48 protein-coding genes and 1 riboswitch are annotated in these 57,671 nt (G+C 61.4%); of the genes, 19 read left to right on the top strand and 29 right to left on the bottom strand.

Features of this window, described 5'->3' with window-relative positions; genetic code table 11:
* Positions 1–85: 85 nt before the first annotated feature.
* Positions 86–1,300 carry a 5-aminolevulinate synthase gene (gene hemA / locus ACM5SV_RS08435; protein ID WP_012759222.1) on the bottom strand — a complete coding sequence of 405 codons (1,215 nt, stop codon included), beginning with the start codon at positions 1,298–1,300 and terminating at the stop codon, positions 86–88.
* 324 nt (positions 1,301–1,624) lie between these two features.
* Here hemA and ACM5SV_RS08430 point away from each other — a divergent pair, with 324 nt between their 5' ends.
* From ACM5SV_RS08430 to ACM5SV_RS08420, 3 genes are all read left to right on the top strand, one after another.
* Entirely contained in the window at positions 1,625–1,882 is a 258-nt protein-coding gene (locus tag ACM5SV_RS08430) for a YMGG-like glycine zipper-containing protein (RefSeq protein ID WP_012759223.1), read from the top strand.
* A 169-nt stretch (positions 1,883–2,051) separates the two neighbouring features.
* The gene (locus tag ACM5SV_RS08425) at positions 2,052–3,980 is read left to right on the top strand and encodes an autotransporter assembly complex protein TamA (protein WP_221991892.1); all 1,929 of its coding nucleotides are present in this window, start codon (positions 2,052–2,054) and stop codon (positions 3,978–3,980) included.
* A gap of 67 nt (positions 3,981–4,047) precedes the next feature.
* Positions 4,048–10,149, top strand: coding sequence for a translocation/assembly module TamB domain-containing protein (locus tag ACM5SV_RS08420; protein ID WP_222014522.1), 6,102 nt, complete (start codon positions 4,048–4,050; stop codon positions 10,147–10,149).
* Between the two features lie 64 nt (positions 10,150–10,213).
* Here the strand turns inward: ACM5SV_RS08420 and ACM5SV_RS08415 are convergent, their stop codons facing one another.
* Positions 10,214–10,651, bottom strand: coding sequence for an Lrp/AsnC family transcriptional regulator (locus ACM5SV_RS08415; RefSeq protein WP_221969465.1), 438 nt, complete (start codon positions 10,649–10,651; stop codon positions 10,214–10,216).
* A gap of 124 nt (positions 10,652–10,775) precedes the next feature.
* Between ACM5SV_RS08415 and rocF the strand changes: the two genes are divergently transcribed.
* From rocF to ACM5SV_RS08395, 4 genes are all read left to right on the top strand, one after another.
* Entirely contained in the window at positions 10,776–11,711 is a 936-nt protein-coding gene (rocF, locus tag ACM5SV_RS08410; protein WP_012759227.1) for an arginase, read from the top strand.
* A gap of 76 nt (positions 11,712–11,787) precedes the next feature.
* Positions 11,788–12,987 (top strand): ornithine--oxo-acid transaminase, encoded by a 1,200-nt coding sequence (rocD, locus tag ACM5SV_RS08405; RefSeq protein ID WP_012759228.1) that lies wholly within the window; start codon positions 11,788–11,790, stop codon positions 12,985–12,987.
* A 298-nt stretch (positions 12,988–13,285) separates the two neighbouring features.
* On the top strand, positions 13,286–13,762 hold the full coding sequence (locus tag ACM5SV_RS08400) for a chemotaxis protein CheW (RefSeq protein WP_003543427.1): 477 nt from the start codon (positions 13,286–13,288) through the stop codon (positions 13,760–13,762).
* A 290-nt stretch (positions 13,763–14,052) separates the two neighbouring features.
* On the top strand, positions 14,053–15,813 hold the full coding sequence (locus tag ACM5SV_RS08395) for a methyl-accepting chemotaxis protein (protein ID WP_222014523.1): 1,761 nt from the start codon (positions 14,053–14,055) through the stop codon (positions 15,811–15,813).
* A 94-nt stretch (positions 15,814–15,907) separates the two neighbouring features.
* Here ACM5SV_RS08395 and ACM5SV_RS08390 read toward each other — a convergent pair whose 3' ends face one another.
* The 10 genes from ACM5SV_RS08390 to soxR form a co-directional block, all read right to left on the bottom strand.
* Positions 15,908–17,566, bottom strand: a complete 1,659-nt coding sequence (locus ACM5SV_RS08390) for an OFA family MFS transporter (protein WP_222014524.1) — start codon at positions 17,564–17,566, stop codon at positions 15,908–15,910.
* A gap of 107 nt (positions 17,567–17,673) precedes the next feature.
* Entirely contained in the window at positions 17,674–17,919 is a 246-nt protein-coding gene (locus tag ACM5SV_RS08385; RefSeq protein ID WP_012759231.1) for a formate dehydrogenase subunit delta, read from the bottom strand.
* Positions 17,909–18,733 (bottom strand): formate dehydrogenase accessory sulfurtransferase FdhD, encoded by an 825-nt coding sequence (fdhD, locus tag ACM5SV_RS08380; RefSeq protein ID WP_017995345.1) that lies wholly within the window; start codon positions 18,731–18,733, stop codon positions 17,909–17,911. The genes ACM5SV_RS08385 and fdhD overlap by 11 nt, the downstream gene beginning before the upstream one ends.
* A 37-nt stretch (positions 18,734–18,770) precedes the next feature.
* Positions 18,771–21,650 (bottom strand): formate dehydrogenase subunit alpha, encoded by a 2,880-nt coding sequence (gene fdhF, locus ACM5SV_RS08375; protein WP_113547553.1) that lies wholly within the window; start codon positions 21,648–21,650, stop codon positions 18,771–18,773.
* A 57-nt stretch (positions 21,651–21,707) separates the two neighbouring features.
* On the bottom strand, positions 21,708–23,264 hold the full coding sequence (locus tag ACM5SV_RS08370) for a formate dehydrogenase beta subunit (RefSeq protein WP_012759234.1): 1,557 nt from the start codon (positions 23,262–23,264) through the stop codon (positions 21,708–21,710).
* Positions 23,261–23,740, bottom strand: a complete 480-nt coding sequence (locus tag ACM5SV_RS08365) for a formate dehydrogenase subunit gamma (protein ID WP_017995348.1) — start codon at positions 23,738–23,740, stop codon at positions 23,261–23,263. Before ACM5SV_RS08365 ends, ACM5SV_RS08370 begins: the two co-directional genes overlap by 4 nt.
* Positions 23,741–23,875: 135 nt before the next feature.
* On the bottom strand, positions 23,876–24,769 hold the full coding sequence (locus tag ACM5SV_RS08360) for a LysR family transcriptional regulator (RefSeq protein ID WP_003543441.1): 894 nt from the start codon (positions 24,767–24,769) through the stop codon (positions 23,876–23,878).
* A 191-nt stretch (positions 24,770–24,960) separates the two neighbouring features.
* Positions 24,961–25,302, bottom strand: a complete 342-nt coding sequence (locus ACM5SV_RS08355) for an ArsR/SmtB family transcription factor (protein WP_113547555.1) — start codon at positions 25,300–25,302, stop codon at positions 24,961–24,963.
* A 103-nt stretch (positions 25,303–25,405) separates the two neighbouring features.
* Positions 25,406–26,176, bottom strand: a complete 771-nt coding sequence (locus ACM5SV_RS08350; RefSeq protein WP_028743625.1) for an SDR family NAD(P)-dependent oxidoreductase — start codon at positions 26,174–26,176, stop codon at positions 25,406–25,408.
* 122 nt (positions 26,177–26,298) lie between these two features.
* Positions 26,299–26,763: a redox-sensitive transcriptional activator SoxR gene (gene soxR / locus ACM5SV_RS08345; protein ID WP_113547556.1), complete on the bottom strand. Its 465-nt coding sequence runs from the start codon at positions 26,761–26,763 to the stop codon at positions 26,299–26,301.
* 82 nt (positions 26,764–26,845) lie between these two features.
* Here soxR and ACM5SV_RS08340 point away from each other — a divergent pair, with 82 nt between their 5' ends.
* From ACM5SV_RS08340 to ACM5SV_RS08310, 7 genes are all read left to right on the top strand, one after another.
* The gene (locus ACM5SV_RS08340) at positions 26,846–27,442 is read left to right on the top strand and encodes an NADPH-dependent FMN reductase (RefSeq protein WP_113547557.1); all 597 of its coding nucleotides are present in this window, start codon (positions 26,846–26,848) and stop codon (positions 27,440–27,442) included.
* A gap of 244 nt (positions 27,443–27,686) precedes the next feature.
* A riboswitch (TPP riboswitch) is annotated at positions 27,687–27,800 on the top strand.
* Positions 27,791–28,399 carry a YkoF family thiamine/hydroxymethylpyrimidine-binding protein gene (locus ACM5SV_RS08335; RefSeq protein WP_113547558.1) on the top strand — a complete coding sequence of 203 codons (609 nt, stop codon included), beginning with the start codon at positions 27,791–27,793 and terminating at the stop codon, positions 28,397–28,399. (Overlaps the previous riboswitch by 10 nt.)
* A gap of 12 nt (positions 28,400–28,411) precedes the next feature.
* Positions 28,412–29,218: an ABC transporter permease gene (locus tag ACM5SV_RS08330; protein ID WP_222014525.1), complete on the top strand. Its 807-nt coding sequence runs from the start codon at positions 28,412–28,414 to the stop codon at positions 29,216–29,218.
* Complete coding sequence (locus ACM5SV_RS08325) at positions 29,215–30,027, top strand: ABC transporter ATP-binding protein (protein WP_113547560.1); 813 nt, start codon at positions 29,215–29,217, stop codon at positions 30,025–30,027. Before ACM5SV_RS08330 ends, ACM5SV_RS08325 begins: the two co-directional genes overlap by 4 nt.
* Before the next feature lie 67 nt (positions 30,028–30,094).
* Positions 30,095–31,105 carry an ABC transporter substrate-binding protein gene (locus ACM5SV_RS08320; protein ID WP_012759243.1) on the top strand — a complete coding sequence of 337 codons (1,011 nt, stop codon included), beginning with the start codon at positions 30,095–30,097 and terminating at the stop codon, positions 31,103–31,105.
* Between the two features lie 122 nt (positions 31,106–31,227).
* The gene (locus tag ACM5SV_RS08315; RefSeq protein WP_012759244.1) at positions 31,228–32,448 is read left to right on the top strand and encodes an acyltransferase family protein; all 1,221 of its coding nucleotides are present in this window, start codon (positions 31,228–31,230) and stop codon (positions 32,446–32,448) included.
* A 167-nt stretch (positions 32,449–32,615) separates the two neighbouring features.
* Positions 32,616–33,353 (top strand): sugar transferase, encoded by a 738-nt coding sequence (locus ACM5SV_RS08310; RefSeq protein WP_012759245.1) that lies wholly within the window; start codon positions 32,616–32,618, stop codon positions 33,351–33,353.
* A 211-nt stretch (positions 33,354–33,564) separates the two neighbouring features.
* Here the strand turns inward: ACM5SV_RS08310 and ACM5SV_RS08305 are convergent, their stop codons facing one another.
* The 13 genes from ACM5SV_RS08305 to ACM5SV_RS08245 form a co-directional block, all read right to left on the bottom strand.
* Positions 33,565–33,972: a F0F1 ATP synthase subunit epsilon gene (locus tag ACM5SV_RS08305; protein WP_012759246.1), complete on the bottom strand. Its 408-nt coding sequence runs from the start codon at positions 33,970–33,972 to the stop codon at positions 33,565–33,567.
* Positions 33,972–34,211, bottom strand: a complete 240-nt coding sequence (locus ACM5SV_RS08300) for a hypothetical protein (RefSeq protein ID WP_012759247.1) — start codon at positions 34,209–34,211, stop codon at positions 33,972–33,974. Before ACM5SV_RS08300 ends, ACM5SV_RS08305 begins: the two co-directional genes overlap by 1 nt.
* Positions 34,211–35,647, bottom strand: coding sequence for a F0F1 ATP synthase subunit beta (gene atpD, locus ACM5SV_RS08295; protein ID WP_012759248.1), 1,437 nt, complete (start codon positions 35,645–35,647; stop codon positions 34,211–34,213). Before atpD ends, ACM5SV_RS08300 begins: the two co-directional genes overlap by 1 nt.
* A gap of 23 nt (positions 35,648–35,670) precedes the next feature.
* Positions 35,671–36,555, bottom strand: coding sequence for a F0F1 ATP synthase subunit gamma (locus ACM5SV_RS08290; RefSeq protein ID WP_017995356.1), 885 nt, complete (start codon positions 36,553–36,555; stop codon positions 35,671–35,673).
* Between the two features lie 28 nt (positions 36,556–36,583).
* Positions 36,584–38,113 (bottom strand): F0F1 ATP synthase subunit alpha, encoded by a 1,530-nt coding sequence (gene atpA, locus ACM5SV_RS08285; RefSeq protein WP_012759250.1) that lies wholly within the window; start codon positions 38,111–38,113, stop codon positions 36,584–36,586.
* The gene (locus ACM5SV_RS08280) at positions 38,113–38,679 is read right to left on the bottom strand and encodes a F0F1 ATP synthase subunit delta (RefSeq protein WP_012759251.1); all 567 of its coding nucleotides are present in this window, start codon (positions 38,677–38,679) and stop codon (positions 38,113–38,115) included. The genes atpA and ACM5SV_RS08280 overlap by 1 nt, the downstream gene beginning before the upstream one ends.
* Positions 38,680–38,934: 255 nt before the next feature.
* Positions 38,935–39,324 carry a hypothetical protein gene (locus ACM5SV_RS08275; protein ID WP_012759252.1) on the bottom strand — a complete coding sequence of 130 codons (390 nt, stop codon included), beginning with the start codon at positions 39,322–39,324 and terminating at the stop codon, positions 38,935–38,937.
* Positions 39,325–39,404: 80 nt separating this feature from the next.
* Positions 39,405–41,621 (bottom strand): primosomal protein N', encoded by a 2,217-nt coding sequence (locus tag ACM5SV_RS08270; protein ID WP_012759253.1) that lies wholly within the window; start codon positions 41,619–41,621, stop codon positions 39,405–39,407.
* Between the two features lie 105 nt (positions 41,622–41,726).
* Positions 41,727–42,614: an ABC transporter ATP-binding protein gene (locus ACM5SV_RS08265; protein ID WP_012759254.1), complete on the bottom strand. Its 888-nt coding sequence runs from the start codon at positions 42,612–42,614 to the stop codon at positions 41,727–41,729.
* Complete coding sequence (locus tag ACM5SV_RS08260) at positions 42,611–43,645, bottom strand: ABC transporter ATP-binding protein (protein ID WP_012759255.1); 1,035 nt, start codon at positions 43,643–43,645, stop codon at positions 42,611–42,613. Before ACM5SV_RS08260 ends, ACM5SV_RS08265 begins: the two co-directional genes overlap by 4 nt.
* A 4-nt stretch (positions 43,646–43,649) precedes the next feature.
* On the bottom strand, positions 43,650–44,507 hold the full coding sequence (locus ACM5SV_RS08255) for an ABC transporter permease (RefSeq protein WP_012759256.1): 858 nt from the start codon (positions 44,505–44,507) through the stop codon (positions 43,650–43,652).
* A 6-nt stretch (positions 44,508–44,513) separates the two neighbouring features.
* Positions 44,514–45,518 carry an ABC transporter permease gene (locus ACM5SV_RS08250; RefSeq protein WP_003543481.1) on the bottom strand — a complete coding sequence of 335 codons (1,005 nt, stop codon included), beginning with the start codon at positions 45,516–45,518 and terminating at the stop codon, positions 44,514–44,516.
* A gap of 67 nt (positions 45,519–45,585) precedes the next feature.
* Positions 45,586–47,487 carry an ABC transporter substrate-binding protein gene (locus tag ACM5SV_RS08245; RefSeq protein WP_419425174.1) on the bottom strand — a complete coding sequence of 634 codons (1,902 nt, stop codon included), beginning with the start codon at positions 47,485–47,487 and terminating at the stop codon, positions 45,586–45,588.
* A gap of 350 nt (positions 47,488–47,837) precedes the next feature.
* Here ACM5SV_RS08245 and ACM5SV_RS08240 point away from each other — a divergent pair, with 350 nt between their 5' ends.
* Positions 47,838–49,466, top strand: coding sequence for a GH39 family glycosyl hydrolase (locus tag ACM5SV_RS08240; RefSeq protein WP_012759258.1), 1,629 nt, complete (start codon positions 47,838–47,840; stop codon positions 49,464–49,466).
* A 55-nt stretch (positions 49,467–49,521) separates the two neighbouring features.
* Here the strand turns inward: ACM5SV_RS08240 and ACM5SV_RS08235 are convergent, their stop codons facing one another.
* The gene (locus ACM5SV_RS08235) at positions 49,522–50,193 is read right to left on the bottom strand and encodes a GntR family transcriptional regulator (protein WP_012759259.1); all 672 of its coding nucleotides are present in this window, start codon (positions 50,191–50,193) and stop codon (positions 49,522–49,524) included.
* A gap of 132 nt (positions 50,194–50,325) precedes the next feature.
* Entirely contained in the window at positions 50,326–51,351 is a 1,026-nt protein-coding gene (locus ACM5SV_RS08230) for a Gfo/Idh/MocA family protein (protein WP_419425173.1), read from the bottom strand.
* Between the two features lie 240 nt (positions 51,352–51,591).
* Here ACM5SV_RS08230 and ACM5SV_RS08225 point away from each other — a divergent pair, with 240 nt between their 5' ends.
* Genes ACM5SV_RS08225 through ACM5SV_RS08215 form a run of 3 tightly spaced genes read left to right on the top strand, consistent with a single transcriptional unit; the run spans position 51,592 to position 55,120 of the window.
* Positions 51,592–53,304 (top strand): IlvD/Edd family dehydratase, encoded by a 1,713-nt coding sequence (locus ACM5SV_RS08225; protein WP_128438293.1) that lies wholly within the window; start codon positions 51,592–51,594, stop codon positions 53,302–53,304.
* Positions 53,301–54,173 carry an amidohydrolase family protein gene (locus ACM5SV_RS08220; RefSeq protein WP_012759262.1) on the top strand — a complete coding sequence of 291 codons (873 nt, stop codon included), beginning with the start codon at positions 53,301–53,303 and terminating at the stop codon, positions 54,171–54,173. Before ACM5SV_RS08225 ends, ACM5SV_RS08220 begins: the two co-directional genes overlap by 4 nt.
* Before the next feature lie 14 nt (positions 54,174–54,187).
* The gene (locus tag ACM5SV_RS08215) at positions 54,188–55,120 is read left to right on the top strand and encodes a dihydrodipicolinate synthase family protein (RefSeq protein ID WP_128438294.1); all 933 of its coding nucleotides are present in this window, start codon (positions 54,188–54,190) and stop codon (positions 55,118–55,120) included.
* Here the strand turns inward: ACM5SV_RS08215 and ACM5SV_RS08210 are convergent.
* Entirely contained in the window at positions 55,101–55,598 is a 498-nt protein-coding gene (locus tag ACM5SV_RS08210; RefSeq protein ID WP_128438295.1) for a GNAT family N-acetyltransferase, read from the bottom strand. The two genes, ACM5SV_RS08215 and ACM5SV_RS08210, sit on opposite strands and share 20 nt — an antisense overlap.
* Positions 55,599–55,612: 14 nt before the next feature.
* Positions 55,613–56,563, bottom strand: a complete 951-nt coding sequence (locus ACM5SV_RS08205; protein ID WP_221962395.1) for a GNAT family N-acetyltransferase — start codon at positions 56,561–56,563, stop codon at positions 55,613–55,615.
* A gap of 139 nt (positions 56,564–56,702) precedes the next feature.
* Between ACM5SV_RS08205 and ACM5SV_RS08200 the strand changes: the two genes are divergently transcribed.
* Positions 56,703–57,638: a tyrosine recombinase XerC gene (locus ACM5SV_RS08200; RefSeq protein WP_062941246.1), complete on the top strand. Its 936-nt coding sequence runs from the start codon at positions 56,703–56,705 to the stop codon at positions 57,636–57,638.
* Positions 57,639–57,671 lie beyond the last annotated feature (33 nt).

Raw genomic sequence — 57,671 nt, 5'->3', positions numbered from 1 at the left:
CGTCTTGCGGGAGCAAGACCGATCGCTGTCAGAACCTCCAGTGGAGGCCCTGAACTACGGTTCGAACCGAGCGATCATCGAAAAATCAGGCGACGTGCCTTGCGAGCGCGCACCGCGACCAGAGCGAATGCAGCGCCTCGACCAGATGGGCAATATCGGCGTCGGAATGCAGCGGCGTCGGCGTGATGCGCAGGCGCTCGGTCTTCTTCGGCACTGTCGGATAGTTGATCGGCTGGACGTAGACGCCGCAATTGTCGAGCAGCAGATCGGAGATCCACTTGCACTTGGCCGCATCGCCGACCAGCACCGGCACGATATGGCTCGGATTGGGCATATGCGGAATGCCACGCTGGTCGAGCAGTGCTCTCAGCTTGCGGACACGATCCTGATGGCGGGCGCGCTCGAACTGGCTGACCTTCAGGTGCTGGATCGAGGCGGCGGCGCCGGCGGCAAGTGCCGGCGGCAGCGCCGTGGTGAAGATGAAGCCGGAGGCAAACGAGCGGATGAAGTCGCAAAGTGCCGTCGAAGCGGCGATATAGCCGCCCATCACCCCGAATGCCTTGCCGAGCGTGCCTTCGATCACGGTCAACCGGTCCATCAGCCCTTCGCGCTCGGCGATGCCGCCGCCGCGCGGGCCGTACATGCCGACGCCATGCACTTCGTCGAGATAGGTCATCGCCCCATATTTGTCGGCGAGGTCGCAGATCTCCTTGATCGGGGCGATATCGCCGTCCATCGAATAGACGCTCTCGAAGGCGATCAGCTTCGGCGCCTTCGGATCGGCGGCCTTTAGCTTGGCTTCGAGATCGGCCACGTCATTGTGCTTCCAGATCACCTTTTCGCACTTTGCATAGCGGATGCCCTCGATCATCGAGGCATGGTTCATCGCATCGGAGAAGATGATCAGGCCGGGGATCTTGGCGCCGAGCGTGCCAAGCGCTGCCCAGTTGGAAACATAGCCAGACGTAAAGATCAGCGCTGCTTCCTTGCCGTGCAGGTCGGCAAGCTCACGCTCGAGCATGACATGATGGTGGTTGGTGCCAGAAATATTCCGGGTGCCTCCCGCACCCGCGCCACAGTGGTCGATGGCGTTCTTCATCGCCTCGATCACCTTCGGATGCTGGCCCATGCCGAGATAGTCGTTGGAGCACCAGACCGTGACTTCCTTCTCGCCATCCGCGGTGTAACGCGTCGCGCGGGGAAAATTGCCGCGGTGACGTTCGAGATCGGCAAAAACGCGGTAACGGCCCTCGGTATGAAGCCCGTCCAGCTCGTTTTTGAAAAACGCTTCGAAATCCATCATATGCTCCAGTATCGCGCGGATGTTCTTGATGACTGGACGTCCGCGCGTCAATCCTTACCCTTTGCTTTAACATCAACTGCGGCAAAAGGCCCAGATTTTTGAATGATTCCAGATAAAAAATATGCAAGCCGCGATCAACGAAATTGATGCCGCAGAAGGCAGCCGAGTTTGCGGACCGAGCAAAAGGCGACCCAGCCCGATCGCAAAAAAATCAGCACACCGGATGGACAACCCTTTCTTCCGACATAGTTTTCGGTCTAGCCTGACAAAAAATAAAAGGGACGGCCTTTGCCCACTGGGCAACAACCTCGGAGAAAAAAGATGAAGAAAGTTGTCATACTCGCATTGATCGGCCTGTCGATCGCAAGCTGCACGCCGACGCAGCAGGGCGCCGGCATCGGCGCTGCATCAGGTGCCGTCATCGGCGGCGTAGTCACCGGCAACGTCCGTGGCGCGGCAGTCGGCGCCGCTATCGGCGGCGTGTCCGGCGCCCTCATCGGCAGCGTCGCCGAACAACCCGGCCAGTGCTACTATCGCGACCGCTACGGCCGCCGCTACATCGATAGTTGCCCGCGCTGAGAGCACTTGGAAATCGGTAAATTCAGGAAATCCCGGACACAGGTCCGGGATTTTTTGTGCTAAATTAGCGCGTTGGCAATTTAAAATGGTACACCCCGCGCGATTTTGTCGCTAAGCTGTTCACGGCTGGGCAACGAAGCTTCAATGTAGACATAACCAAAAGCGGCGGATGCGGATCAGAGGGACAGGCCCGAAAACAAGTACTGCGTATCGGCGAACAGGCACCATGATGGTGGTCGCAGCGGCAGCTGCGTTCTCACCGGTCCTGATCGGCGACGCTTACGCCTTCAAGCTTTTCGGCATCACCATTTTCGGTAAGGAAGAAGACGAAGGCGAACAGGTGCCCGATCCGGTGCGCTACCAGGTCGAACTCAAAGCCGATACCGCCGATCCCGACCTGAAAGAAGCGCTGGAAAACAGTTCCCGTCTCGTCAGCGACCAGAAGCAGCCGGTGTCCGGCGATCTCGGCGTGGTCGTCAAGGCGCGCGACGACCGTGAGCGGCTGATCGCCACTCTGTATGAAAAGGCCCGTTATGGCGGCTTGGTGACGATCACCATCGACGGCAAGAATATCGACGACCTGCCGCCCAATCCGACATTCGACCGGTCCGGGCCGATCCCCGTTACCGTCGACATTGCTCCCGGCCCCGTTTTCAAGGTCAGGGAGGTCCAGTTCGGCGGCGATGCCGCAAACCATAATCCCGCCGATTACGATCTCGCCCCCGGTGCGCAGGCCGGCTCGCTCGCCATCATCAGGGCCGGTGACAAGATCGTCCAACAATTGAAGAGCGAAGGCCGGCCGTTTGCCAAGTTGACCGAACGCAAGGTCGTCGCCGATCACAACAGCGATACCGTCGATATCGTCCTTGCTGCCGAAGGCGGTCCCATCGCCCCGATCGGCGATGTCGGAGTCACCGGCGAGAAGACCGTCAGGCCAGCTTTCATCCAGCGTTATTCCCGGCTGAACAAGGGCGAAGCCTATTCCCCGGAAGCGCTGAAAAAGGCTGGCGAACGCCTTCGCGCCCTCGGCGTCTTTTCGAGCGTCACCATCCACCAAGGGGATGCGCTGGCACCGGATGGCACCTTGCCGATGACGATCGAGGTTTCGGAAGGCAAGAGACGCTACTTCGGCGTCGGCGCGCAATATTCCACCACCGACGGCTTCGGCGTTCAGGGCTATTGGGGCCACCGCAACCTGTTCGGCGAAGCCGAAACGCTGAGGATCGAGGGAGCGGTCTCGCGGCTTGGCGAAACGACGGATGTCGGCAGCCTCGACTATTCCGCCGGCATCCTCTTCACCAAGCCCGGCGCCTTCTTCCCCGCCGCCACGCTGAAGGCCGGCATCATCGCCAAGACCGAAAATCCGGATGCCTATAACGCCACGCTCGTCACCGCCTCGCTCGGCCTTTCCTACGAGCTGACCGACCAGGACACGATCTCCGCGAGCGGCGAGGTCAGCTGGGAGCGCGACGACGACGCCTTCGGCACGAACGACTATCTGACCTTCACCTTGCCGATCCAATATGATCGCGACGCACGCGACGACAAGTTCAACCCGACAGAGGGTTATCGCGCGACGCTCTCGGCAAAGCCCGGCTACGAGATCTTCAACGCCACGCCCTATGCGGCATTCGAGGGCTCGATCTCCGGCTACTTGCCGTTCGGCCAGGAAGACGGCGTGGTGCTTGCCGGCAAGGTCGCCGCCGGCGTCCTGATCGGCGGCGATAGCATTGGGGACATTCCCGCCACGCAGCGCTTCTTTGCCGGCGGCGGCGGCTCGGTGCGCGGATACAGCTATCAGGAAATCTCGCCCTACAACGACAATGGCGATCCCACCGGCGGCCGCTCCTATGTGACTGGTTCGCTGGAAGCCCGCATCAAGATCACCGATACGATCGGCATCGTGCCCTTCATCGATGTCGGCACCGTATCGGACAGCACCTTTCCAGGTTTTTCCGATATTCGCGCCGGCGCCGGCGCCGGAATACGATATGCAACGCCTTTCGGCCCGCTGCGGCTTGATTTTGCCATGCCGCTGAACAAGTACGAAGATGGCACAGATTACGGAATCTACGCCGGCATCGGCCAATCCTTTTAGGACTGCCGATTCCGCTCGTGTTTTCCGATCTGTGAGCCGTCATGAAAACGGGGTAGTGTTCGCGCCGATGCAAACGCTGACAAAAATCGTCAACTGGATCGTACGGCTCACCGGCTATGCCGTCGGCGCCACGTTGATTCTTGCCGTCGTCGCACTGGCGATCTTCGGCTTCACCAGTTTTGGCGCTCGCATCGTTACCGAAAAGATAGCCTCCACGCTTTCCAACCGCGACATGACGATCGAGGTTCGCGAACCGCAAGGCCTTTTGACCGGCGGGCTTCGCGCCGCCGAGATCTCCATCTCCGACACCAGGGGCGTCTTTGCGGAAATTCATGGCGTCGCGATCGACTGGAATCCGTTTGCGCTACTGACCGGAACCTTCCATGCCAAACGCTTCGAGATCGAAGCGATCAACGTGCTGCGCAAGCCGGTACGCACCCTGCCCTCGCGGCCCCAAGCTGAAAATTCCGGCGGATTCAGCCTTCCGATCAAAGTCGATGTCGACCGCATCGCGCTGCCCGATATCAAACTTGCCGCACCCGTTGCCGGCCGCGCCTTTGCGCTCGCTGCCGAAGGCAGCCTTTCGGCGAACGGCGATGGCGGCGAGGCCGTCGTCAATGTCAGCCGTCACGCGGTTCCGGATGCGCGGCTTGCCGCCGACATCGCTTTTGCGCCAGCCGAAAACCGGCTGCGGCTGAAGGCGCAGCTGTCCGAGCCGAAGGGCGGACTGCTGGCGGGCTTTCTCGGCCTGCCGGACAGCCCGGCCGTTAACATCGATCTCGATGGCCAGGGGCCGATATCCGATTGGAAAGGCAAATTGCAGGCTGCCCTCGACGGGCAGCAACGTGCCGCAATCGAAGCCCGGCACCAGATTACGGAAGACGGGCTGCACCACCTCGACCTCAAGGGCGGCGGTGACCTGAGCTCGCTGCTTCCATCGGCATTCCGGCCGCTTTTTGCCGGCCAGACCAATATCGATCTTGCCACCACCTTCGACAATCACGGCAAGATCGATATCCAGACCGGCAATATCGCCACCGGCAGCGTTGTGATCGCCGCATCGGGTACCCTCGATCCTGCCGGCAACAACAGCCTGAACGCCAATCTGCTCGGCACGTCGGGGCCTGTCGATTTCCGCTGGCCGCTCGCCGAAGGCGATGCCCGCTTCCTGATATCAGGCCTCAACCTGGCGCTGACAGGCGATGCGCAGACCGCCCGACTGAACGTCAGCGGCTCGCTCGACACCGCAACCCTGCCGCAGGCCACTATCGGCAACATCAAGCTGACCGCAAAGAGCGACGCCTTCAATCTCGCCGCCCGTTCCGGCAGCGTCCAGCTGCGCCTCGTTGCTGGCGATACGACCTTTACCGAGCCGAACCTCAATCGCGCCGTCCAAGGCCCGGTCACGATCGCCTCGCCGCTGCAGATCTCGCCCTCCGGCATCGGATTCAACGGCACCACCGTCGAAAGCGCCAATATCAACGGCGGCCTCAATGGCTCCTACCGGCTGGCGGACAAAGCGCTGACCGGCAACCTCAAGCTCACCATCAACCCGGCAGCCCTGCCGGCTGCGGTGACAAGCAGGTTCGACGGACCGATCTCGCTCGAAAGCCAGGTGGTCGGCACCATCCCGTCAAAATTCGCGCTGTCCAATCTCGTCCTGAAGTCCGGTACGCTCGAAGCCGCCGGCAACGTCGCACTCGATGGCGGGATGTTGAATGCCGATCTCTCGGGCCGGCTGCCTGACATCGGCAAGCTCATCCCCGGCGCCAGCGGTGGGGCGGGTTATGCGTTGAGAGTGGGAGGTGAGCTCCCGGCAATTTCCGTGGCGGCCAATCTCAAGGCCGCCAGCCTTGAAATGGCAGACCGCACGCTCGGCAACCTCAATATCGACTTGTCGGGTCTTGCTGATCCCAAAGCGCCGCAAGGCAGGATCGCCGCCACCGGCACGATCGACGGCCAGCCGATCGGCATCAACGGTGATATAAGTTCGCAGGACGGCAAGACGAGCATCCCGGCGCTGACCGCCGATATCGGCGGCAACCGGCTGACCGGCAATGTGGAATTCTCGCCTACCCTGGAGCCAACAGCCGCACTGACCTTCGATTTCCCCAATGTCGGCCTGCTCGCCGCACTCGGCGGGCAGAAGGCCGACGGCGATCTCAAAGGGTCGCTCGGCGTCAGCAGCGATGGCGGCAGGATTGCGCTCAAGCTGCTTGCGACCGGCGGCTCGATCCGCCGTGATACGCTTGCGATCGTCAAGCCGGATATCGATGTCACGGTCAGCGATCTCAAAGCCCTTGCGGCAAACGGCACGGTCAAGGCCGAGGAGGTAAGTGCCGGAACGAACAGGCTCGCCGGCCTTTCGCTTAGGTTTACCAAGCAGCAAGACCATACCGATTTCGATCTCAATGCTGCCTATGACGGCAATCCCGTGCTGGCCGCCGGCAATATCGAGGCAGCGGACGGCACGATGCACCTGAACCTTGACCGGTTCTCGGCAAGCCCCCGCAATATCCCGATCGAGCTTGCCGCCCCGACGCAGGTCGCCGTCGGCGGCGGTGCCGCCAGCCTGAACGAACTGACGCTGAAGACCGGCACCGGTTCGGTGACCGTCACAGGTTCCGCCGGCGAAACGCTGAAGCTCGATGCAGACATCCGCGAGCTGCCGGCAGCCCTCGCCAACGGTTTCGTGCCCAACCTTTCAGCCGGCGGCACGATCTCCGGAACGATTGCCGTGACCGGAACACCGGCGGCACCGGTCGCCGATTTCAAGCTCGACTGGAAGGATGCGACGACGGGCCAGACCAAAGGCGCCGGCCTGGCACCGCTCGGCATCACCGCCGGCGGCAAATTCGCCGACAACAAGCTCGATTTCAACACGACGGTCGGCAGCAATGACGGCCTTTCGCTCAAGGCTGCCGGCAATGTCGCGCTCGCCGACCCGAAGGCACCGGTGCTTGATGTCAACGCCGATATCCTCAACCTGCCTGCGCGCATCGCCAATGGTTTCGTTCCCGATCTCGCCGCCGAAGGCACGATTACAGGAAAAGTGGCGGCCTCCGGTTCCCTCGCTGCCCCCACCGCCAATTTCGATCTCGATTGGAAAGGTGCTGCGACGAGCCAGACGAAGCGCGTCGGCCTTGCCGATCTTGGCCTCAAGGCATCCGGTAAATTTGCAGACAGCAAGCTCGATTTCGATACAGTGATCGGCGGCGCCAACCGCCTCTCGCTGAAGGCAAACGGCAATGTCGCCATCACAGGCACGACGATCGGCAACGTCAAAGTCGATGCCGTGCTGGCGAATGTCCCGGCGAATATCGCAAACAGCTTCGTCGCCGATCTCGCCGCCGAAGGCACGATCTCTGGAAAGATCTCGGCCACCGGGTCACTTTCCGCCCCGAGTGCCGATTTCGATTTCAATTGGAAAGACGCTGCGACGAGCCACACGAAACGTGCTGGCCTTGCAGCGCTCGGCTTGACCGCATCGGGAAAATTTGCCGAAAACAAGCTTGATTTCAATGCGGCGGTCAGCGGCGATAAAGACCTCTCCCTGAAGGCCATGGGCAATGTCGCATTGGCCGGTACGGCGATCGACAGCATCAAGGTCGATGCCGAGATCGCCAAGCTTCCGGCCAGCCTCGCAAACGCCTTCGTTCCCGATCTGGCGGCCGGCGGCACGATATCCGGCACTATGTCCGCCGCCGGGACACCTGCCGCACCGAAGGCCGACTTCAAGCTCGACTGGGCGGATGCTGCGACCAGCCAGACCAGAAGCGCTCATCTCTCGGGCCTCGCACTTGCCGCATCCGGACGCTTCGCCGACGACCGGCTCGATTTCGATGCCAATCTCGGCGGCCGGGACGGCCTCTCGCTGAGGGCCGCCGGCAACATCGCGATATCAGGCACGTCAGTCCGCAACCTCGACGTCAAGGCCGATCTCGCCAACCTTCCTGCAGGCCTCGCCAACGGCTTCGTCCCCGGTCTTGCCGCAGAAGGCGCCGTGTCGGGCACGGCATCCGCCTCCGGCGCGCTGCCAAAGCCAGCGGTCGATTTCAAGCTCGACTGGAAGAACGCCGCGACCGCCCAGACCAAAAGCAGCGGCCTTTCGGGCCTGAGTGCCGCGGCATCCGGCAAGTTCGCCAACGATCGGGTCGACTTCGATGCCAACCTTACCGGCAAGGACGGCGTGTTGGCCAAGGCGACGGGCGGCGTCGCGATCGCGGGAACGGCCATCCGGGACCTTTCGATCAATGCCGATATCCCGGCGCTGCCGGCAAATATCGCAAACGCCTTCGTTCCAGGACTCGGTGCCGAAGGCACGCTTTCGGCAAACGCCGTAACGTCGGGAACCCCGGCAAATCCGGTCGTCGATTTCAAGCTCGACTGGAAGGATGCCGCGACCAGCCATACCAAGGCTGCCGGCCTGTCCCGCCTTGCGTTGGCGGCGACCGGGAAATACGCCGGTGACAGGCTGGATTTCGATGCCGCCCTCAACGGCGGCGGCGGCATTGCGCTGAAAGCTGCCGGCAATCTTGCCATCGCAGGCACGTCGATCCGGTCGCTCGATGTCACGGCAAATACCACCAATCTTCCGGCCGGCATTGCCAACGGCTTCGTTCCCGGCCTTGCAGCCGAGGGCGCGGTCTCGGCGACCGTAAAGGCCACCGGCGCGCTGTCGGCGCCCTCCGTCGACTTCAAGGTTGATTGGAAGAACGCAGCGACGAGCCAGACAAAAGGTGCCGGCCTTTCGCCGTTCAGCATCGACGCATCAGGCAAACTTGCCGGAAACAGGCTGACGGTCGATACCAGTCTTGCCGGTGATGCCGGCATGTCGCTGAAGGGCGGCGGCAGCGTCGTCATCACAGGCAATCGCGCCATGGACATGCGCTTCACAGGCAATCTTCCTTTCGCCGTGCTCGGCGCCCCGCTTGCGCAACAGGGCCTCGTCGCCGACGGCGTCGCCACCGTCAATCTCCAGATCGGCGGAACGGCCGCAGCACCCGTCATCAACGGTACTGTTTCGACCAATGGCGCAAAGCTCGTCGACGTCCGGCGCAATATGGCCGTCAACAATCTGACGGCGACAGTGACCTTCAATGGCAGCCAGGCGGTGATATCCCGCCTCACCGGCAGCCTTGGCGGCGGCGGCACGATTTCGGCCAGCGGCACCATCGGCATCCAGCCGGCCGGAGGCTTTCCCGCCGACATTTCGATCAAGCTCGACAAGGCGGTCTATGTCGATGGAACCCTTGTCGTCTCGACAGTCAATGGCACGGTCGGCCTGCGCGGGCCGATCACCAATGCAACGCTGAGCGGCAAGCTTCGGCTGGACAAGACCTCGATCACGGTCCCGGAAAAATTGCCGACCTCGCTGAGAGAAATCGACATCCGCCACAAGAATGCGCCGCGCGCGGTGCTTGCGCAGCTGCGCGATGACGGCGAGCGCAAACCCGGCGAGAAATCCTCCGTGATCACCCTGGATCTCGAAATCGATGCGCCCTCGCATATCTTCGTGCGCGGCCGCGGCATCGACGCCGAGCTTGGCGGGCTGGTGACGATCCGCGGAACGGCGGCTGCACCCATCGTGACCGGCGGTTTCACCATGCACCGCGGCCGCATGACCATTCTCAACCGCCGCCTGGATTTCTCCGACAAGAGCCGGATCACCTTTGCCGGCGACATGACGCCGGCGCTCGATATGGAAGCGACCTCGGCCTCCGGCACGACGACGCTGACCGTCGACGTCGCCGGCCTCGCCACCGACCCCGCCATCACCTTTTCCTCCTCGCCCCAGCTGCCGCAGGACGAGGTGCTGGCGCAGCTGATTTTCGGCCAATCGATGTCTAAGCTCTCGCCGGTGCAGATCGCCCAGCTCGCCGACGCCGTCAGTCAGCTGGCCGGCAACCGCTCCACCTCGCTTTTCGAAGGCCTGCGCAACCAGCTCGGCGTCGACGATTTCGACGTCAGCACCGATTCCAAGGGCCAGACGAGCGTCAGCGTCGGCCGCTATCTCAACGACCGCACCTACTTCGAATTGCAGCAGGGCGGTTCGGCCGGCGCCAAGGCGGTGATCAACCTCGATGTCGGCCGCGGCGTCAAGCTGCGCGGTGGGGCCGGTGGCAATGGTGAAGGCGAAGCCGGCATTGTCTATGAGCGGGAATACTGATCCATCTCGCCCGAAGCTGGGCAGCGGCTTTGGACCGACGGCATACACAAGGCTTTAAGCCGACTTAGAAGCCGGTTTTGCTCGTCTTGAGAAGGATATTGGTCTCGGTCGAATTGATGCCGTTGACCAGCCGGATGCGGCGCAGCGTCTCGTCGAAGGAGGCGAGGTCGCGATCCTCGAGTTCGGCGATGAAATCCCATTTGCCGTTGGTGCTGTGCAGCGCGCGCACCTGCGGCAGGCCCCGCAACTGATCGGCCACCCTGTCGGCGAGCTTGCCGAGCACCTCGATCATGACGATGGCGCGAACGCCGGCGGAGCGCGTCTCATGGCCGGTGCGGATGGTGAAGCCGACGATGATGCCGCTGGCCACTAGCCGGTCGATACGGGCGGCAACCGTTGCCCGCGATGCGCCGGTCATCGCCGCAAGCGAGGAGACGGAGATCCGGGCGTTATGGCGAAGTGCACTCAGAAGTTCGGTGTCGAGATCGTCCACGCTGATCACTTTGTCAAAAATGGTTTATCAATTTGCGCAATCATAGTCCATTTCTGACACTTTTCCATCTTTTTGCCGCCAGCCCTTTATCCCACTATCGGTCGAAACAGGCCTCAACACGGAGCCCTCCAAAATGAATGCCCAATCGCGATCTGTCACCCTCATCGGCGCGCCGCTGGAAGAAGGCTCCGGCCGCAGAGGCGCTGCCATGGGCCCTGCGGCCCTGCGCATTGCCGGCGTCGACCAGACGCTGATCGAGCTTGGCCATGACGTTGCCGATCTTGGCGATCTCAGGATCGTACCGGCGATGGACCTGCCGAACCACCCGAAGGCCCACAATCTGAGGATCGTCGGTGCCTTCACCCGCGCGCTCGAAAGCAGCGTCCACGACGTCGCGGCCTCCGGCCGTTTCCCGCTGATTCTCGGCGGCGACCACAGCCTTTCCATGGGCAGCGTCTCCGGCATGGCCCGTTATGCCGCCGGCAAAGATCGCCCGCTCTTCGTGCTCTGGCTCGATGCCCATGCCGATTTCAACTCTCCGGCCACATCGCCTTCCGGCAATATTCATGGCATGCCCGTCGCCTTCTTTTGTGGCCAAGCGGAGTTCGCCGAGATCCTGCCGAAGGGCCGTCCGCTCGTCGACCCGAAGAATGTCTTCCAGGTCGGCATCCGTTCGGTCGATGCGCGCGAGCGCGAGGAAATCCACGAACACGGCGTCAACGTCTTCGACATGCGCGCGATCGACGAGCAGGGTATCGGCGCCACCATGCGTGAGATCCTCGATGTCGTCACCAAAGCGAACGGCCTGCTGCATGTCAGCCTCGATCTCGATTTCCTCGATCCCGAGATTGCGCCGGGCGTCGGCACGACGGTTCCGGGCGGCGCGACTTTTCGCGAGGCGCATCTGGTGATGGAAATGCTTTCGGACAGCGGCCTCGTCTCGTCGCTCGATCTCGTCGAGCTCAATCCGTTTCTCGACGATCGCGGCAAGAGCGCCCGCATCCTGGTGGAACTGACGGCAAGCCTCTTCGGCCGCCGCATCTTCGATCGTCCGACACGCGCCGCGTAAGAGCATGTCGAGCAAAAGTGTGCGGCGGTTTTGCGATAACGACATGCGTTGAAATAAGATTAGAGGGAGAACGACCATGAACACTTCGGAAAAACTGATCGCCACTGAACAACGGCTCGGCGCCCATAACTACAAGCCGCTCGACGTGGTGCTGACGCGTGGCGAAGGTGTTTATGTCTGGGATACCGACGGCAACCGTTATCTCGATTGCCTCTCGGCCTATTCCGCCGTCAACCAGGGCCACTGCCATCCGAAAATCCTCGCCGCCATGGTCGAACAGGCAGGCAGGCTGACGCTCACCTCCCGCGCCTTCCGCAACGATCAGCTTGCCTATCTCTACGAAGAACTCGCGGCTCTCACCGGCTCGCATAAGATCCTGCCGATGAATTCCGGCGCCGAAGCGGTGGAGACCGCCATCAAGGCGGTGCGCAAATGGGGTTACGAGGTCAAGGGTGTGCCGGAGGGCAAGGCGGAGATCATCGTCTGCGCCGATAATTTTCATGGCCGGACGCTGAGCATCATCAGCTTCTCGACGGATCCCGAGGCCCGCAGCGGTTTCGGCCCCTACACGTCAGGTTTCCGCATCATTCCGTTCGGCGATGCCGAGGCTTTCGCCGCCGTAATCAACAGAAATACCGTGGCCGCCTTGATCGAACCGATCCAGGGGGAAGCCGGCGTCATCATTCCGCCGGCGGGTTATTTCACCCGCATCCGCGAGCTTTGCACGGCAAACAACGTCACTCTTATCCTCGATGAGATCCAGACCGGCCTCGGCCGCACCGGCAAGCTGCTGGCCGAGGAGCACGAAGGCATCGAGGCAGACGTGACGCTGATCGGCAAGGCGCTATCCGGCGGCTTCTATCCGGTGTCGGCCGTGCTTTCGAATTCCGAAGTTCTGGGCGTGCTGAAGCCCGGCCAGCACGGCTCGACCTTCGGCGGCAATCCGCTCGCCTGCGCGGTGGCCCGCGCAGCACTCAAGGTGCTGACGGAAGAGGGCATGATCGAGAACGCCGCCGTTATGGGCGACTATTTCCTCGAAGGCTTGAGGTCGATCCGCTCGAACATCGTCAGGGACGTCCGCGGCCGCGGCCTGATGATGGCCATCGAGCTGGAACCCGAAGCCGGCGGCGCGCGGCAATATTGCCATGCGCTGAAGGAGCGCGGCCTTCTCGCCAAGGACACCCACGACCACACAATTCGCCTCGCTCCGCCACTGGTCATATCTAGAGAGCAGGTCGATTGGGCGGTCTCGCAGATCGAAGAGACGATAAGCTGAGTAAATCGGCGAACTTCTTCTTGAGGATCTCGAATAAGCCTGGAGTATCCTGACTGCGAAAATTTCGGCTGGAGGAGATCGGCAGCAAAACTGCCTTGCCTTCATCCGAGCTTAAAAACCTTCGCAATCCCGTCACCCAATTTAGATTTGGGCAACACTCTTTCGCTAAAGTCATCGATAACCGTAACGATGCTTCGCCGAGCGCAAAGCCATCGCGTGGGATGAAGGCAAAGCTTGTCCGCGCCAATGGTGGCGCATCCGCTTCTGCCCTGGCTTACGATAGTTGGGAAGAATTCTAATGGCGACGATCAATTCAACTAACTTCAGCGGCGATACGCTCGAAATTATTGCCTTCCGCCTGCATGACCAGGAATTCTGCGTCAAGACCACGACCATCCGCGAAATCCGCGGCTGGGCGCCGTCGACGCCGATCCCCCATGCACCGGCCGATGTCATCGGTGTCATGAACCTGCGCGGCTCGGTGATCCCGATCATCGATCTTGCTTTCAAACTCGGCATGAAGAGCACCGTCGCCAATGAGCGCAGCGCCATCGTCGTCGCCGAAGTTCACAGCATGGTCATCGGCATGCTGGTCGACCGCGTCTCGGACATTCTCACCATCTCGTCCAGCCAGGTCCAACCGGTGCCGGAAGTGACCGCCTCCTTCGACCGGGCCTATTGCGAAGGCATCATCGCCTCGGAAAATGGCATGATCTGCTTCCTGAACCTCGCCAAGATGTTCAAGGAAAACGAGACGGATGAACTGGCCGCCTGATTCTGAGAAGCCGCTAAATTATTGAAAAACCGCCCTCCGGGGCGGTTTTTTATTGCGTGAGATACTCGGCTAGCTGCGACTGTGATTCTGATATCAGAAGATTAGCAAAAGCTTTTATACGCAATATTAACCATGCCCAGTCAGCATGGTTGTGAAGCGTTCGGATGACATGTTTGCGGCACATTGGGATTGCGAACCGGCCAACGGTTCGTCCCGGGACCAGCACTCCTCGTCGACCCTTGCGTCTACCAGCCTAAGCAGCAAAAGCTGCGCATCTCAAAGGGACAGCAATGTTTGGTCTAAGCTCCGATTCGAACTACATTCTTGATGCCATCTCCAAATCGCAGGCGATCATAGAGTTCGATCTCAAAGGAAACATCCTCAAGGCGAACGAAAATTTCTGCAAGGCGCTTGGATACAGCCTGAGCGAGATCGTTGGTAAGCATCACGGCATGTTCTGCGAGCGGGCCTATACGGCAACCGCGGCGTATCGCGAATTCTGGGCGCGGCTCGGACGCGGCGAATATGACGCTGGCGCCTACAAGCGCTTTGCCAAGGGCAACCGGGAAATATGGATCCAGGCGTCCTACAATCCGGTTTTCAAAGGAGGCAAACCATACAAGGTCGTGAAATTCGCGGCCGACATCACCGCAGCGAAAAAGAAGGCGGTGGAGGATTCCGGCAAGCTCGCGGCGATCTCGCGCTCGCAGGCGGTGATCGAATTTGCCCCGACGGGCGAAATCTTGACCGCCAACGAGAATTTCTGCAACGCCATGGGATATTCGCTCGCCGAGATCACCGGCAAGCACCACAGTATGTTCTGCGATCGTGCCTATACGGATACGGCCGACTATACCAATTTCTGGAAGCGGTTGGCGCAGGGCGAGTTCATCGCCAATGAATTTGTCAGGTTCGGCAAGGGTGGCCGGCAAATCTGGATACAGGCAGCCTACAACCCGATCCTCGATGCCGACGGCAAGGTCTACAAGGTGGTGAAGTTCGCGACCGACGTTACCCAGCGCATGAGCGCCATTTCCCTTCTCGGCACCGCGCTGCGCAATCTTTCCGAAGGCGATCTGACAAGAACGGTGGACACGCCTTTCGTTCCATCGATGGAGCAGCTGCGGCACGATTTCAACACCGCTGTCAAAGGCCTTTCCGAGACCATGAAGACGATCGGTCAGAATGCCAGTGCGATCGCCGCAGGGTCGAGCGAGATCGGCGCATCGGCCGACTCCTTCTCCAAGCGGACGGAACAGCAGGCAGCATCGATCGAAGAGACGGCCGCCGCGCTGGAGGAGATCACCACGACCGTCAACGATTCCAGCCGTCGTGCCGATGAGGCGGGGCGTCTCGTCGCCGTGACCAAGCAGGGCGCCGAACATTCCGGCGTCGTGGTTCGCAATGCCGTCGCGGCCATGGGCCAGATCGAACAATCCTCGCGCGAGATCACCAACATCATCGGCGTGATCGACGACATCGCCTTCCAGACCAACTTGCTTGCGCTGAATGCCGGCGTCGAGGCGGCTCGCGCCGGTGAAGCCGGCAAGGGCTTTGCGGTCGTGGCTCAGGAGGTGCGGGAACTCGCCCAACGCTCCGCCAATGCTGCCAAGGAGATCAAGGCGCTGATCAACACGTCGGGCGAGCATGTCAAGAACGGCGTCGGGCTCGTCGGCGAGACCGGCAAGGCGCTCGAGGCGATCGTCGCACAGGTCGGCGATATCAATGGCAATGTCGCCGCCATCGTCGAAGCCTCCAGGGAACAGGCAACCGGCCTCAAGGAAATCAACCAGGCGGTCAATACGCTGGATCAGGCAACCCAGCAGAATGCCGCGATGGTCGAGGAAAGTACCGCCGCCAGCCTCAGCCTTGCGAGAGAAGCCGAAACGCTGCGTGTCCTGCTGGCTAGGTTCCGCCTACCCGGGCAGACGCAGTCGACCAGCGGAGCGGGGCCAAGACAAACGGGCTCGCCGGCGCTGCATCTCGTTTCACGTGTCGCAAAGGCGCACGGCACTGCCGCGGCGACCGCCCAGAGCTGGGAAGAGTTCTGAACCATACCGGTGCAAGGCGGCACCTTGACCGGATTGCGCCGTATACGACGATAAAGCGCCGCCGCATGAAGCCCATGCGACGCGCTTTGATGGCTTAGCCGAACAGCGCGAAGGTTGCCCTCAGCGTCACCCAGACACCCCACAGCAGCGGAATGCCGACGACGGCCCAGGCAAGCATCGCCTTGGCGTCCAGCCCGCCTGTGCCGATGCCGAAGGAACCCGTCGGCCCGGCATTGACGGCGGCCGACTTCGCCTGCAACGCGGCGACCTCGTCATCGGACATGAACCATTTGTCCGAAAGCGGCCTGATCAGCGCATTGGCGATGAGCCCGAGCGCCAGCATGCCCGCGAGGATATACATGGTGCCGGTATAGAGGGTTGGCCCGGGCGCAACGCCGGCGGCGATCTGCGCTTCGCGGATATAGTTGACGACAACGGGCCCGACGATGCCGGCCGTTGCCCAGGCCGTCAGCAGCCGGCCGTGGATGGCGCCGACGAACTGCGTACCGAAAATATCGGCAAGATAGGCCGGGATCGTCGCAAAGCCGCCGCCGTACATCGACAGGATGATGCCGAAGGAGAGAACGAACAGCGCCTTGTTGCCCATGCCTGCGAAAGTGGGCGCCAGTGCATAGAGCACGATGCCGAGGACGAAGAAGCAATAATAGGTATTCTTGCGGCCGATCTTGTCGGACAGCGACGCCCAGAAGAACCGTCCGCCGATGTTGAAGAGCGACAGCAAGCCGGCGAAACCGGCGGCGATCGTGGCGATCGATGCCTTCTGCCCGGCGTCGAGCTGGGCGAAGCCGACATCCGGCAGGCCGATCAGCGAACCGGCGAAGATTTCCTGCAGCATCGGCGAGGCCATGCCGATAACGCCGATACCGGCCGAAACGTTGAGGCAAAGCACCGCCCAGATCAGCCAGAACTGTTTTGTCCTGTGGGCATTGCTGAGGTGCACATGTTTGGTGGTGATCATCGTGCTCTTTGCTGCAGGCGGCGTCCAACCCTCGGGACGCCAGCCGGCCGGCGGAATGCGATAGCCGAAGGCACCGCCCATCATGAAGACGAAATAGATCACCGCCATGACGATGAAGGTCTGCCAGACGCCGACCGAACTGTCGGTCTTGAAGGCATTCATCAGCAGGTTGGCCAATGGGGCGCCGATCATCGCACCGCCGCCGAAGCCCATGATCGCCATACCGGTCGCCATGCCGCGCCGGTCGGGAAACCATTTGATCAGTGTCGAGACCGGTGAGATGTAACCTAGGCCGAGACCGATGCCGCCCATGACGCCGGCACCGAGCCACATCATCCAGAGCTGATGAATAATGACGCCGATCGCCGCAAGAATGATGCCGCCGCACCAGCAGCAAGCGGAAACGACGCCCGCCTTGCGCGGACCGGCGCGCTCAAGCCAGCCGCCCCAGATGGCGGCCGATGAGCCAAGTAGAACGAAGAACAACGTATAGATCCAGCCGAGGTCGGCAACGCGCCAGTCGCAGGTCGTGGTGAACAGCGCCGAGGCGAGTGTCAGATCAGGGCAGGCCGTCGAGGCCGTGATCCCGAGCGACTTGGAAAGCGGCAGCCAGAACACGCTGAAACCATAGGCCATGCCGATGCAGAGATGGATGGCGAGCGCTGCCGGCGGCACCAGCCACCGATTGAACCCGGGCCTTGCGACGATCCTTTCACGATCGAGCAGGCCTACCCCCGCCAACGCCCCGTCTGTACGTGTTTCCGCTGCAGTCATGAACAACTCCTCCTGGCTCAGACTTGGTTTTTCTCAGATTTTACTGTCACCGACATATGCGCAGGCAGGTTGCTCCCGCCTCCCCTTCGCGCATGGGCCGATCCAGACTATGGGACCTGGTGTGTCACCGGCTCTGGCTTTCTAATCAGAGGAACGGCCTGAAGCACGAGCGCGTCCAGGCCGTTCTCCTCATTCTCCAGAATTTCGAACAATTGCCGCCGCATGCGCGGGTCCCAGAATTTATTGATATGGGTGGCGACCCCCTGCGCGGCCTCGCTTTGCGGCTGGCTCTTGAAGAAGGTGGCGATCTGGTTTGCCATATAGACGAGCTTGGTCTTGGTATCATGCGACATCGGCAATGCTTCCGGGCGAGATGCGGTGCGGGTGGGTGAAAATCTCGAAATCCTCGCCGCGCACCAGCGCGACGAGCGTCATGCCGGCTTCTTCGGCAGTGCGGATGGCGAGAGCCGTCGGCGCCGATATGGCGATGAGCACCGGGCTGCCGAGGATCGCCGCCTTCTGCACCATCTCGACGGAAAGCCTGCTGGTGACGACGACGGCGCCGTCCCCGCCTCTTTCACTGGCGCCGATGACGGCGCCGCAGAGCTTGTCCAGCGCATTGTGCCGACCGACATCTTCGCGCACGGCAATCAGCCCCCTGCCGGGAAGATAGAACCCGGCGCCATGCACCGCCCGCGTCTCACGATGCAGCGGCTGCGCCTCGTTCAGAAGCGAAACGGCGCGGACGATATCCGCATGCGACAGCGCCAGCGGCGATGTCGAAACGTCAGGCACCGGCCGTACCGCCTGTTCGATCGATTCGATGCCGCAGAGCCCGCAGCCGACCGGTCCCGCCATGCTGCGGCGTCGTGCCCGCAACCGATCGGCGACATCATCGACCAGGCTCACCTGCACATCGATCCCCTGCTCACCCTCGACGACCTCGATGCCCGATATCTCCGCCGGCCCGGCAATGATCCCTTCGGTCAGGCTGAAACCGACGGCAAAATCCTCGATATCCGCAGGTGTTGCCATCATCACCGCATGCGAACTGCCGCCGTAGGAAAAGGCGATCGGCACCTCTTCCGGCACGATGCGCGAACCGGTCTGGAGGATGCCGTTGCGGCGGGCGGTTTCGGGGGCATGGGCAGTGACGGTGAAGGTCATGATCCACGTTCCTGCTTACAGAGCCGCCCCCGCATCGTCACTCCGCTGCCTCGAGCTTGCCGGCGATGCGGCGCGATTGACGCGCCTGCTCGTCATATTCGAGTTGCCATTCGCTCGGCCCGTTGGAGGGCGAGACCTGCACCGCCGTCACCTTGTATTCCGGGCAGTTCGTCGCCCAGTCGGAGAAATCGGTGGTGATGACGTTCGCCTGCGTCGTGGGATGATGGAAGGTCGTGTAGACGACACCCGGCGCGACGCGATCGGTGATCAGCGCCCTGAGCGTCGTGTCGCCGGAGCGGCTGCCGAGCTTCACCCAGTCGCCGTCGCGAACGCCGCGCTGCTCGGCATCGTGCGAATGGATTTCCAGCCGGTCTTCCGCATGCCATACGACATTCTCGGTTCGCCGTGTCTGCGCCCCGACATTGTACTGGCTGAGGGTGCGGCCGGTTGTCAGCAGCAGCGGGAAGCGCGGACCGGTGCGCTCGTCGGTCGCCACATATTCGGTGCGGATGAACTTGCCCTTGCCGCGCACGAAGCCATTGACATGCATGATCGGCGAGCCGAGCGGGGTCTTCTCGTTGCAGGGCCACTGCACCGAGCCCATTTTGTCGAGATAGTCGTAGGAGACCATCGCGAAACTCGGCGTCGTCGCGGCGATCTCGTCCATGATCTCCGACGGATGGGTGTAATTCCAGTCGAGCCCCATCGCCTGGGCAAGCTTCTGCGTCACTTCCCAGTCGCCATAGCCGTTGCGCGGCGACATCACCTTGCGCACACGATTGATGCGGCGCTCGGCATTGGTGAAGGTGCCGTCCTTCTCGAGGAAGGTCGAGCCCGGTAGAAAGACATGGGCGTAATTGGCGGTCTCGTTGAGGAACAGATCCTGCACGACGACGCATTCCATCGCCGCAAGCCCGGCCGCGACATGTTTGGTATCGGGATCGGACTGGAGGATGTCTTCGCCCTGGATGTAGATGCCCTTGAACGAGCCGTCGACTGCTGCATCCAGCATGTTCGGAATACGCAGGCCCGGCTCGTTGTTGAGCTTCACGCCCCAGAGCTTTTCGAAGATATCGCGCGTCGCATCGTCGGAAATGTGCCGGTAGCCCGGCAATTCGTGCGGGAACGAGCCCATGTCGCAGGAGCCCTGCACATTGTTCTGGCCGCGCAGCGGGTTCACGCCGACGCCGGGACGGCCGATATTGCCGGTCGCCATCGCCAGGTTGGCGATCGCGATGACCGTGGTCGAGCCCTGGCTGTGTTCGGTGACGCCGAGGCCATAATAGATTGCGCCATTGCCGCCCTTGGCATAGAGCCTTGCCGCGCCGCGCAGATCCGCCGCCGGCACGCCGGTGAAGATCTCGGTCTCTTCGGGACTGTGCTGCGGTTCGGCGACGAAGGCGGCCCAGTCCTCGAACTCCGACCAGTCGCAGCGCTCGCGGATGAACGCCTCGTCAAAGAGCCCTTCGGTGACGATCACATGCGCCAGCGCCGTCATGACCGCGACATTGGTGCCGGGCTTCAGCGGCAGGTGATAGGAGGCCTCGATATGCGGCGAGCGGACGATATCGGTGCGGCGCGGATCGATGACGATGAGCTTGGCGCCCTGGCGCAGCCGCTTCTTCAGCCGCGAGCCGAACACCGGATGCCCATCGGTTGGATTGGCGCCGATGACGATGACGACGTCGGAATGCTCGACGCTGTCGAAATCCTGTGTGCCCGCCGACGTGCCGAAGGTCTGGCCGAGGCCGTAACCGGTCGGCGAATGGCAGACGCGGGCGCAGGTGTCGACATTGTTGTTGCCGAAGCCGGCGCGGATCAGCTTCTGCACCAGATACGTTTCCTCATTGGTGCAGCGCGACGAGGTGATGCCGCCAATTGCCTCGCGGCCGTATTGATACTGGATGCGGCGGAACTCCAGCGCCACATGCGCGAAGGCCTCGTCCCAGCTCACTTCCCGCCAGGGATCGCTGACCTTTTCGCGGATCATCGGATTGAGGATGCGGTCCTTGTGGGTGGAATAGCCGTAGGCGAAGCGTCCCTTGACGCAGGAATGGCCGCGATTGGCTTGGCCGTCCTTCCACGGCACCATGCGCACCAGTTCCTCGCCGCGCATCTCCGCCTTGAAGGAACAGCCGACGCCGCAGTAGGCGCAGGTCGTCACAGCCGAATGCTCCGGCTGGCCGATCTGGATCACCGATTTCTCCGTCAGCGTTGCCGTCGGGCAGGCCTGGACGCAGGCACCGCAGGAGACGCATTCGGAATCGATGAAATGCTCGTGCATGCCGGGCGAAACGCGCGAGCCGAAGCCGCGGCCCTCGATCGTCAGCGCGAAGGTGCCCTGCACTTCCTCGCAGGCGCGCACGCAGCGCGAACAGACGATGCATTTCGAGGGATCATAGGTGAAATAGGGATTGGACTCGTCCTTCGGCATCCATTTCAGATTGATGTCGCCATTGCTGCGCGCCTTGACGTGGTTGTCGCCCTCATAGCCGTAACGTACGTCGCGCAGGCCGACGGCGCCCGCCATGTCCTGCAATTCGCAATCGCCGTTAGCCGCGCAGGTGAGACAGTCGAGCGGATGGTCGGAAATATAGAGTTCCATCACGCCGCGGCGGATATCCTTCAACCGCCCCGTCTGCGTGTGCACCACCATGTTTGCCGCCACCGGCGTCGTGCAGGAGGAGGGTGTTCCGTTGCGGCCCTCGATCTCGACGAGGCAGAGCCGGCAGGAGCCGAAAGCGTCGACCATATCGGTGGCGCAGAGCTTCGGCACCTTGATGCCGGCCTCCATCGAGGCGCGCATGATCGAGGTGCCCTCCGGCACGCTGATCTGCTGTCCGTCGATGGTGAGCTTCACCATGACCTCGGATTTCGAAGCAGGAGTGCCGTAGTCGATTTCATGGATGAGAGACATGATTGGCCTCCTTGCTTGAGATGGTGAGGTCAGCGCAGGCGTTCCATGAAAAACGCGTCATTCCGCCGCCTCCACCAGAGGTGCCGGCGAAAAATCCTCCGGGAAATGCGTCATGGCGCTCATCACAGGATAGGGCGTGAACCCACCCAGCGCACAGAGCGAGCCGAACTTCATTGTGTTGCAGAGATCGGCAAGCAGCGCCCGGTTCTTCTCCGGCTCGATACCGTGAGCGATCTTGTCGGCCGTCTCCACGCCGCGCGTCGAGCCGATGCGGCAGGGCGTGCACTTGCCGCAGCTTTCGACGGCGCAGAATTCCATCGCGAAACGCGCCTGCTTCAGCATATCGGCCGTGTCGTCGAAGACGACGATGCCGGCATGGCCGATCAGGCCGTCCTTGGCGGCGAAGGATTCGTAATCGAATGGCGTGTCGAACAGCGCCCGCGGGAAATAGGCGCCGAGCGGTCCGCCGACCTGCACGGCCTTGACCGGCCGTCCCGTCACTGTACCGCCACCAATCCTGTCGACGATATCTCCGAGCGAAAGACCGAAGGCCGTCTCAAAGAGGCCGCCATATCTGACATTGCCGGCAATCTGCAGTGGGATGGTGCCGCGTGAGCGGCCCATGCCGAAATCGCGATAAAAGGCCGCACCCTTTTCCATGATAACGGGCACCGAAGCCAGCGAGATCACATTGTTGATGACGGTCGGACAGTTAAACAACCCCTTATGCGCCGGCAGTGGCGGCTTGGCACGCACGATGCCGCGCTTGCCTTCGAGACTGTTGAGCAGCGCCGTCTCCTCGCCGCAGACATAGGCGCCGGCGCCGGCGCGCACCTCGATATCGAAGGTGTGGCCGGAGCCGAGCACCGATGGTCCGAGAATGCCGGCCTCGCGCGCGATGCCGACGGCCTCGGTCATGACAGCGATCGCATGCGGATATTCCGAACGCGTATAGACGAAACCCTTGGTCGCCCCGGTCGCGAGCCCTGATATCGCCATGCCCTCGATCAACACAAAGGGATCGCCCTCCATGATCATCCGGTCGGCAAAGGTGCCGCTGTCGCCCTCATCGGCATTACAAACGATATATTTGCGTTCGCCGGCGGCCTCGAGAACGGTCTTCCACTTGATGCCGGTTGGAAAGCCGGCACCGCCGCGTCCGCGCAAGCCGGAATCGGTGATTTCCTTGACGATATCGACTGGTGTCATCGAAACGGCGCGGCGAAGGCCGGCAAGACCGCCATGCGCCTCGTAATCGCCCAGCGAAAGCGGATCGGTGACGCCGCAGCGGGCGAAGGTCAGGCGGGTCTGTTCCTTGAGGAACGGGAGGTCTTCAACCTCCCCGAGACAGAGCCGATGCTCGCCTCCATCAATCATCCCGGCATCGAACAGATCAGGCACATCCTTCGCCTTCACCGACCCGTAGCCGATGCGCTTGCCGGCAACCTCGACCTCGACCAACGGCTCCAGCCAGAACATTCCGCGCGAGCCGTTGCGCACGATCTCGGCATCGAAGCCGCGGGCGGCGATCTCCTGGGCAATCGCCTTTGCCACCTTTTCGGCCCCGAGCGCCAGCGCTGCGGCATCGCGCGGAACATATATCCTGACCGTCATCGGCGTGCCTCCGCGACGAGTTCCGCCGCCGTCTGATCGTCGACCCGGCCATAAACCTCGCCGTCGAGCATCGCCGCCGGCGCACAGGCGCAGAGCCCGAGACAGTAGACCGGCTCCAGCGTCACGCCGCCATCGAGCGTCGTCTGATGAAAATCGATGCCGAGCAGCGCCTTGACACGTTCGGCCAGCGCATCGCCGCCCATCGACTGACAGGCTTCAGCGCGACAGAGCTTCAGCACATGCCGGCCGGCGGGATGGTCGCGATAATCGTGATAGAAGGTCACCACGCCATGCACCTCGGCGCGGGAGAGGTTCAATTCCTCCGCAATAACAGGCATGGCCTCCTGCGGCACATAGCCGAATTCTTGCTGAACCTCGTGCAGAATGGGAAGCAGCGGCCCTTCGAGAAAGCGAAGATCGGCGATGATGGCTCGGGTGCGTGCTGCAATATCGCCTTCGGCGATATGAATGGTCATAATGCAGCCCTCCCGGCGGCTTGCTCGTTGCGAAATAGCGGGCCTCCCCCAGCCGAGTGCTATTCCGTCACCACCATCTCAGGGAAGCAGCCGGCGATCAATAAAGCTATCTCGTTGCTTGATAGGTTTTTTCTATCAAAGTTCTTCATCTTGCACGAGCACTCTTGCTTCATGCAGCAAAGCCGAGACAAGCGGCGTGAAGGGCTCGCGATACGGCGCAACAAGGCCGACCAGATGATGCGCCTCCGGCTCGACGATCGGGATCATGCGGATTTCCACTGGAAATCCGAAGGATTTGGCGACGTTGCGCGGCATGATGCTCGCCCAGCGTCCGGTCCGGACATGGGAAAACAGCACGATCATCGAGTTCGATTCGAGCGTCGGATGCGCGGTGGCGCCTGCTTCCGTCAAGTGGCGGTTGATGATGCGGCGGTTCTGCATGTCGGCAGTCAATAGACAAAGCCGAAGATCGCCGATCTCCCGCCAGGTCACGTTGTCGCGATCAGATAGCGGGCTGCCGGCAGCCGTGATCAGATTATAGCGCTCGGCATAGAGGGGAACGGTCGTGACGCGGCCGAGCGGCTCGTTTTCGAGATAGGTGATGCCGGCATCGATTTCGAGATTTTCGAGCATGCTCAGCACCTGCAGCGAATTCCGCGAGACGATCGAGAAGGTCACGCCGGGATGCCGCTCCTGAAAGGGCGTGGTGATGCGCGACAGCATGGCGAGCGCGGTCGGAATGGCGGCGAGGCGGATGTGGCCGGAAAGGCCACGGCGCGCAGCGCGCATCTCCTCGCGCATGGTGCGGGCATCGCCGACGATGCGCCGGGCCCATTCGAGCACGCGCTGTCCCTCCGGCGTCAGCCCCTGGAACCGCGAACCGCGTTGCACCAGCATGACGCCTAGTTGATCCTCGAGTTGCCGGATGGCGGCCGAAAGCGTCGGCTGCGAGATCCCGCACTCCTCCGCGGCACGGCCAAAATGCTTTTCATTGGCAAGGGCGATGAAGAATTCCAGCTTGTCGATCATCCGGTCTCCCGATCCGGCGTGACATCATCCGGGTCAGTTCATCTTTGACGCAGCAGCCGTGCTCCGCAAGGGCGATCTCTAGATCAGGATGATTTTAGGCCCGATCGGCCTAAAATCTGAATCCTGATCTAAATCAAAGAAATAGAGCATGATGTCGTCCGAAAACCGCGCACACTTTTCGGCATCATGCTCTAACTGTTTTCTGCAGCCGGGAAAAGATCGAACAGCGATTCGAGGAAGGCAAGCACGCTGACATTGCCGATGCTGTAATAGACCAGCCTGCCCTGGCGGCGCGTATGGACCAGGCCTTCTAGCCTTAACCGCGCCAGCTGCTGCGAGACCATTGCCTGCTGTATGCCGAGGATATTTTCGATTTCACCCACCGTCCGTTCCTCGTTCGCCAGTATGCAGAGGATCAGAAGTCGGGTCTGGTGTGCTAGCGCTTTCAGCAGATTGCTCACTTCGTGGGCTTTTCCAGCGAGTGTGTGCAATTCCTGGCCGGTCATCCCCGGCTCGGGTTTGGGCAGCGGCATTCGGTATCTCGGAAGGTAGGCAATGAGGTAGATCAGCACAATAGCATATTCGCACAAGCGAATTGGTCAAAAGTGATGAAGTGTCAAAAAAAGTCCAAACAAATCAGCAGATAAGCTGACCTCCATTGATCTCGATCACCTGTCCGGTGATGTAGCCCGAGAGCGAGGGAGCCGCCAGGAACAGATAGGCGGGAGCACAATCCTCCGCCGTGCCGAGCCGCTGCAGGGGGATGGATTTTCTCGTCTGCTCCAGCTTTTCGCGCGAGGAATAGCGCTCATGGAAATCCGTCTCGATCGTTCCCGGCGACACGCAATTGACGCGGATGCCGTCCGGTGCAAGCTCACGGGCAAGCGCCTTGGAATAGGTTGCAACGAAGGCTTTCGAGGCGGAATAGATCGAGGAACCGGGGCTGCCGCCGGTCAGCGCCGAAATCGAAACCGTGTTGACGATGGCAGCGCCACCAGCCGCCTTCAATGCCGGCAGCAGCGCCCGCGTCAGCGCCACCACCGATGTCTGGTTGAGCCGCACGACCGCCTCATATTCTGCGTCGGTGAGTGTGGCGGCGGGAAAACGACCAAGCATGGTGCCGGCATTGTTGACGAGCACATCGACCTTATCGAAGAAGGCGAGAGTATCCTCGGCAAATTGCGCTGCGCCACCGACTGCAGAGAAATCGGCATTAAGCAGCAGCGCCCGTCTTTCGGATTCAGCCGTCAGCAGGAAATCCGGCAGGTCGCGTCCCGGCTTGCGCCCGGTATGGACGATCACCTTCGCGCCGCAGTCCAGGAACTGCCGGGCCACTTCAAGGCCGATGCCGCGGCCGGCGCCGGTCACCACAACATTGCGATTTTCGAACAGTCTGGGATGGAACACGAAGCCGTCCTCCTCGCGGACAGTGCCGCCGGTTGTGTCATTCGCCCTTAACATATGAGCGCGCCGACCGAAAGGAAGGCGCGCATCGATCTTTCCGGAAAGATGCACGTTCCTGCGGAAGACTAGTTTTCGGCCTCCAGAAGTCGCGCGCCCGGCCCTTCCTTGCCGAGCCGGTCACAGGGATTGCGCAACGGACAGCTTTCGATCGACAGGCAGCCGCAGCCGATGCAGCCGGTCAGACGGTCGCGCAGCAGGCTAAGCCGCCTGATTCGCGCGTCGAGATCATCCTTCCACAGCGCCGACAGCGTCTGCCAGTCGGCGACGGTCGGCGTGCGTCCCTGCGGCAGGGACGTGAACGCCGCTTGGATTTCCGAAAGCGGAATGCCGACACGCTGCGCCACCTTGATGATGCCGAGCCGGCGAAGCACATCGCGCCCATAGCGCCGCTGATTGCCACGGGAGCGGATGCTCGAGATCAGCCCCTTGGTCTCGTAAAAATGCAGTGCCGAGACGGCCAGGCCGCTGCGCTCCGCCACTTCGCCGACCGTCAGGAGCTTGCCGAGCGGCGCTGCCGGAATTGTATCCATTGCCTCTTGACCTCAATATTAGTTGAGGTTTTATAACCCTTGCTCCTGCAATCGTAAAGTCCAATCGCAATAAGGAGCACGCATGCAAACACCCACCAGGCTGGTTGTCATCTATGGAAGCACGAGAGAGGGCCGCATCTGCGACCGGGTGGTCAAATGGCTGACGCAGGAACTCGTCCGCTTCCCGCAATTCGATATCGATATCATCGATCCATTGAATTTCGCGCTGCCGTCTAACCGTGACATGGCGCACCCCGAAATCGGCAGGCTCGCCGGCCGGCTTGGCATGGCCGACGCCTTCATCATCGTCACGCCGGAATATAATCACAGCTTCACCGCCTCGTTGAAGTCGATCATCGATTTCTTCTTCGAGCCCTGGCAGGGCAAGCCGGTCGCCTTCGTTTCCTATGGCGGCATATCCGGCGGCCTGCGCGCCGTCGAACAGCTGCGGCTGGTCTTTGCCGAACTGCACGCCGTCACCATCCGCGATTCGGTCAGCTTTGCCGCACCTTGGAACCGCTTCGATCCAGACGGACGACTCGATAATCCCGCCGATGGAATGCGTTTGCTCGATCGGATGATGGCGAGGCTGGAATGGTGGACGCAGGCGCTCGTCACCGCCCGCAGCAATCGTCCCTATGCCGAAATAGAGCGCCGCGCGTCTTTTCAGACACGCTAAGGACGCTCTATCACTTTGAATCTGCTCATAATCCTTTCCGAAAATAGATTCCGATTTTCGGGGTTATGCGCTAGCCGCCTGAGCCAGAAAGCTCCGGTTCCGTTCCCGGCAGGTACGGAACCATTGGGAACACCCGGGCAGATCCTCCGCCCGGGTGTTTTCCGTCACATCCGGTTCATTCCGACCGCACGGACGGGTTCGCAATTTTGCGGTTGCGGGGAGAAAACCCCGGTGATAGTTTCCGCGCAAATAACAGGGGGGCTCCGTATTGCCGGGGCTGAGATGTGAGGCGCAAGCCTCTGGACCCTTCAAAGCTGATCTGGGTAATGCCAGCGGAGCGAGGTTCAGATGTTCTCAGGCGCACAAGTGTCACTCTATCCGATGTCCGACAATTTCGTCGGCATCATTCTCGATGCCGTCAAGGTGCTCGATCCCTATCGCGACCGGCTGCGCATCGAGACCGATGACATTTCCACACTGCTGGTCGGCCCGCCTGACATCCTCTTCGCCGCCATGCACGACCTTTTCGTCTCTGCCGCAAAGACCGGCGAGCATTGCGTGCTGTCCGCTGCGATTTCACGCGGCTGCCCCGGCGAGCCCGACGACGCCATCTGCGGCGTCAACCCCTCCCTCGGCCAGGCGGAGCCGCTTGCCGAGCGTATAACAGCCGCACTTGCCGCGGTTGAAACCACCGCCGAGACCGGACAGCCGACCGCTGCGCAATTCTCGCTCTACGTCATGGGAACCGGTACCCATATGGACGAGATCTACGGCTGCATCGACTTCCTGAAGCGCTCCGGCACCTTCGACCGCGCCAAGAATTTCTGTACCAGGCTCTCTGGCGATGCCGGCGCGGTCTTCGCCACCATTCGCGAGGCCTTCTATCGCTTCGGCGACCCCGAAGGACATGTGACCCTAGATGTCACGGTTTCCGCCAACAGCCCGACGAAGGCCTGAATTAGAACGCTGATGACACCGTCAAAACCATCGGAATCGCGCCTTGCCGCGCTCCGCGCCGCTCTCTACCGGGGCATACCCGCCTTGCTCGCCGGCTGCGCCTTCTTGGCGGCATGGGAACTCTATGTCGATCTCTCCGGCATCAAACCGTCCATCCTGCCGGCGCCGTCGCGTATCGTCATCCAGGGTTGGCTGAACCGCGAGGCGCTGATATCAAACACCTGGCCGACGCTCGGCGCGACACTCGGAGGTTTCGCCCTGTCGCTTGCCTTCGCCTTCGCCGCCTCGATCCTCATGGATTTCGTGCCCTTCATGCGCCGGGCATTGCTGCCGATCTTCATCGCCAGCCAGACCCTGCCGATGGTGGCGATCGCCCCCCTCGTCGTCCTCTGGTTCGGCTTCGGCCTATTGCCGAAGATCCTGCTGGTGGCGCTCGTCACCTTCTTCCCGCTGCTCGTCGCCTTGCTGCAGGGCTATGAATCGACTGACCGCGACATCGCCGAATTGCTGAATTCGATGAAGGCGAGCCGCTGGCGCATTTTCCGTCTGGCACGGCTTCCCTCCTCGCTGCCCTATTTCTTCGCCGGCCTGCGGATCTCGATCACCTATGCCGTCGTCGGCGCGATCTTTGCCGAATATGCCGGTGCCGCCCGCGGCCTCGGCATCTATATCCTCAACGCCAAGAACAACTTCCGACCCGATCTCGTGCTCGCCGCCGTCATCGTCAGCGCCGTGCTGACACTCTGCCTCTTCGGGTTGACGCTGATGATCCAGCGCCTCGTTATGCCCTGGCAGCCATCCGGGGAGCAGCGCCGATGAGCGATGCAATGGTTGAACTCAGCAACATCTCGAAGTCCTTCGATGGCATGAAGGTGCTGGACGACATTTCACTCGCTGTCGCAAACGGCGAGTTCGTTTCGATCGTTGGCCCATCCGGCTCCGGAAAATCGACGGTGCTGCGACTGCTGACCCAGGCGCTTCGGCCCGATTCCGGCACCATGCTTTTCAAAGGCGCGCCGCTGGAACAGGCGCCGCATTCCTTCGCCTTCATGCCGCAACGCGATGCGCTGATGCCCTGGCGCCGGATCATCGACAATGCAGCACTCGGTCTCGAAGTGAAAGGCATGAGCCGTCGCGCGGCCCGCGCCGCCGTCGCGCCGCTGTTCGAGAGCTTCGGCCTTGCAGGCTTCGAGCAACACTATCCCTCCGCGCTGTCAGGCGGCATGCGCCAGCGCGCCGCGCTGCTGCGCACCGTCGTCCAGACCCAGGACATGCTGCTGCTCGACGAGCCTTTCGGCGCCCTCGACGCGCTGACGCGTACGCAGATCCAGGAATGGCTGCAGGGCATGTGGACCGAGCACCGCTGGACGGCGCTGCTGATCACCCATGATGTTCGCGAGGCCGTGTTCCTCTCCGACCGGATCTACGTGCTTTCGGCCCGTCCAGCGCGTATCATCCGTGAATTCCGCGTTCCCCTGCCCCGTCCGAGAAGCATCGCCGATCTCGGCTCGCCGGCGGCCCAGGCGATCGAAACCGAAATCCTGCAAACCCTGCTTCATCCGCTAGAACAGGATGATTTTAGGTCGGTCGGCCTAAAATCTGAATCCTGTTCTAATTTAAAGAGTTAGAGCATGATGTCGTCCGAAAACGCTCACACTTTTCGGCATCATGCTCTAGAGACCTGAGGAGGTCACCATGCTGCTTCTCACCCGTCGCCAGACGATCTTCGCCGCCATCGCGGCAAGCGTCGCCGGCCGCACTGCCTTTGCCCAATCGGCGCCCGCAAAGGTTCGCATCGCGCTCGACTGGACGCCCAACACCAACCATATCGGCATCTATGTCGCCAAGGCGAAGGGCTTCTATGCCGATGCCGGGCTCGATGTCGAGATTCTTCCCTTCACCGATACCAGCGCCGGAACGCTGGTGTCGAACGGCGTTGCCGATTTCGGCATCAGCAGCGAGATCGAGACGCTGACGCAACGCGCTGGCGGCGGTGACGTGAAGATGGTCTACGGCGTCGTCCAGACGGAAACCGCACGCCTGATCTTCAAGGGCGGACGCGACGACATCAAGAGCCCGAAAGACCTCGACGGCAAGACCTATGGCGGCTTTGGTGGCACCTGGGAGAGCGCGCTGATCTCGGCGATGATCCGCAATGACGGCGGCAAAGGCGACGTCAAGACCGTCACCCTCGGCACCTCCGCTTACGAGGCGCTGGACAATGGCTCGATCGATTTCACGCTGGAGATCTACACCTGGGAAGGCATCGCTGCCGAACTGGAAAACCGCAAGATCGGCCGCTTCCACTATTCCGATTATGGCATTCCCGACGAGCAGACGACGGTCATCGTCTCCAGCGACGCCTATCTCTCCGCAAGTCGGGACCACGCCCGCGCCTTCATCCAGGCGACACGAAAGGGTTATGCCTACTCCGTCGACCATCCCGACGAAGCCTGCGACCTGTTGATCTCTGGAAGCAACGGCGCACTGATGAATACGGAACTGGTAAAGGCTTCTCAGAAGGCATTGATCGAGGGCCACTTCCTGAAATCCGAGGCCGGTGTGATCGGTAAGCTCGACCCGGCAAAGGCCGAGGCCCTGGGTGGCTTCCTGATCGAGAATGGTATTCTGGTCGATGCGAATGGCGCCGCACTCAAGGAGAAGCCGGACTTTTCCACCTATTATACCAACGAACTTCTCGACTGAGCCCAACGCCTGCCTTGCCCGTCGTGACTTTCCGCTGCAAAGTCCGAGACCCCGGAGCATGATGTCGTCCGAAAACCGCTCACACTTTTCGGCATCATGCTCTGGGCAGGGCGGGGGATAAGATGCGACAACAGGAGAGACTGGCCGGAGCGGACTTTCTGCGCGCGACGGCCTGTCTGCTGGTGCTCGCCCACCACTTCGCGCTGCGGCTGGATATGCGCAGAATCCCCGACGAACTCGGACCGGCCGCAAATATCCTCCGCTTCGGCAATTTCGGCGTCGCCATCTTCTTCGTGCTCAGCGGCTTTCTTCTTGCCTATCCCTTCTGGCGCGCGCTCGACGCGGCCAGCGACATGCCGAGCCTGCGGCATTACACGATACGCAGGATGGCGCGCATCGCTCCGGGCTTCTGGTTCGCCGCCACCGTCGGCTTCGCCCTCAGCCTAACGCTGCTGGCTCTGCCGCTGACGCCTGAGCTTGTGCTCCGCTACGTCTCCGGGCTGCTGTTCATGAGCCAATGGCATTGGCGCACCTTGTTTCCTGTCGAAGCCGACGGGCCGCTCTGGTCCATTCCCTTCGAGGTCACCAGCTATGTGCTCCTGCCGGTCTGCTTTCTCGTGCTGTTTCGTTTGCCTTTCCTGAGGCAGCGCCCGTTGCTTGCCCGCTTCGCCTGGCTTTGCGTCATCACCGGCGTACTCCTCGCCCATGTGCTGATCCTGACCTTCCTTCCGCTCGACGACATCGGACGCGGCTGGCAGTATGGCCTGCAGGGCGGGGCTAAGGAGTGGATGCCGAGATATAACCCGATCGGCTTCTTCGCCGTCTTCGCGCTCGGCGCGCTTGCCGCCGGCGTCGAGGTCATGCTGCCAAGAAGGCGCTCCTCCTGGTTCGATGCCGCAGCGCTCCTCGCCCTCGCCATTGCCGCCTACCGCCTCGTCATATCGCCCGGCGGCTCCGCCGAAGCCTACGGCTGGCTCGAAATCCCCTACGGTTTTCCGGTCTTTCCACTGGCAGTCGCAACGGCGCTCGTCTCACTCAGCCATTCACAACGCCTAGGCGTGCTGCTTGACAACGCTCCTGTCCGCTACATCGCAAGGATCTCCTTCGGCATCTATATCTGGCAGGAGATCATCCTGATATTGATCCAGAGGCTCGACCCGGGTTCGTTCGGCGTTTCCTCGGAAAATGTCGTCACTGGCTGGCTGCAGTCTTGCGGATTGGCGGCAGCGCTCATCCTTCTGGTCGCAACCCTCAGCTACGCGCTGCTGGAAAAGCCGGCGATCCATTTCGGAAGCCGGCTGACATCTCGTCAACCCAATCGGGCTACTCCTTTCAAAGTATAAATTTCCCGTAAACGCAACTACAGGCGTTAAGGTTAACGCGGAATACTCCCATTTTTGGCGTCTTTAGGGTTATCAAATTCTTATTTATCCCGATGACAAACGATACGTGACCATGTATTTGTCTCCCTGCTGTTCAGTATCGCATCTAAACTTGTGGACCTTGCGTAATGAATGCTTTTACTTCGAAGACGAATCCACGCTTCGATCCGTCTCAGCGTCAGGACAAAACCAAGACCCTGGTTATAGCGAACTCCAACATTCGCCAGCCGGATAGCTTTTCCCTTATCGAAAGAAAGATGGCTGTGCGGCTGGGCGTGAAGCGGTTGATCGACATCGTCGCCTCAGTCAGCGCCCTCATCGTGCTGGCGCCGCTTTTTCTGGTAATCGCTCTTTTCATCAAACTCGACGATGGCGGTCCGGTGTTTTTCCGCCAGATCCGCTGGGGGCTGAACGGCCGGAAGATCATGGTCTTCAAGTTCCGGTCGATGCGTGCGGAAGCTTGCGATCCGAGCGGCATTCAACAGACCGTCAAGGGCGACAGCCGGGTGACAGGCATCGGCTCGGTGCTCCGCAAGACCAATATCGACGAGCTGCCGCAGCTTTTCAACGTTCTCAGGGGTGAGATGTCGTTGGTCGGCCCGCGCTGCCACGCCATCAATATGCGGGCAGCCGGTCGGCTCTACGAGGAACTGGTGCCGGACTACCACCACCGCCACATCATGCGCCCCGGCATCACCGGCCTTGCGCAGACGCGCGGCTGGCGCGGCCCGACGGCGCGGCCCCTGGCAGCCCGCGCTCGCATCGCCTGCGATATCTATTATGTCAGGAATTTCAGCCTGCTACTCGACCTGAAGATCCTGTTCAAGACGGTCGTCATCGAGCTGCGCGGTGGAACCGGCTTCTGAGACGAAGCCGGCATCACTACCAGAGGTAGGCCGCCCTGCAGCGTCACGCGTCTTATCAGACGCGCAAAGGTCGCATTAGCCCTTTGAATTGTTGCGGCCGCCGCTTAATTTCAACTCGGCCGATAGTGCTGTTTTCCATACATCGACAGATAAAGGCAGAAACAAAAAAGCGGCCATCGCGGCCGCGTTTCATGGATCTTACCGATTGTAATCAATCCTGTTGAACGACGCCGCGCAGGTGCGTCAGTTCCATGATGAAGTGCTCGAGCTTCGACTTGTGCTCGTGCAACTCGGCATGTTCGAGTTCCTTGCGGGCGGCCTCGATGCGGCGCGTCAGTTCGTCCTTGTGGAGTTCCTCGACCGGAACCGCGGATTCGGCCAGCAATGTGCAGCCGGTCGGCAGGATATCGGCAAAACCGCCGAACACGACGTAGTCCTGCTTCTTGCCGGAGGCCGAACGCACGCTCACGACACCCGGTTTGATCGTCGTCATCGTCGGCGCATGGTTTGCCATGACCGTCATCTCGCCTTCAGTCGCGGGGATGACGACCTCGGTCACCATCTCCGACAGCAGCAGACGCTCCGGCGAAACGAGCTCAAAGTTGAAATTGTCAGCCATCAGTGACTTACCTTCTCGGCTATGGCGTTCGCATCTTGCAATTTAGTCCCGCAGAACGGGCAGTGCATTATCGCTTGGTCGAGATAACCGAGGCCTTCCTCGCTCTGGACCAGCCCCACCACCATCATCAGCACGCCATTATCGGCGCGATAGACGGTCGGCGCTGCCGGTTCCGGAAGATCCGCCACGACCCCTTTCAGGGAGTCGCAGCAGAATATCTCGTCTAGCGCATCGCTCATTAAGCAGCTGCGAGCTTCTTGGCCTTTTCGACCGCTTCTTCCATCGAGCCGACCATGTAGAAGGCAGCTTCCGGCAGGTGATCATATTCGCCGTTGACGAGGCCCTTGAAGCCCTTGATCGTGTCTTCGAGAGCAACCAGCTTGCCCGGCGAACCGGTGAAGACTTCGGCGACGAAGAACGGCTGCGACAGGAAACGCTCGATCTTGCGGGCGCGGGCGACAGCAATCTTGTCCTCTTCGGACAATTCGTCCATGCCAAGGATCGCGATGATGTCCTGCAGGGCCTTGTAACGCTGCAGCGTCGACTGGACCTTACGGGCGACGTCGTAATGTTCTTCGCCGACGACCATCGGGTCGAGCATGCGCGACGTGGAGTCGAGCGGATCGACCGCCGGGTAGATGCCCTTTTCAGCGATCGAGCGCGACAGAACCGTCGTTGCGTCAAGGTGAGCAAACGAGGTTGCCGGCGCCGGGTCGGTCAAGTCGTCGGCCGGAACGTAAATGGCCTGAACCGAGGTGATCGAGCCGGTCGTCGTCGTGGTGATGCGCTCCTGCATCTGGCCCATGTCGGTTGCCAGCGTCGGCTGATAACCGACGGCCGACGGGATACGGCCGAGCAGAGCCGACACTTCGGAACCTGCCTGCGTGAAGCGGAAGATGTTGTCGACGAAGAACAGAACGTCCTGGCCCTGGTCGCGGAAGTGTTCGGCAACCGTCAGGCCGGTCAGGGCGACGCGGGCGCGGGCGCCTGGCGGCTCGTTCATCTGACCGTAAACCAGCGCGGCCTTCGAGCCTTCGCCGCCGCCATGCTTGTTGACGTTCGATTCGATCATTTCGTGGTAGAGGTCGTTGCCTTCGCGGGTGCGTTCACCGACGCCTGCGAAAACCGAATAACCACCATGCGCCTTGGCGACGTTGTTGATCAATTCCATGATCAGAACGGTCTTGCCGACGCCGGCGCCGCCGAAGAGGCCGATCTTGCCGCCGCGTGCATAGGGAGCCAGAAGATCGACGACCTTGATGCCGGTCACCAGAATCTGCGATTCCGTCGACTGTTCGACATAGGACGGCGCCTCCTGGTGGATGGAGCGCTTGTGAGCGGTAACCAGCGGACCGGCTTCGTCGACCGGCTCACCGATGACGTTCATGATGCGGCCGAGCGTCTCGTTGCCGACCGGGACCATGATCGGAGCGCCGGTATCGGCGACTTCCTGACCGCGGACGAGACCTTCGCTCGAGTCCATCGCGATGGTACGGACGACGTTTTCGCCAAGGTGCTGCGCAACTTCGAGAACCAGGCGGTTGCCGTTGTTGCTGGTTTCCAGCGCGTTCAGGATCTTCGGCAGTTCGCCTTCGAAAGCAACGTCGACGACGGCGCCGATAACCTGGGTGACTCTGCCGACAGAGCCGATCTTGGGGGTAGCTGCCTCAGCCATTTTCTGACCCTCTTTTCCTAGCCTCAGAGCGCTTCCGCGCCCGAAATGATTTCAATGAGTTCCTTGGTGATCTGCGCCTGACGCTGGCGGTTGTAGCTCAGCGTCAGCTTGTTGATCATCTCACCGGCATTACGCGTCGCATTGTCCATAGCGCTCATCTTGGCGCCCATCTCGCCTGCGACGTTCTCAAGGAGCGCGCGGAAGATCTGGACCGAGATGTTGCGCGGGATCAGATCTTCGAGGATCGATGCCGGATCCGGCTCGTATTCGTAGACGGCGCCTGCATGTGCGGCATCTTCGGCCTGCACAGCTCCCGTTGAAGCCGGGATGAGCTGCTGCGCCGTCGGAATCTGACTGATCACCGACTTGAACTCGGAATAGAACAGCGTGCAGACGTCGAACTCGCCGGCAGCATACATCTCGATGATACGCTTGCCGATCTGATCCGCATTCTCGAAGCCGACCCGCTTGACGTCGCGCAATTCCTTGCGCTCGATGATCAGAGAGGCGAATTCGCGGCGAAGGATATCGTGACCCTTCTTGCCGACGGTGAAGATCTTCACCGTCTTGCCTTCGGCAAGCAGCTTGCGGACCTGTTCGCGTGCAAAGCGTGCGATCTGCGAGTTGAAACCGCCGCAAAGACCGCGTTCGGCCGTGCAGACCACCAGCAGATGGACCTTGTCCTGGCCAGTGCCGGTCATCAGCGTCGGTGCGCCGTCGGCATCGGTGACGGCCTTGGCGATGTTCGCCAAAACCACACCCATGCGCTGCGAATAAGGCCGGGCGGCCTCGGCCGCCTCCTGCGCACGCCGAAGCTTCGCCGCGGCGACCATTTTCATCGCCTTGGTGATCTTCTGCGTCGCCTTGACGGAGGCGATCCGGTTTTTCAGATCCTTAAGTGAAGGCATCCGTGATCCGTCCTAACTTAGGGCCTGATTACGAGAAAGACTTTGCGAAGCTATCCAGAGCAGCATTGAGCTTGCCCTTGGTATCGTCGCTGATTGCCTTTTCCGTGCGGATCGCGTCGAGGATGGCGGAGCCTTCCGAACGCAGATATGAGAGGAAGCCCTGCTCGAACTTGCCGACCGAAGCGACCGGCAGCTTATCGAGATAGCCGTTGACGCCAGCAAAGATCACGGCGACCTGCTCTTCCGTCTTCAGCGGCGAGAACTGCGGCTGCTTCAGGAGTTCGGTCAGGCGTGCACCGCGGTTCAGCAGGCGCTGCGTCGCAGCGTCGAGGTCCGAACCGAACTGGGCGAAGGCGGCCATTTCGCGATACTGGGCGAGTTCGCCCTTGATCGAGCCGGCAACCTGCTTCATCGCCTTGATCTGCGCCGACGAACCGACGCGGGAAACCGACAGACCGACGTTCACAGCCGGGCGGATACCCTGGTAGAACAGGTCGGTTTCAAGGAAGATCTGGCCGTCGGTGATCGAGATCACGTTGGTCGGAATGAAGGCCGACACGTCGTTGCCCTGCGTTTCGATGACCGGCAGAGCGGTGAGCGAACCGGCGCCCTTGTCGTCGTTCATCTTCGCAGCGCGCTCGAGCAGGCGCGAGTGCAGATAGAAAACGTCGCCCGGATAGGCTTCGCGGCCCGGCGGGCGGCGCAGCAGCAGCGACATCTGGCGGTAGGACACGGCCTGCTTGGACAGGTCGTCGTAGCCGATCAGCGCATGCATGCCGTTGTCACGGAAATATTCGCCCATGGCGCAGCCGGCAAACGGCGCCAGAAACTGCATCGGCGCCGGATCGGAAGCGGTGGCGGCAACGATGATCGAATACTTCAGTGCGCCGCGCTCTTCGAGCACCTTGACGAACTGGGCGACGGTCGAACGCTTCTGGCCGACGGCGACGTAGACGCAGTAAAGCTTTTCGCCTTCCGGACCGTTGTCGTGAATGGCCTTCTGGTTGAGGAAGGCATCGAGAAGGATCGCAGTCTTGCCGGTCTGGCGGTCGCCGATGACCAGCTCGCGCTGGCCGCGGCCGACCGGGATCAGCGCGTCGATGGCCTTGAGGCCGGTCGACATCGGCTCATGAACCGACTTGCGCGGAATGATGCCGGGAGCCTTGACGTCGACGCGCGAACGGCGCGTCGCGTTGATCGGGCCCTTGCCGTCGATCGGATTGCCGAGCGCGTCGACGACGCGGCCGAGCAGTTCCGGACCAACTGGAACGTCAACGATGGCGCCGGTCCGCTTGACGGTGTCGCCTTCCTTGATGTCACGGTCGGAGCCGAAGATGACGACGCCGACATTGTCGGATTCGAGGTTCAGGGCCATGCCGCGGATGCCGCCCGGGAACTCGACCATTTCACCGGCCTGGACATTGTCCAGACCGTAGACACGAGCGATACCGTCACCGACGGAGAGAACCTGGCCGACTTCCGAGACTTCTGCCTCTTTGCCGAAATTTTTAATCTGGTCTTTGAGAATTGCGGAAATTTCCGCGGCGCGGATATCCATCAGCCAACCTCTTTCAATGCGAGCTTAAGGGTAGAGAGTTTGGTACGAAGAGACGTATCAATCTGACGGGACCCGACCTTCACGATCAGGCCACCAAGAATTGACGGATCAACCGTGACGGCAATCGTCACGTCTTTGCCGGTAACGCTCTTGAGTGCCACCTTCAATTCGGTTTCCTGCGCTTGCGAAAGCGCATGCGCCGAGGTGACCTCGGCGGAGATTTCACCGCGATGGTTCGCGGCGATGATGCGGAAGGCCTTGATCATGCCCGGCAGGGCGAACAGGCGGCGGTTGCGCGCCACGACCTTCAGAAAATTGGCGAAGAAACCGCTGATACCGGCCTTCTCGCTGATGGCGACGATCGCCTTCAGCTGGTCTTCAGCGGAAAAAACCGGGCTTGCGACGAAGCGCTTCAGATCGGCGCTCTCATCCAGCATAGCCTGGAAATGATCAAGATCGGCGGTGACGCTGTCGACGGCGCCCTGCTCGAGCGCCAGTTCGAAAAGCGACGAGGCATAGCGTTCGGCAACACCAGAAGTAAGCTGGGACGTGTCTGCCACTGGCACAAATTTCCCTGATTTCAACCCAAAATCCGGCTCTCGGCGGGCGCCGAACCTATGATCTTGAATTCGTTTTGATTTCCCCCAGAAATCACAAGAGAAGCCTCTTGCTTCTTCCGAAATTCGGGGTCCGTCTAACATAGGATGTTCGGACTCGCAACACGCGTAATGCCCGAATACGCCTTTCGCATGAATTTCTGTCTGCAAAATCGCGCAATGGCCTGAAAGCAGGCCGAAGAAGCCGTCTGCCGGCAGTAAGAGTCACGTCTGGGTGAAGCCGAAAACGTAGAGCAGCGGTAGCGCGGCCAAAGCGATCTGCACAACCAGGAGTAAATAGTTGACGAGATTACTCCCCTTATCGGACAGAATCGAGATGACACGGGCGAAGGCCGCCATCGCGAAGGAGGCGCCGAGCGCCATGTAGATCCAGTCCTGGGCGAGCATGATCGCCGACAGCCCGAAACCGAGATAGAAACCGCCCATCGAGCGTCCCTCGCCGAAGCCTTCCGGCCGCCCCTCCTGCGCCTGCAGACCGAGAAGACGGAAAGTATGGCCCGGCGCGAACATCATGATGAAGCCGGCAAGCGCCGTGAAAGCCGCGGAGCAAAAGGCAAGCTGCTCGCCAAGCTCGGTCGGAAAGTAAAACTCCATGCATCAGCCCCAAATCACCCGGATGAATCAGTGTTTTATGGCATGGGCCGAAAAAGGAGGAAATGGCGACTTCATTTGATTTAGAGAAAACTCTGCGGATCGATATCCAGCTGCACCTGCACCGATCCACGCTCTTTGGGCGATTGTGAGAGCATCGCCCGCAGAAAGCCCTGCATGTCCGAGTTCCGCCGGCCGTGGACCAAAAGACGGAAGCGGTGGCGGCCGCGCACCAGCGCGAGCGGCGCTTCGGCCGGACCGAGCACCGAGATACCTGACACCTGCGGTGCGGCGTTGCGCATGCCGCGCGCATGGTTTTCTGCGTCGTGGCGGGTTTCGGCCGAAACGATGATCGACGCCAGCCTACCGAAAGGCGGCAATATGGCGCGTTCGCGTTCGGTGATCTCGCGCTCGTAGAAAGCGTCGGAATCGCCGGAGACAATTGCCTGCATGACAGGATGCTGCGGCTGATAGGTCTGCAGCAACCCATGACTCTTGAGGCCGGTGCGCCCGGCCCGGCCCGTCACCTGCGACAAGAGCTGGAAGGTGCGTTCGGCCGCGCGCGGGTCGCCATTGGCAAGGCCGAGATCGGCATCGACGATGCCGACCAGCGTCATCAGCGGAAAATTGTGCCCCTTTGCCACAAGCTGGGTGCCGATAACGATATCGGCCTCGCCCTTGGCGATCGCTTCCAGCTCCAGCCGCAGCCGCTTCACCCCACCCATGATATCCGAGGAGAGAACGATCGTCCGCGCCTCCGGAAAATGCCGTTCCACCTCCTCCGCGATGCGCTCGACGCCTGGCCCGCAGGCGACGAGATGGTCGAGCGTGCCGCATTCTGGGCATGCCTCGGGCGTGCGCTCGGCATGGCCGCATTGATGGCATTGCAGCTGCTTGCGGAAACGATGCTCGACCAGCCAGCTCGAACATTGCGGGCATTGGAACCGATGGCCGCAGACCCGGCAGAGCGTCAGCGGCGCATAACCGCGCCGGTTGAGAAACAGCAGCGCCTGTTCGCGCTTGTCCACCGTCTTGCCGATCGCCCGGATCAGCACAGGCGACAGGAAGCCGCCCCGCTCCGGCGCGTGCCTGCGCATATCGACCAGATGCAGGTCCGGCATCGCCGCATCGCCGAAACGCGTCGGCAGGTGGACGGTGCTGTAGCGTCCGCTCTGCCCGTTGACCTGGCTTTCGACCGACGGCGTCGCCGACACCAGAATGACGGGAAAATCACCGATGCGGCCGCGCACGACGGCCATGTCGCGAGCATTGTAGAAGACGCGATCCTCCTGCTTGTAAGCGGGATCGTGTTCCTCGTCGACGATGATCAGGCCGAGATCCTCGAAGGGCAGGAAGAGCGCCGAGCGAGCGCCGGCCACCACCCGCACTTCGCCGGTCACCGCCTGGCGCCAGACCTTTTCACGCATGCGCGGCGCAAGATCGGAATGCCATTCGGCAGGCTTTGCCCCGAAGCGGTCCTGGAAGCGCTCCATGAAACTGGCCGTCAACGCGATCTCCGGCAGCAGGATCAGCACCTGCTTACCGCGTTTCAGCGTCTCGGCAATCGCCTCGAAATAGACCTCGGTCTTGCCGGAGCCGGTTACCCCGTCGATCAGCGACACCGAAAATTCGCCCTTGCGGACATCGGCAACGATCTCTTCTGCCGCCTGCTTCTGCGGCCCTTCGAGACGTGCGGCGGCGAAATCCGGATCCGGCATCGCAACGACCGGCGGCGGCGGCAGGAATATCGCCTCAAAAATGCCGAGCGTGATTAGCCCGTCGACGACACTCGTCGAGACACCCGCCGCATGCGCAAGGCCGCTGCGTGTCCAGGAAAAGCCGTCGGAGGCGGTATCGAGCACCCGGGCGCGCGCCGGCGTCATCCGCTCCGGTTCGCCGCCGACGAGCTTCAGCCCCTCCACCATCGGTTCCGGCTCGAAGGCGTTCGGCGCCCGCAGCGCCATACGGGCGACGAGGCCGGGCGGCGAGAGCGTATAGGTCGCCACCCAATCGATGAAATCCCGCATCTCCCTGGCAAGCGGCGGGCAATCGAAGACATGGCTGATCGGCCGAAGCTTCTTTGGATCGACGCCGTCCTCGCCGCCGTCCCAGACGACGCCGATCACCTGCCGCGGCCCGAGCGGCACCTGCACGACCGAGCCGGGCTCGACCGCCATGCCATCCGGCACCGAATAGGAATAGGGTTTCGGCGCCGGCATCGGCACCAGCACGGGAACCGTTCGGTTCGCGGGCGGTGCCTCGAAAAGCGCGCCAAAGAGATCGGACGAATCTGTGCTCATCGCGCGAGACCATGCCCGCAAATCGATGGAATTGGAACCGCAAAGACGCAGCGACGCGTTCCGGCTGGTCGCAACGATTTAAACAGTGAAGCTCAGAATTGCGCTTCACCTGGCAAGTCGGTCGCCACTGCCGGAAGTGGCTTCATTTGTCTCGGCATTGCGCTGCCGCAGACGCAGGATCGCCGATGCCTCGCGAGGATCGGGCGGCAGAACGGCGTTCTTCAACGCGATCGAATAGGCGTGTTTCGGATGTTCCAGCACGTCCCTGGCATCGCCGCTCTCCACCACCACGCCCTTGCGCATGATCACCACGCGGTCGGAAATATAATAGGCGGTCGCAAGATCATGGGTGATGTAGACGATCGAGACGTTGAGCGCATCACGCAGATCGCGGAAGAGATTGACGATCGACATGCGAAGCGATGCGTCGACCATCGAGACCGGCTCGTCCGCCACGATCAGCTTCGGCTCGGGTATCAGCGCACGGGCGACAGCGATGCGCTGCAATTGGCCGCCTGAAAGCTCGTGCGAGAAGCGGCCCTTTATCTCCGCCATCGACAGGCCGACGCGTTGGAGGGCAACGTCGGCAAGCGCCTCTTTCTCGGTGCGGCTCTTTGCCCCCTTGAAGCGATGCGCGGTGGCCAGCAGATACTCGTCGATCCGGGTCAGCGGATTGAAGGCCTCGAATGGATTTTGGAAGACCGGCTGGACCTTGGCCATGAAAGCCTCGCGATCCCTGCGGGACCGCACCGCCTTCACATCCGTGCCGTCGAAATGAATGCTGCCCCGATCGGCCTTTTCGCTGCCGAGGATCATCTTCGCCAGCGTCGATTTTCCGGAGCCGGATTCGCCGACGATCGTGAATATCTCGGGTTTGTCGGCGGCAAGCGCAAAGCTGACATCGTCGACCGCCTTCATCTTTTCGCGCGAGAAGAAACCGCCGATCGGAAAGAGCTTGGTCACATGGTCGAGTTCGAGGAGATTGCTGCTCATTGGATCTGGTACTCCCCGGCACGGAAGCACGCGACCCGCCCTCCCGTCGCGCTCGGCAGCATCGCCGGCACTTCACGTGCGCATTTGTCGATCGCGATCGGACAGCGTGGATGGAAACGGCATCCCGAAGGCGGATCCGAAAGTGCCGGCGGCTTGCCCTTGAGGCTTTTCCGCGTCGAGACGTCGCCAATGCGCGGCAGGCTGCCGATCAGGTGGACGGTGTAGGGATGCTGGGGATTGTCGAAGATCGCCTGCGTCGGCCCCTCCTCCGCCAGCCGTCCCGCATACATGATGGCCAGCCGGTCGGTGATGGCGGCATGCACAGACATGTCGTGGGTCACGAAGATGACCGAGGACTGCAGGCGGGTCTGCACTTCCTTGATCAGCGCCAGCACGTCCTGCTGGACAAGCACGTCGAGCGCCGTCGTCGGCTCGTCGGCGATGATGAATTCCGGCTCGCAGACGGTGGCAAGGGCGATCGTCAGACGCTGGCGCATGCCGCCCGAAAGCTGATGCGGAAAGGCTTCGAGCACATGAGGATCGAGATGCAGCCTGGCAAGATGCGCCTCGACGCGCGCGCGGAAGGCGGCGGGATCGAGGTTCATATGGCGGGAGGCGAAATCGGTGAAGGCGTGTTTGACCCTTCTGACCGGGTTCAGCACGTTCATCGAACCCTGCATGATGTAGGAGAGGTGACGCCAGCGTGCCGCCTTCATCTTCGCCGGTTCGCCGTAGACATCGATCGGCCCGTCGGCAAAATTGAATTTCACCGTTCCGCCGACGACGCGCATCGGCGGGCGGATGGCGCCGGCAAGCGTCTTGATCAGCGATGTCTTGCCGCTCGAGGATTCGCCGGCAATGCCGTAGATCTCGTTCTTGCGGATGGTCAGGCTGATATCGTCGACTGCGCGGATTTCCCGCCGCACACCGAAATAGTCGTTGACGTAGTAGCATTTCAGCCCGTCGATCGTCAGTGCGTCCATGGTGTTTTCGGCAAGGGTCAAAGGCTGCGTCCTCATCAGGTTCTGCATCTCCTCAAGCTCCCATGCGGGCGAGCCGCGAGCGCGGGTCGATATATTCGTTCACCGACATGGCGAGCATGAACAGGCCGAGGAAGAGGATGACGACGAAGAGCATCGGAAAGGCGACCCACCACCATATGCCCGATACCATCGCGGAATGCGCATTGGCCCAGTAGATCATGCCGCCGATCGTCGGCCGGTTGATGTCGGAAAATCCGAGCACCGAGAGCGTCACTTCGAGGCCGATCGCCCAGATCATGTTGTTCATCGTCGTGAAGAAGACGATCGGCATGACATAGGGCAGATGTTCGCGGATGAGGATCTGCGGTGTGCGCATGCCCGAAAAGACCGCGTGCCGGGTGAATTCCCGCTGACGGAGAGACAGGGCGACGGAACGGATCAGGCGGCTGTCATGTGTCCATCCGAGCAGCGCTGCGGTGATCGCCAGCATGAACCACGTCATCTGGTCGCGGAGCACGAAGACCAGAAGCAGCAGGATCGGAATGTTCGGCAGTGCGCCGAGCGTATCGTTGACCGCCATGATGATCTGGTCGGTTCGCCCACCGATATAGCCGGAGATCAGCCCGACGGCGATGGCGATGATGCGGCTGACCAAGGCGACGATGATGCCGAAGAACAGCGTATTGCGCATCGAGGCGGCGATCTGCCAGAAAACCTCCTGGCCGCGCGAGGTGGTGCCGAGCCAGAATTCGGCCGAAGGCGGCATGTCGGGCGCGACGACATAGATGGCATTCTCGTCATAGGGCGAGAAGAACGACGCCACGATCAGCGCCAGGATGATAGAAATCAGGATGGTTCCGAGCAGGAACTCCTTGTTGTAGCGCAGCAGGTCTCTGAGGACTTTGAACATCGCGGATTACCCCAGTTTCACGCGTGGATCGATCAGCGGATAGATGATGTCGATCACGAAGACCGCGGCGGCAACCGCGATGATGGCGATGGTGGTGACACCGAGCACGAGGCTGTAATCGCCGGAATAGATGCCGGAGATCAGAAGCTTGCCGATCCCGGGATAATTGAAGACGAACTCGACGATGACGGCGCCGCCGAAGACATTGCCGAGACTGAGCGCCAGGCCGGTGACCTGCGGCAGCATGGCGTTGCGCGCCACATATTGCGAAAAGATGCTGCGCGAGCGCACGCCGCCAAGTTCGGCATAGACGACGTGGTCGTCGGTGACGATGTTGGAAACCAGCGAGCGCATCGAGATGAACCAGCCGCCGATGCCGACGAGCACGAGGGTCAGGGCCGGCAGGATGCCGTGTTCGATCACCGAGCTGATGAAGGCCCAGTTGAAGGCCGGCGCGAGATTGACCTGCGCGCCGTCGCTGATCGGCAGGATCGGCCAGATGAAACCGAAGAGGATCACCAGGCTGAGACCGATGATGTAGGTCGGGATCGGCTGCAGCGCCATGATGACGATGCCGGCGACCTTCAGCAGCTTGCTGCTGCGGAAATAGCCGGCAAGCGCGCCGAGAAAATTGCCGATGATCCAGGAAATGATCGTTGCGAGCGTCAGAAGCCCGACGGTCCAGGGCAGTGCCCGGCCGATAACGGTCATCACCGGAGTCGGGAAAGACGAAAGCGACGGGCCGAAATCGCCGGTCAGGACACGGCCCCAGAAGGTGAAATACTGCTCCAGCAGCGGGCCGCCGGTGCCGTAGAGCTCGCGCAGCGATTCGCGGAGGATTTCGACGGCCTGCGGATCGGTGGAACCGAAGCTCGTCAACAGCGATACGGTCTGCTCGATCGGATCGACCGGCGAAAAATGCGCGATCAGGAAGGCCAGCGTGATGCCGGTGAAGACCACGAAGAGAAATTGCAGAAAGCGTTTTGCCGCATAGATCAGAAAGCCGTTCATGACATCGACCCTTCAATAGCAGAACGGAAACAGCCGGCGGCCGGCTGTTTCCTTTGTTGTGCCTCGATCAAGGCTTCGGCGCATCCGGATTGGCCTTCAGCCCGACCACCATGTAGCGAATGTTCGACCAGTTCGGACCCGAGGCCGAATAGGGATTGTCAGCGCTCGGACAGTTGGTCCAGTAGGTCGTATCGAGCGGTGCGAACTTGTTGTAGGCCATCAGCGGGATCATCGGCATTTCCTCGACGGCAAGCTTCAGGAAGTCCTGGCCGAGCTTGGCGACATCGGGCGAATCGAAGGCGATCGACCGATTGCGCTCGATCAGCTGGTCGAGACGCGGATCCTGCCAGCGCTGCAGATTGCGCGGCGGCTGGATCTGCCCGACCGGCTTGATGAACTCCGAATGATAGCTGTCGAGGAAGAAGGAGAGGTCGGGATGACCGCCCCAGGTCTCGATGCTCCAGTAGATCGCCGTCTCGAAATCGCCGGTGCTGAGGCGCTGGCCATTGGTCGGGCCGGCGACATCGACCTTGGTCGCGATGCCGGCCTGCGACCATTGCTGGGCGATCACCGTGCCGGCGCGGGCAAGCGTCGGGATGGCATCGCCTTCCACCTGCAGGCGGATCGTAAAGGGCGTGCCGTCAGGCTTCACCCACTGGCGGCCGCTTTTCTTGAAACCAGCCTTCTGCAGCAGCTCGGTTGCAGCCTGAACGTCCTTCTTCCACCAGCCGAAGCCGAATGTACGCTGCAGCTTGGCCGGATCGGTCGGGATCTGATCGGCCCATTGGCTGCGCACCATATTGGCGATCTGCGCCGAGATGTTGGGATCGTAGGGCTTGATCTTGCGGGATCCGGTGTCGAGCTCGAAATTCGTCAGCCAGTCCTGCATCGGTGCGTAATAGTCGTCCGGGGCAGAACCCGTCGGCGGCGTGGCAAGGGCGGCGATATTGGCCGCGCCGCGGTAGGAGCCGAGCGCCACTTCGCGGATATCGATCAGTAGAGCGAGAGCCCAGCGCACGTCTTTATTGTCGAAGGGCGCCTTCTTCGTATTGAAGAGAACGGAAGGCAGCGTCGGGTCCGGATGTGCGAAAGGAAAGCCCTTCAGCCAGGAGGCCGTGCTCTTGCTGTCGCGCATGATCGAGAACATGCCCTCGGGCGCCATGTCGTTGATGACGTCGAGATTGTGGTTGCGCTGTTCGATGACGCGCGCTTCCGGATTGCCGGCGGCCCGATAGACGACGTATTTGACCTCAGGCGGTTGTGCCGCAGCCAGGCCGATCGACGTGCGCTGCCAGTCATCACGCAGCTTCCAGATCGTCCAGTTGCCGCCCTTGTCATAGCTCTGCAGCTGGTAGGGCCCGAGCGAAACCGGCGGATTATTATTGAAGGACAGCGGATCGGCGGCCTTCTCGAAGACGTGCTTCGGCATGATCCAGGCGGCATTCCAACGCACCGTGAACAGCGTGTGGAAGCGCGAGTTCGGCTTCTTCAGATGAAAGACGACGGTCTGCGGATCAGGATTTTCGATACTCGCGACATTGACGGTGAAGGGCGCGCTCCAGGCCATGCCGGGATGGTCGATCTGCGTCTGCACGGTATAGACCACGTCGTCGCTGGTAAATTCGACACCGTCGCTCCAGAAGATCCCCTTGCGCAGCTTTACCTTCATCTCGGTGAAATCGGCGTTGTAGCTCGGCGGTTCGCTGGCAAGCGCATTCTGCCAGGCATCCTTGCCGCCCTCGGGATTGATGAACCACAGCGTATCGGTGGTCAGCTGCTGCAGGCCGTTGAGGTTTGCCGCCGCCCCGCCGCCCGGAGCCCAGACGTTGAACCAGTCGGCATTCTGCTGCGGCGTGCCCTGGATGATCAGCGTTTCGTTGCGCGGTATGCCGGCAATGAAATCCTGCGCAAATGCCGGAAGGGCCATGAGCGACAATAAGGCAAAGGCTGCATATTTACGGAACTTCATCGGATGTTCCTCCTCCTCAACTCGCCGCGGCGAGCGCTTCCCGTAATCAATTGACGATGGCGTCCAGCGAACCCCTGCCTGCGCGTGCCGTAGGGCACATGCACTCCTCGGCGGCGGGTGAACTCACGCCGTAGTTATCGACAATTTTTTGAGAAACGGCAACTAATAATTTTGCTGGTCATAAAAAATAGCGCATTTTCAGGCATTTTTGGCGCAGGGCAGCGATGTGCTTTTTTATATTATTGACAAAGTGAGCGTTTGGCTTAGCTTTTGCGGCGAGCGCGGCGCCCTCCCAAGAGGCCGCACTTCATCACCAGACAGGTCGGCTGCTTTCGGGAGGAGGCTTTGGCATGACCGTTCAAGAGGACACCAGAATGAGCAGCCCCTATGACGTGACAATCTCCGTTCACGCCAACCGGCCAACCGGCAAATACCAACCTTTGTGGAACTGGTTCGGCTACGACGAGCCGAACTACACCTACTCCCCGCACGGCAGGAAGCTGCTGAAGGAACTCACCGAGCTGAGCCCGGAGCCGCCCCGCATCCGTGCGCACAATCTTCTGACCAGCGGCGACGGCCTGCCTGCCCTCAAATGGGGTTCGACCAATGCCTATACCGAGGATGCGAACGGCAATCCGGTCTATGATTGGACGATCATCGACAAGATCTTCGACACCTATGTCGAAGCCGGCAACATTCCGCTCATCCAGATCGGCTTCACGCCGGAGACGCTCTCCGATTTCGACGGCCCTTATCGCCACCAATGGGAGCCGGCCGACAAATACGCGACGATCACCACCGGCTGGACGGCCCCGCCGACGGACCTGAAGAAATGGGGCGACCTGATCGAAGCATGGGCACGGCATCTTGCCGAGAGATATGGCGAGGACGTCGTTTCAAGCTGGCCGTGGGAAGTGTGGAACGAGCCGGACGGCCACTACTGGACCGGCACCATCCCGCAATTCTGCGAAATGTATGATGTCAGCGCCAAGGCCCTGAAGCGTGCCTTGCCCAATGCCCGCGTCGGCGGCCCGCACACCTGCGGCGCCTTTGCCAATGAAAAGGCCCAGACCTTCCTGCGCGCCTTCCTCAGGCACGTGGTCGAGAACAAGTCGCCGATCGATTTCCTCGCCTTCCACGCCAAGGGCAATCCTGTGATCTACGAGGGTCACGTGCGGATGGGCCTGCACAAGCAGCTCCGCGACATCGAGACGAACCTTGCCATCATCAATGAGTTTCCGGAACTCCGGCACCTGCCTGTGGTGATCGGCGAATCCGATCCGGAAGGCTGTGCGGCCTGCTCCGCACGCGTCCATCCCCAGAACGGCTATCGCAACGGTCCGCTTTACGGCGTCTATGTGGTCGAGAGTATGATCCGCACTTACGAGCTTGCAAGACGCGCCAACATCCACATCGAAGGCGCGGTGACCTGGGCCTTCCTCTTCGACGACCAGCCCTATTTCGACGGTTTCCGCGATCTTGCCACCAACGGCGTCGATAAGGCTGTTCTCAACGGCTTCCGCATGCTCGGCAAACTCGGCGGCGAATGGCTGGAATCGGAAAGCGATTATCGCCGCGACATCGAAGATATCATGAGCCATGGCGTTCGCGGCAAGCCCGATGTCAACGTCGTGGCAACCCGCGACGACAAGGGCGTTTCCATTCTCGTCTGGCACTACCACGACGATGATGAAGCCGGGCCGTCCGCCAATATCACGGTCAATCTCGACGGCTGGGACGGCAAGTTCGCCTCGCTCAAGCATTTCAGGATGGACGAGGAGCATTCCAACGCTTTCGGGGTCTGGAAGGCGATGGGCAAGCCGCAGAATCCGGCCGGCGAAGACTATGCCAGGCTGGAAGCCTCGGGAAAACTCGCCGAGATCGATGGTCAGGCGTCGGTCAAGGTCGACGACGGCAAGATCGAGCTCAAGGTCTCCCTACCGCGTCAAGGCGTGTCTCTCCTGCGTCTCGATTGGTGAGCCGGCAGGCGAAGGGAGCGTAATCGAAAGATTGCGCTCCCTTTAAACGGCCCGGTCAATTCTCGCTGACATAGGCAAGATAACGTTTCTTGCTCGGCTGTAGATGGTCGACGCAGAGCTGGGCGAGAACCCAGTTATCCCCGCCACGCAGCATCTCGATCATCAGCCGGTGATGCTCATGCGAGATGCGTAGCGATTCCTTGCTCGACATTGAATTGGCACGCACCGGCAGGCTGAGCCGCATATAGAGCTCGATCGATTGCACGAGATGCGCATTGCCGCAGGCGCTAAAGAGCGTCAGGTGGAACTTGTCATTGGCCTCGTGCACACCCCTGAGATAGCCGGATTCGATGTGGCGGCCATGCTCCTCATGCAGCGCCAGCAGTTCCTCAATCAATGCCTCGGGCGCCGGCAGCTTTATCCACAGCGCCGCCTGCCGTTGCAGCAATTCCCGCACGTCGTAGATTTCCTGGACCTGGCGAGCCGTCAACGAACGCACCGTTGCCCCCTTGTTGCGCTCCCGAACGACGATGCCCATCGTCTCGAGCTGCACGATCGCCTGCCGGGCGAAATGGCGCGTGACGTGAAAGCGGGCAAGAAGCGTGTCTTCGGTCAGGCGGGTTCCGGGCGCAAGCCGCCCGAAAATGATGTCTTCCTCCAGCGCGCGGGCAATACTTAAATCATCATGCTCGATGCCGTCTTCGCGGCTTTCGTTGAGCGTCTGCAAATGTCATCTCCTCTGAAGCATAACCCCGAAAATCGAAGTCGATTTTCGGAAAAGGATTATGCGCCAATTTAATGTGATAGAGCGTCCTTAGCGCGTCCTGTCGGACGCGCGGCGCTCTAACGGCGAGCCATGTTACAGTGGATTGCGTTCTGGGTCGAACCGGCTCAGGCGATAGATATCCTCGACAAGGGCAAGCGTCTTGATGTTATCGTCCGGCGATGTCTCCATCGCCACCTTTCCATCGAGGCTGTCGAGGAAATGCGCAATGGTCGCGTCATAGGCGCCCTGGTAGGTCTCGTCAGGATCGAAGCTCTCCCGGCGCTGCTTCGCACCCTCGGCCGAGAGCAGATTGCCGTTCAGTTCGAGCGTGCCGAGCGCCCCGAAGATGCGTAGGTGATCACGCGGCGCTGGCGCCGCGCCATGCACGGCGAGATTGGCGTTGATGGTGACGAGAACGCCGTCGCTCGTCCGGCGCAGGACGACGCTTGCGACATCCTCCGCGACGATATCGCGATTGCTCCTCTCAAGCCGTGCACTGACCACCTCCAACTCGCCCAGAAGATATCTCAGCGCATCGAGATGATGGATCATGACCTCCATGACCAGCAATCGCTGCTGGGTCCGGAAGAACGGCTGGCGCACCAGCGCCGGCCTCTTTCCCTCCGCATCCGCGATCATGCCGCTGGACAGGAATTCGAACTGCACCTGCCGGATCTCGCCGGCTAGCTCCTCGTCAATCCACGCCTTCAGCCGCCGATAATAGGCGCGGAACCGCCAGTTCTCGTGGATCATCAGCCTGCCCCTGCCGGAAAGTCCTTCCAGCAGGTCGACCGCCTCGCCGTAAGAGGGCGCGAGCGGGTTCTGGCAGATGATGTCGAGGCCCTTTGCTGCCGCCAGCCGAACCAGTTCGACATGGAACTCCCGCGGCGCGCAGATATCAACGGCATCAAGCTGCTCGGCATCCAGCATCGCCTGCGCGCTCGCATAGCTGCGCGCGATATCGAAGGCGGCAAGCCGGGCTTCGACGGCGCTCAGCGACGGGTCGGCGATCGCCACGACCTCGGCTCTTTTCGACTGCCGCATCCATGCAGGCAGATGGTAGGCACTGACCCAGCCGGCACCGATAATGCCGATACGCCGTCGTTCCGTTCCCATCATCGCGCTTCCTCTGCATTCAATCCTATTTTATCAATAATCTATCCTGCTTCCTCACAAAAGCCAATCATCTGATTGCTGAACGAAAGCGCGAATTGCGGAGATTCCTATTGTATTTTATGGTGATCGCCGAAAAAATCCAAAAATACGATACAGTGACACCATCTTATTTATTGACAATCCTCCGTATCCCTCTACCCTGACGCCACGGCCATGGATCAATTTGGCGAGGGAGGAACAGCTTTGTCGAACGGTCTTCGCCGCAAGCTGACGAGTTATGGCGATCAGGGATTCTCCCTTTTCCTGCGCAAAGCATTCATCAAGGCCATGGGTTATTCGGACGATGCGCTCGACCGTCCGATCGTCGGCATCGCCAACACCTACAGTGATTTCAACCCCTGTCACGGCAATGTGCCGCAACTCATCGAGGCAACCAAGCGCGGCGTGATGCTGACGGGTGCGATGCCCATGGTGTTTCCGACGATCTCGATCCATGAGAGCTTTGCCTCGCCGACCTCGATGTATCTGCGCAATCTGATGGCGATGGAAACGGAAGAGATGATCCGCGCCCAGCCGATGGATGCCGTCGTCCTGATCGGCGGCTGCGACAAGACCCTGCCGGCCCAGATCATGGCCGCCGCAAGCAGCGAGATACCGGCGATCTTCCTGCCGACCGGCCCGATGGCCGTCGGCCACCACAAGGGCGAACGGCTTGGCGCCTGTACGGATTGTCGCCGTTTCTGGGGGCGCTTCCGCGCCGGAGAGATCGACGAGGCCGAGATCGCCGAGGTCAACAACAAGCTGGCCAGCTCGATCGGCACCTGCACGGTGATGGGCACGGCGAGCACCATGGCGAACCTGACCGAAGTCATGGGTCTCTGCCTTCCCCGCGCCGGTTCGGCGCCCGCCGTCGAATCCGAACGGGTTCGCCTTGCCGAGGAGACGGGCCGTGTCGCTGCGCGTCTCGCCATGGATGAGGCCGCGCCGACGGTGCGCGATATCCTGACGCCGCAGGCAGTCCGCAACGGCCTCGTCGCGCTTCAGGCGATGGGCGGCTCGACCAATGCCGTCGTCCACCTTGCCGCAATCACCGGCCGCCTCGGCCTGCGCCTCGACATGGCCGAGCTCGACCGGCTGGGCCGGAGCATTCCCCTGCTCGTCGACCTGCAGCCCTCCGGCCAGCATTATATGGAGCAGTTCCACGAGGCTGGCGGCGTCCCGGCTCTGTTGAAGGCGGTGCGCCATGAAATCGACGGCAGCGCCCCGACGGTCTACGGCAAAACGATCGGCGAAATCATCGACGCTGTCGTCGACGAGCCGGGCCAGACCATCATCCGCACCGTCGAGAAACCGTTGAAGCCGATCGGAACGATCGCCGTCCTGCACGGCAATCTTGCGCCGCGTGGCGCCGTCATCAAACAATCCGCAGCCTCCAAGGATCTGCTCCAGCATATCGGCCGCGCCGTGGTCTTCGATTCCGTCGAGGATATGACGCTGCGCATCGACAGCGACGATCTCGACGTCCATGCCGATGACATCCTGGTTCTGCGCAATGCCGGGCCAAAAGGTGCGCCCGGCATGCCGGAAGCCGGCTATCTACCCATCCCGCGCAAGCTCGCGCGGCAGGGCGTGAAGGACATGGTGCGGATTTCCGATGCCCGCATGAGCGGCACGGCCTTCGGCACGATCATCCTCCATATCGCGCCTGAAGCCGCCGATGGCGGCCCTCTGGCGATCGTCCGCACCGGCGATCGCATTCGCCTCGACGTCGAGGGCAGGCGCATCGACCTTGACATCGACCAGGCGGAATTCGATCGCCGCATGCTTGATGTCGTCAACCGGCCCTCCCCGGCCCCGGCGCGCGGCTATGCCAGGCTCTATCAGGAGCGCGTGCTCCAGGCTGACGAAGGCGCCGACTTCGACTTCCTGCAAAGCGAGGAGTTCGACGCGCGATGAGCGCCGCTGATATCGAGGCACCGCTTTGCCTGCCCCACCGGCCGCTGACGCGGCTGCCTCGGGCGGCACTGCCGCAAGGCACGGTCGACACGCATTTCCACGTCTTTCGCACCGGCGCTCCGCTCAACACCCCACGCAGCTACACGCCTGACATCGCGACGATTTCCGACTGGATCGAATTCTCCGGCAGCCTTGGCATTGTCAGAGGCATATTGGTGCAGCCAAGCGTCTATGGCCGCGACAACAGGGTGTTGCTGGAGGCGCTTGCCGCCTATCCAGATCGTCTGCGCGGCGTCGTCGTCATCGATCCCGAAACTACAGAAACCGAGATAGAGCGGCTCGACCGGCTCGGCGTGCGCGGCGTGCGGATCAATACGCGCAACAAGGGCGGCCTCCCGCTCGCCGCCGCCAGGACACTGGCGGAGAGTATTGCCCCTCTCGGCTGGTCGCTGCAATTGCAGATCAATCCCGAACAACTTTCCGATATTGCAGCAACGCTGTCCGGCATCCGCCTGCCCATCGTCATCGATCATCTCGGCTTCATTCCGCTTGCCAGAGAGACGAGATCATTGCATGTCGATGCGCTGAAAAGACTGATGGACAGAGCCGAGGCCTACGTCAAAGTAACCGCGCCCTATCGTCTGACGAAGGACGTGAATTACGACGGTTTTGCCGAGGTCGGCCGCGCCCTTGCCACCAGCCATGCGGAAAGGCTGCTCTGGGGCAGCGATTGGCCGCACACCGAATTGTGGGACGGCATGCCCGATGACACTGAGCTAGTAGAGACCATGCAGGCCACCATCGACGACCCCGCGGTTGCTGAAAAGATTTTTGTTCGAAATGCCGAAGCGCTGTTCTTCGGCCGCTGAATTGGAGAGCACCAATGGCCAGACTGACTGAAGATGCCAAGGGCGTCTATGTGATCGCCGTAACCCCCTTCACCGATGACGGCGCGCTCGATCTCGCCAGCATCGACAGCATGGTCGATTTCTACGAAGGTGCCGGTGTCACCGGCCTGACGGTGCTTGGTCAGCTCGGCGAGGCCCCGAAGCTGACGGCCGAGGAATCGCGGATAGTCGTCGAAAGGGTGCTGAAGCGACTCGATGGCCGCCTCCCCGTCGTCGTCGGCGTTTCGGCGCCAGGGCTTGCGCCGATGAGCGAGCTCGCCGAAGCCGTCATGGGTGAGGGTGCCGCCGGTGTCATGGTCGCGCCACCCTGGACCGTCAAGACCGACGATCAGGCTTTCGCCTTCTACCAGTCGGTCGGCGAGGCCCTGGGCGATACGCCCTTCGTGCTGCAGGATTATCCGCTCACCACCAATGTGACGATTGCGCCCAAGGTCATCGAGCGCATCGTCAACGAGGTGCCAAACTGCGTCATGCTCAAGCATGAGGATTGGCCGGGTCTTTCGAAAATCTCGGCACTTCGCGCCGCCAGCGACAAGGGCGCCATGCGGCGTATCTCCATCCTGTGCGGCAATGGCGGGCTTTTCCTGCCCGAAGAAATGGGCCGCGGCGCCGATGGCGCCATGACCGGCTTTTGTTATCCCGAGATGATGGTTGGTGTCGTCGAGGCCTATGCCGCCGGAAATCCCGATCGCGCCCATGCGATCTTCGATGCCTATCTCCCGCTCGCCCGCTACGAACAGCAGCAGGGCATCGGTCTTGTCTCGCGCAAATATGTGCTTGCCAAGCGCGGTGTGATCAAGTCCGCCACCCTGCGCAAGCCGGGCGCCAAGCTCTCGGCGCTTGATATTGCCGATGTCGAGCGGCTGCTGGCGCGCCAGGCCATCCGCCTCAAGGAGATCGGGGCGTAGCACACCGGCGCAAATGCAAAGCCGCTGGATCATCGCTATGGCGCTGCAGCGCGAGCAGATGCGTATATCCATCTCGTCCGTGGGGTTGAAACCCGAGCGACTCCCAGAACTTCGCTGCACCATCGTTTCCCGCATGAACGGTGACGACAGTGCAGAAGGAACGCGCATGATCGACCAGAGCCAGGGCAAGCATCCGGCCGATGCCGCGCCCGCGCATTGCCGGACGAATGTAGAAACGCCGCATCCGCAACGCTCCTGACATGGCGGTGTCGACAGTCATGCCGCCGATGCCGACGAGCGCGTCGTCGACATAGGCGCCAAGCAACCTTTCGCCGTCACGATCGAACCTGACGGCGCCGGCCGACCATTCGTCGATAAGGCGGGCGACATGGCGATGGCCCTCACGCCGGGCCTCGCTTTCAAGATCTGCGATCTCCTGCGGCAATCGATCGCGGAGCCTCAGGATATCAATTGTCATGGCAATGCCGGTGGTTAGATTGCAGGAACCGGAATCTCGCGGCGCGTCGCCGCAACCGGCAGACCGACCGGCGCGAAACTCGCGTCACCATCTCTAGCCATGTCCTGCACCGTATGTTTCTCCAGCGCCTTCGTCACTTCATTGAGGTCGCCGTCCAGCTGTTCGGCCGGAATGAGATTGCCGATGACGAAATCGAAGCGGTCGCCGCGTTTGTTCAACAATTCGTGGAACACGGTCATGTCGCGAAGCTCGGTAGACCATTTCGCCAGCCAGTAGAACAGGCCGGAATTGCGTGCCGTCATATGAACGGGAAGGATCGGCAGATTGTATTTGCGCGCCAACCCGACGGCCGAGGTCTTCCACGGACGTTCATTCAGCCGGCCGTTCGCCCAATAGGCGATACGGCCTGAGGGAAAGAGCACTGTCGCCTTGCCTTCCTTCACCGCATGGTTGGTCAGCTGCAGCGTTTCGCGCGCTTTCAGCTTGCTCTTATGCTCCTCCCGCCATTCGACGGGAATGATCATCTCGGCAAAGCGCGGATTGACGCGGATGGCATCGCGATTGGCAAAGAACATCATGTCCGGCCGGCGCGTTTTCAAGAGATCGAACACGGCAACGCCGTCGGCAATTCCGGTCGGATGGTTGCTGACGAGGATGAAGCCGCCGGTATCGGGAATGCGTTCACCATTGGTGATGCCGATGTCGAGCCTCAGCACATCGCTCAGATATTCGAACGACTGGAAGCCCGGCATTTTGGCGACCGCATTGGCGAATTCGAGCGCCTTGTTATAGCGCAGCAGCGTGTAGAGGAACGGCCGCATAACCGGCCAGAGCGGATTTTTCACGATCCTCTGGCCGCGTTCGGCAATCAGCGTATCGACGATATGACCGGGCTTTCCGTGTGAAACGAGAGCGATCGCTTCCGCGAGCTGTCCGAAAGCCGTCATGGAATCGCGCCGTGCCATGAAAGATCCTGTCTATGGGGTATAAGCTATCGCAATAGAATATGATCGAAGGATGACAAACGCTTGGCCGGCATTAGCAATTCCATAACTGTTCCTGCTCCAAATTGGCGGACTTGAAGGCAAAATCAAGGCCCGCAACGTGAACGAACTGCTTGTTATCGCCGATCCGCGCCTGATGACGGAACGGGCCGCCTGGCTCGAAAACCTCGCCAGTGAGCGCCGTCTTTCCGAGCACACGCTCGACGCTTACGAGCGCGATACCCGCCAGTTTCTGACCTTTCTGACCGGCCATCTCGCCGGCCCGGTGACGCTTGGCGATATCAGGGAGTTGCGCTCCGCCGATTTCCGCGCCTTCCTGGCGGCCCGGCGAAAGCAGGGCTCCGGCGCCCGATCGCTCGGTCGCAATCTCGCCGGTCTTCGCTCGCTGCTGCGCCATCTCGAAAAGAAGGGCTTGGTCAACGCCGCCGGTGCTGCCGCGGTGCGCTCGCCGAAACAGCCGAAATCGCTGCCCAAGCCGCTGTCGGACACCCAGGCGATCACCGTCGTCAGCGACGACGCCCAGCTCCATGACGAACCCTGGATTGCGGCGCGCGATGCGGCGGTTATGACGCTGCTCTACGGCTGCGGCCTGCGCATCTCCGAAGCGCTGGATCTTACTCCCGCCGACCTGCAGAAGGGCGCGACGACTCTCCGCATCACCGGCAAGGGCAACAAGACGCGGCTGGTGCCGCTGCTCTCCGTGGTCTTCGACGCGGTCGAGAAATACCGCACGCTCTGCCCATACCATCTCGAGGCTGGCGAGCCGCTGTTTCGCGGCGCCCGCGGCGGCAAGCTGCAAGCGGCGATCATCCAGCGCACCATGCAGAAGATGCGCAGCGCCTTCGGCCTGCCGGAGACGGCGACACCGCATGCACTGCGCCACTCCTTCGCCACCCATCTGCTTGCCGGCGGCGGCGATCTGCGCACCATCCAGGAATTGCTCGGCCATGCCAGCCTTTCCACAACGCAGGTCTATACCGGCGTCGATGCATCGCGGCTGCTCGAGGTGTATGATCGGGCGCATCCGCGAGCGTAATGGATGTCGCCCAAAAGTGCGCAGCGGTTTTGG

The organism is Rhizobium sp. CRRU65, assembly GCF_048551595.1.
GTDB lineage: Bacteria > Pseudomonadota > Alphaproteobacteria > Rhizobiales > Rhizobiaceae > Rhizobium > Rhizobium leguminosarum_J.
Note: the sequence above shows the minus strand (reverse complement) of the source record. Positions and strands in the feature narration are given on the sequence as shown.

Coding starts and splice junctions, on each gene's coding strand:
- hemA (WP_012759222.1), bottom strand. CDS start 1,300: ATGGATTTCGAAGCGTTTTTCAAAAACGAGCTGGACGGGCTTCATACC.
- ACM5SV_RS08430 (WP_012759223.1), top strand. CDS start 1,625: ATGAAGAAAGTTGTCATACTCGCATTGATCGGCCTGTCGATCGCAAGC.
- ACM5SV_RS08425 (WP_221991892.1), top strand. CDS start 2,052: ATGCGGATCAGAGGGACAGGCCCGAAAACAAGTACTGCGTATCGGCGA.
- ACM5SV_RS08420 (WP_222014522.1), top strand. CDS start 4,048: ATGCAAACGCTGACAAAAATCGTCAACTGGATCGTACGGCTCACCGGC.
- rocF (WP_012759227.1), top strand. CDS start 10,776: ATGAATGCCCAATCGCGATCTGTCACCCTCATCGGCGCGCCGCTGGAA.
- rocD (WP_012759228.1), top strand. CDS start 11,788: ATGAACACTTCGGAAAAACTGATCGCCACTGAACAACGGCTCGGCGCC.
- ACM5SV_RS08400 (WP_003543427.1), top strand. CDS start 13,286: ATGGCGACGATCAATTCAACTAACTTCAGCGGCGATACGCTCGAAATT.
- ACM5SV_RS08395 (WP_222014523.1), top strand. CDS start 14,053: ATGTTTGGTCTAAGCTCCGATTCGAACTACATTCTTGATGCCATCTCC.
- ACM5SV_RS08390 (WP_222014524.1), bottom strand. CDS start 17,566: ATGACTGCAGCGGAAACACGTACAGACGGGGCGTTGGCGGGGGTAGGC.
- ACM5SV_RS08385 (WP_012759231.1), bottom strand. CDS start 17,919: ATGTCGCATGATACCAAGACCAAGCTCGTCTATATGGCAAACCAGATC.
- fdhD (WP_017995345.1), bottom strand. CDS start 18,733: ATGACCTTCACCGTCACTGCCCATGCCCCCGAAACCGCCCGCCGCAAC.
- fdhF (WP_113547553.1), bottom strand. CDS start 21,650: ATGTCTCTCATCCATGAAATCGACTACGGCACTCCTGCTTCGAAATCC.
- ACM5SV_RS08370 (WP_012759234.1), bottom strand. CDS start 23,264: ATGACGGTCAGGATATATGTTCCGCGCGATGCCGCAGCGCTGGCGCTC.
- ACM5SV_RS08365 (WP_017995348.1), bottom strand. CDS start 23,740: ATGACCATTCATATCGCCGAAGGCGATATTGCAGCACGCACCCGAGCC.
- ACM5SV_RS08360 (WP_003543441.1), bottom strand. CDS start 24,769: ATGATCGACAAGCTGGAATTCTTCATCGCCCTTGCCAATGAAAAGCAT.
- ACM5SV_RS08355 (WP_113547555.1), bottom strand. CDS start 25,302: ATGCCGCTGCCCAAACCCGAGCCGGGGATGACCGGCCAGGAATTGCAC.
- soxR (WP_113547556.1), bottom strand. CDS start 26,763: ATGGATACAATTCCGGCAGCGCCGCTCGGCAAGCTCCTGACGGTCGGC.
- ACM5SV_RS08340 (WP_113547557.1), top strand. CDS start 26,846: ATGCAAACACCCACCAGGCTGGTTGTCATCTATGGAAGCACGAGAGAG.
- ACM5SV_RS08335 (WP_113547558.1), top strand. CDS start 27,791: ATGTTCTCAGGCGCACAAGTGTCACTCTATCCGATGTCCGACAATTTC.
- ACM5SV_RS08330 (WP_222014525.1), top strand. CDS start 28,412: ATGACACCGTCAAAACCATCGGAATCGCGCCTTGCCGCGCTCCGCGCC.
- ACM5SV_RS08325 (WP_113547560.1), top strand. CDS start 29,215: ATGAGCGATGCAATGGTTGAACTCAGCAACATCTCGAAGTCCTTCGAT.
- ACM5SV_RS08320 (WP_012759243.1), top strand. CDS start 30,095: ATGCTGCTTCTCACCCGTCGCCAGACGATCTTCGCCGCCATCGCGGCA.
- ACM5SV_RS08315 (WP_012759244.1), top strand. CDS start 31,228: ATGCGACAACAGGAGAGACTGGCCGGAGCGGACTTTCTGCGCGCGACG.
- ACM5SV_RS08310 (WP_012759245.1), top strand. CDS start 32,616: ATGAATGCTTTTACTTCGAAGACGAATCCACGCTTCGATCCGTCTCAG.
- ACM5SV_RS08305 (WP_012759246.1), bottom strand. CDS start 33,972: ATGGCTGACAATTTCAACTTTGAGCTCGTTTCGCCGGAGCGTCTGCTG.
- ACM5SV_RS08300 (WP_012759247.1), bottom strand. CDS start 34,211: ATGAGCGATGCGCTAGACGAGATATTCTGCTGCGACTCCCTGAAAGGG.
- atpD (WP_012759248.1), bottom strand. CDS start 35,647: ATGGCTGAGGCAGCTACCCCCAAGATCGGCTCTGTCGGCAGAGTCACC.
- ACM5SV_RS08290 (WP_017995356.1), bottom strand. CDS start 36,555: ATGCCTTCACTTAAGGATCTGAAAAACCGGATCGCCTCCGTCAAGGCG.
- atpA (WP_012759250.1), bottom strand. CDS start 38,113: ATGGATATCCGCGCCGCGGAAATTTCCGCAATTCTCAAAGACCAGATT.
- ACM5SV_RS08275 (WP_012759252.1), bottom strand. CDS start 39,324: ATGGAGTTTTACTTTCCGACCGAGCTTGGCGAGCAGCTTGCCTTTTGC.
- ACM5SV_RS08270 (WP_012759253.1), bottom strand. CDS start 41,621: ATGAGCACAGATTCGTCCGATCTCTTTGGCGCGCTTTTCGAGGCACCG.
- ACM5SV_RS08265 (WP_012759254.1), bottom strand. CDS start 42,614: ATGAGCAGCAATCTCCTCGAACTCGACCATGTGACCAAGCTCTTTCCG.
- ACM5SV_RS08260 (WP_012759255.1), bottom strand. CDS start 43,645: ATGCAGAACCTGATGAGGACGCAGCCTTTGACCCTTGCCGAAAACACC.
- ACM5SV_RS08255 (WP_012759256.1), bottom strand. CDS start 44,507: ATGTTCAAAGTCCTCAGAGACCTGCTGCGCTACAACAAGGAGTTCCTG.
- ACM5SV_RS08250 (WP_003543481.1), bottom strand. CDS start 45,518: ATGAACGGCTTTCTGATCTATGCGGCAAAACGCTTTCTGCAATTTCTC.
- ACM5SV_RS08245 (WP_419425174.1), bottom strand. CDS start 47,487: ATGAAGTTCCGTAAATATGCAGCCTTTGCCTTATTGTCGCTCATGGCC.
- ACM5SV_RS08240 (WP_012759258.1), top strand. CDS start 47,838: ATGACCGTTCAAGAGGACACCAGAATGAGCAGCCCCTATGACGTGACA.
- ACM5SV_RS08230 (WP_419425173.1), bottom strand. CDS start 51,351: ATGATGGGAACGGAACGACGGCGTATCGGCATTATCGGTGCCGGCTGG.
- ACM5SV_RS08220 (WP_012759262.1), top strand. CDS start 53,301: ATGAGCGCCGCTGATATCGAGGCACCGCTTTGCCTGCCCCACCGGCCG.
- ACM5SV_RS08215 (WP_128438294.1), top strand. CDS start 54,188: ATGGCCAGACTGACTGAAGATGCCAAGGGCGTCTATGTGATCGCCGTA.
- ACM5SV_RS08210 (WP_128438295.1), bottom strand. CDS start 55,598: ATGACAATTGATATCCTGAGGCTCCGCGATCGATTGCCGCAGGAGATC.
- ACM5SV_RS08205 (WP_221962395.1), bottom strand. CDS start 56,563: ATGGCACGGCGCGATTCCATGACGGCTTTCGGACAGCTCGCGGAAGCG.